At 59.9% G+C, this 55,507-nt stretch carries 58 protein-coding genes and 1 pseudogene (2 of these 59 only partly in view); 26 read left to right on the forward strand and 33 right to left on the reverse strand.

Translation table 11 applies throughout. The features are described 5' to 3' along the window. The 8 genes from AB4N48_RS19975 to AB4N48_RS20010 form a co-directional block, all read right to left on the reverse strand. Positions 1-1,554: the start of a dermonecrotic toxin domain-containing protein gene (locus AB4N48_RS19975; RefSeq protein WP_460094212.1), read on the reverse strand. Its footprint begins 1,911 nt before the window's first position; 1,554 of the gene's 3,465 nt are visible here — the first part of the coding sequence; the start codon lies at positions 1,552-1,554; the stop codon falls past the left edge of the window. 153 nt (positions 1,555-1,707) lie between these two features. Further along, on the reverse strand, positions 1,708-4,260 hold the full coding sequence (locus AB4N48_RS19980) for a LuxR C-terminal-related transcriptional regulator (protein ID WP_460094213.1): 2,553 nt from the start codon (positions 4,258-4,260) through the stop codon (positions 1,708-1,710). Between the two features lie 138 nt (positions 4,261-4,398). Then, positions 4,399-5,766, reverse strand: coding sequence for a DUF1329 domain-containing protein (locus AB4N48_RS19985; RefSeq protein ID WP_039759308.1), 1,368 nt, complete (start codon positions 5,764-5,766; stop codon positions 4,399-4,401). 23 nt (positions 5,767-5,789) lie between these two features. Then, positions 5,790-7,583, reverse strand: coding sequence for a DUF1302 domain-containing protein (locus tag AB4N48_RS19990; RefSeq protein ID WP_460094214.1), 1,794 nt, complete (start codon positions 7,581-7,583; stop codon positions 5,790-5,792). Positions 7,584-8,093: 510 nt separating this feature from the next. Continuing rightward, positions 8,094-9,005 carry an SDR family oxidoreductase gene (locus AB4N48_RS19995; protein WP_041478004.1) on the reverse strand — a complete coding sequence of 304 codons (912 nt, stop codon included), beginning with the start codon at positions 9,003-9,005 and terminating at the stop codon, positions 8,094-8,096. A gap of 152 nt (positions 9,006-9,157) precedes the next feature. Beyond that, the gene (locus AB4N48_RS20000; RefSeq protein ID WP_041478003.1) at positions 9,158-10,060 is read right to left on the reverse strand and encodes an alpha/beta fold hydrolase; all 903 of its coding nucleotides are present in this window, start codon (positions 10,058-10,060) and stop codon (positions 9,158-9,160) included. Further along, positions 10,060-10,842 (reverse strand): class II aldolase/adducin family protein, encoded by a 783-nt coding sequence (locus AB4N48_RS20005; protein ID WP_041478002.1) that lies wholly within the window; start codon positions 10,840-10,842, stop codon positions 10,060-10,062. Before AB4N48_RS20005 ends, AB4N48_RS20000 begins: the two co-directional genes overlap by 1 nt. A gap of 175 nt (positions 10,843-11,017) precedes the next feature. Beyond that, positions 11,018-11,473, reverse strand: coding sequence for a flavodoxin (locus tag AB4N48_RS20010; RefSeq protein WP_041478001.1), 456 nt, complete (start codon positions 11,471-11,473; stop codon positions 11,018-11,020). 154 nt (positions 11,474-11,627) lie between these two features. Here AB4N48_RS20010 and AB4N48_RS20015 point away from each other — a divergent pair, with 154 nt between their 5' ends. Further along, positions 11,628-12,104 (forward strand): PAS domain-containing protein, encoded by a 477-nt coding sequence (locus tag AB4N48_RS20015; protein ID WP_024011640.1) that lies wholly within the window; start codon positions 11,628-11,630, stop codon positions 12,102-12,104. A gap of 54 nt (positions 12,105-12,158) precedes the next feature. Beyond that, the gene (locus AB4N48_RS20020) at positions 12,159-12,764 is read left to right on the forward strand and encodes a hypothetical protein (RefSeq protein ID WP_024011639.1); all 606 of its coding nucleotides are present in this window, start codon (positions 12,159-12,161) and stop codon (positions 12,762-12,764) included. Positions 12,765-12,767: 3 nt separating this feature from the next. Here AB4N48_RS20020 and AB4N48_RS20025 read toward each other — a convergent pair whose 3' ends face one another. Then, positions 12,768-13,727, reverse strand: coding sequence for a MerR family transcriptional regulator (locus AB4N48_RS20025; RefSeq protein ID WP_095180389.1), 960 nt, complete (start codon positions 13,725-13,727; stop codon positions 12,768-12,770). Positions 13,728-13,938: 211 nt separating this feature from the next. Between AB4N48_RS20025 and AB4N48_RS20030 the strand changes: the two genes are divergently transcribed. The 5 genes from AB4N48_RS20030 (at position 13,939) to AB4N48_RS20050 (ending at position 16,445) form a co-directional block, all read left to right on the forward strand. Further along, positions 13,939-14,508, forward strand: a complete 570-nt coding sequence (locus AB4N48_RS20030; RefSeq protein WP_041477999.1) for an antibiotic biosynthesis monooxygenase — start codon at positions 13,939-13,941, stop codon at positions 14,506-14,508. Between the two features lie 58 nt (positions 14,509-14,566). Then, positions 14,567-15,277, forward strand: a complete 711-nt coding sequence (gene folM / locus AB4N48_RS20035; protein ID WP_460094215.1) for a dihydromonapterin reductase — start codon at positions 14,567-14,569, stop codon at positions 15,275-15,277. 72 nt (positions 15,278-15,349) lie between these two features. After that, positions 15,350-15,721: a dihydroneopterin triphosphate 2'-epimerase gene (folX, locus tag AB4N48_RS20040; protein ID WP_122610818.1), complete on the forward strand. Its 372-nt coding sequence runs from the start codon at positions 15,350-15,352 to the stop codon at positions 15,719-15,721. Between the two features lie 96 nt (positions 15,722-15,817). Then, on the forward strand, positions 15,818-16,114 hold the full coding sequence (locus tag AB4N48_RS20045; protein ID WP_056782977.1) for a DUF1244 domain-containing protein: 297 nt from the start codon (positions 15,818-15,820) through the stop codon (positions 16,112-16,114). Beyond that, complete coding sequence (locus AB4N48_RS20050) at positions 16,107-16,445, forward strand: HopJ type III effector protein (protein ID WP_252879444.1); 339 nt, start codon at positions 16,107-16,109, stop codon at positions 16,443-16,445. Before AB4N48_RS20045 ends, AB4N48_RS20050 begins: the two co-directional genes overlap by 8 nt. 192 nt (positions 16,446-16,637) lie before the next feature. Here the strand turns inward: AB4N48_RS20050 and trxB are convergent, their stop codons facing one another. Then, the gene (trxB, locus tag AB4N48_RS20055; protein WP_016771656.1) at positions 16,638-17,600 is read right to left on the reverse strand and encodes a thioredoxin-disulfide reductase; all 963 of its coding nucleotides are present in this window, start codon (positions 17,598-17,600) and stop codon (positions 16,638-16,640) included. Positions 17,601-17,912: 312 nt separating this feature from the next. Here trxB and cysZ point away from each other — a divergent pair, with 312 nt between their 5' ends. Continuing rightward, complete coding sequence (gene cysZ / locus AB4N48_RS20060) at positions 17,913-18,665, forward strand: sulfate transporter CysZ (RefSeq protein WP_252877460.1); 753 nt, start codon at positions 17,913-17,915, stop codon at positions 18,663-18,665. Positions 18,666-18,705: 40 nt separating this feature from the next. After that, positions 18,706-19,905, forward strand: coding sequence for a glycosyltransferase family 4 protein (locus tag AB4N48_RS20065; RefSeq protein ID WP_460094216.1), 1,200 nt, complete (start codon positions 18,706-18,708; stop codon positions 19,903-19,905). A 127-nt stretch (positions 19,906-20,032) separates the two neighbouring features. On the opposite strand, the gene AB4N48_RS20070 is transcribed toward AB4N48_RS20065, so the two are convergent. From AB4N48_RS20070 to AB4N48_RS20080, 3 genes are all read right to left on the reverse strand, one after another. Beyond that, positions 20,033-21,136, reverse strand: coding sequence for an NADH:flavin oxidoreductase (locus AB4N48_RS20070; protein WP_460094217.1), 1,104 nt, complete (start codon positions 21,134-21,136; stop codon positions 20,033-20,035). Between the two features lie 212 nt (positions 21,137-21,348). After that, positions 21,349-21,831 carry a glutathione peroxidase gene (locus AB4N48_RS20075; RefSeq protein WP_122610823.1) on the reverse strand — a complete coding sequence of 161 codons (483 nt, stop codon included), beginning with the start codon at positions 21,829-21,831 and terminating at the stop codon, positions 21,349-21,351. 123 nt (positions 21,832-21,954) lie between these two features. Next, positions 21,955-22,440 carry an FKBP-type peptidyl-prolyl cis-trans isomerase gene (locus AB4N48_RS20080; RefSeq protein WP_056782966.1) on the reverse strand — a complete coding sequence of 162 codons (486 nt, stop codon included), beginning with the start codon at positions 22,438-22,440 and terminating at the stop codon, positions 21,955-21,957. Between AB4N48_RS20080 and AB4N48_RS20085 the strand changes: the two genes are divergently transcribed. The 3 genes from AB4N48_RS20085 to AB4N48_RS20095 are packed head-to-tail and all read left to right on the forward strand — an operon-like array spanning position 22,409 to position 25,792. Beyond that, positions 22,409-22,735, forward strand: a complete 327-nt coding sequence (locus AB4N48_RS20085) for a DUF3565 domain-containing protein (protein WP_082530248.1) — start codon at positions 22,409-22,411, stop codon at positions 22,733-22,735. The two genes, AB4N48_RS20080 and AB4N48_RS20085, sit on opposite strands and share 32 nt — an antisense overlap. Positions 22,736-22,786: 51 nt before the next feature. Beyond that, positions 22,787-24,886, forward strand: coding sequence for a phosphate acetyltransferase (gene pta, locus AB4N48_RS20090; RefSeq protein WP_024011632.1), 2,100 nt, complete (start codon positions 22,787-22,789; stop codon positions 24,884-24,886). After that, positions 24,887-25,792, forward strand: a complete 906-nt coding sequence (locus AB4N48_RS20095; protein ID WP_150636116.1) for an acyltransferase — start codon at positions 24,887-24,889, stop codon at positions 25,790-25,792. It abuts the gene before it with no gap. Positions 25,793-26,086: 294 nt separating this feature from the next. Here the strand turns inward: AB4N48_RS20095 and cysN are convergent, their stop codons facing one another. The 3 genes from cysN to AB4N48_RS20110 all read right to left on the reverse strand — a co-directional run bounded on the left by cysN (position 26,087) and on the right by AB4N48_RS20110 (position 29,920). Beyond that, on the reverse strand, positions 26,087-27,985 hold the full coding sequence (gene cysN / locus AB4N48_RS20100) for a sulfate adenylyltransferase subunit CysN (protein ID WP_073473760.1): 1,899 nt from the start codon (positions 27,983-27,985) through the stop codon (positions 26,087-26,089). 9 nt (positions 27,986-27,994) lie between these two features. Continuing rightward, the gene (gene cysD / locus AB4N48_RS20105; RefSeq protein ID WP_056782962.1) at positions 27,995-28,912 is read right to left on the reverse strand and encodes a sulfate adenylyltransferase subunit CysD; all 918 of its coding nucleotides are present in this window, start codon (positions 28,910-28,912) and stop codon (positions 27,995-27,997) included. Positions 28,913-29,161: 249 nt separating this feature from the next. Beyond that, positions 29,162-29,920, reverse strand: a complete 759-nt coding sequence (locus tag AB4N48_RS20110) for a Nif3-like dinuclear metal center hexameric protein (RefSeq protein ID WP_024011629.1) — start codon at positions 29,918-29,920, stop codon at positions 29,162-29,164. Between the two features lie 104 nt (positions 29,921-30,024). Here AB4N48_RS20110 and algW point away from each other — a divergent pair, with 104 nt between their 5' ends. From algW to AB4N48_RS20125, 3 genes are all read left to right on the forward strand, one after another. After that, positions 30,025-31,182 (forward strand): Do family serine endopeptidase AlgW, encoded by a 1,158-nt coding sequence (gene algW / locus AB4N48_RS20115; RefSeq protein WP_016770590.1) that lies wholly within the window; start codon positions 30,025-30,027, stop codon positions 31,180-31,182. An 88-nt stretch (positions 31,183-31,270) separates the two neighbouring features. Continuing rightward, positions 31,271-33,376, forward strand: a complete 2,106-nt coding sequence (locus tag AB4N48_RS20120; RefSeq protein WP_460094218.1) for a TonB-dependent siderophore receptor — start codon at positions 31,271-31,273, stop codon at positions 33,374-33,376. 12 nt (positions 33,377-33,388) lie between these two features. Further along, positions 33,389-34,108: a DUF4198 domain-containing protein gene (locus AB4N48_RS20125; protein WP_252868808.1), complete on the forward strand. Its 720-nt coding sequence runs from the start codon at positions 33,389-33,391 to the stop codon at positions 34,106-34,108. Between the two features lie 975 nt (positions 34,109-35,083). Here AB4N48_RS20125 and hisC read toward each other — a convergent pair. The 10 genes from hisC to AB4N48_RS20175 all read right to left on the reverse strand — a co-directional run bounded on the left by hisC (position 35,084) and on the right by AB4N48_RS20175 (position 43,051). Beyond that, complete coding sequence (gene hisC / locus AB4N48_RS20130; RefSeq protein WP_016771666.1) at positions 35,084-36,136, reverse strand: histidinol-phosphate transaminase; 1,053 nt, start codon at positions 36,134-36,136, stop codon at positions 35,084-35,086. 3 nt (positions 36,137-36,139) lie between these two features. Next, positions 36,140-37,477 (reverse strand): histidinol dehydrogenase, encoded by a 1,338-nt coding sequence (hisD, locus tag AB4N48_RS20135; RefSeq protein WP_252887325.1) that lies wholly within the window; start codon positions 37,475-37,477, stop codon positions 36,140-36,142. 126 nt (positions 37,478-37,603) lie between these two features. After that, positions 37,604-38,239, reverse strand: coding sequence for an ATP phosphoribosyltransferase (gene hisG / locus AB4N48_RS20140; protein ID WP_095180378.1), 636 nt, complete (start codon positions 38,237-38,239; stop codon positions 37,604-37,606). Between the two features lie 128 nt (positions 38,240-38,367). After that, positions 38,368-39,633, reverse strand: a complete 1,266-nt coding sequence (gene murA / locus AB4N48_RS20145) for a UDP-N-acetylglucosamine 1-carboxyvinyltransferase (protein WP_016771669.1) — start codon at positions 39,631-39,633, stop codon at positions 38,368-38,370. 22 nt (positions 39,634-39,655) lie between these two features. Next, on the reverse strand, positions 39,656-39,895 hold the full coding sequence (locus AB4N48_RS20150) for a BolA family protein (RefSeq protein ID WP_016771670.1): 240 nt from the start codon (positions 39,893-39,895) through the stop codon (positions 39,656-39,658). A 115-nt stretch (positions 39,896-40,010) separates the two neighbouring features. After that, positions 40,011-40,316, reverse strand: a complete 306-nt coding sequence (locus AB4N48_RS20155) for an STAS domain-containing protein (RefSeq protein ID WP_056782947.1) — start codon at positions 40,314-40,316, stop codon at positions 40,011-40,013. Then, positions 40,313-40,966, reverse strand: coding sequence for an MlaC/ttg2D family ABC transporter substrate-binding protein (locus tag AB4N48_RS20160; protein WP_076565863.1), 654 nt, complete (start codon positions 40,964-40,966; stop codon positions 40,313-40,315). Before AB4N48_RS20160 ends, AB4N48_RS20155 begins: the two co-directional genes overlap by 4 nt. A gap of 11 nt (positions 40,967-40,977) precedes the next feature. Then, positions 40,978-41,445 carry an outer membrane lipid asymmetry maintenance protein MlaD gene (gene mlaD, locus AB4N48_RS20165; protein ID WP_016771673.1) on the reverse strand — a complete coding sequence of 156 codons (468 nt, stop codon included), beginning with the start codon at positions 41,443-41,445 and terminating at the stop codon, positions 40,978-40,980. Further along, positions 41,445-42,242 (reverse strand): lipid asymmetry maintenance ABC transporter permease subunit MlaE, encoded by a 798-nt coding sequence (gene mlaE / locus AB4N48_RS20170; RefSeq protein ID WP_016771674.1) that lies wholly within the window; start codon positions 42,240-42,242, stop codon positions 41,445-41,447. Before mlaE ends, mlaD begins: the two co-directional genes overlap by 1 nt. After that, positions 42,242-43,051 carry an ATP-binding cassette domain-containing protein gene (locus tag AB4N48_RS20175; protein WP_406228263.1) on the reverse strand — a complete coding sequence of 270 codons (810 nt, stop codon included), beginning with the start codon at positions 43,049-43,051 and terminating at the stop codon, positions 42,242-42,244. Before AB4N48_RS20175 ends, mlaE begins: the two co-directional genes overlap by 1 nt. Before the next feature lie 272 nt (positions 43,052-43,323). On the opposite strand from AB4N48_RS20175, the gene AB4N48_RS20180 reads away from it, so the two are divergent. The 10 genes from AB4N48_RS20180 to AB4N48_RS20225 all read left to right on the forward strand — a co-directional run bounded on the left by AB4N48_RS20180 (position 43,324) and on the right by AB4N48_RS20225 (position 50,326). After that, a complete protein-coding gene (locus AB4N48_RS20180) occupies positions 43,324-44,298 on the forward strand; it encodes a KpsF/GutQ family sugar-phosphate isomerase (protein WP_024011623.1) in 975 nt (324 codons plus the stop codon). After that, complete coding sequence (locus AB4N48_RS20185) at positions 44,298-44,822, forward strand: KdsC family phosphatase (RefSeq protein WP_016771677.1); 525 nt, start codon at positions 44,298-44,300, stop codon at positions 44,820-44,822. The genes AB4N48_RS20180 and AB4N48_RS20185 overlap by 1 nt, the downstream gene beginning before the upstream one ends. Positions 44,823-44,830: 8 nt before the next feature. Further along, a complete protein-coding gene (gene lptC, locus AB4N48_RS20190) occupies positions 44,831-45,403 on the forward strand; it encodes an LPS export ABC transporter periplasmic protein LptC (RefSeq protein ID WP_024011622.1) in 573 nt (190 codons plus the stop codon). Further along, the gene (lptA, locus tag AB4N48_RS20195; RefSeq protein ID WP_016771679.1) at positions 45,390-45,935 is read left to right on the forward strand and encodes a lipopolysaccharide transport periplasmic protein LptA; all 546 of its coding nucleotides are present in this window, start codon (positions 45,390-45,392) and stop codon (positions 45,933-45,935) included. The genes lptC and lptA overlap by 14 nt, the downstream gene beginning before the upstream one ends. Next, on the forward strand, positions 45,935-46,660 hold the full coding sequence (gene lptB / locus AB4N48_RS20200) for an LPS export ABC transporter ATP-binding protein (protein WP_024011621.1): 726 nt from the start codon (positions 45,935-45,937) through the stop codon (positions 46,658-46,660). The genes lptA and lptB overlap by 1 nt, the downstream gene beginning before the upstream one ends. A 166-nt stretch (positions 46,661-46,826) precedes the next feature. Further along, the gene (locus tag AB4N48_RS20205; RefSeq protein ID WP_041477979.1) at positions 46,827-48,317 is read left to right on the forward strand and encodes an RNA polymerase factor sigma-54; all 1,491 of its coding nucleotides are present in this window, start codon (positions 46,827-46,829) and stop codon (positions 48,315-48,317) included. A 73-nt stretch (positions 48,318-48,390) separates the two neighbouring features. Continuing rightward, entirely contained in the window at positions 48,391-48,699 is a 309-nt protein-coding gene (hpf, locus tag AB4N48_RS20210) for a ribosome hibernation-promoting factor, HPF/YfiA family (protein WP_007912419.1), read from the forward strand. Positions 48,700-48,710: 11 nt separating this feature from the next. Next, on the forward strand, positions 48,711-49,175 hold the full coding sequence (gene ptsN, locus AB4N48_RS20215) for a PTS IIA-like nitrogen regulatory protein PtsN (protein WP_041477978.1): 465 nt from the start codon (positions 48,711-48,713) through the stop codon (positions 49,173-49,175). A 2-nt stretch (positions 49,176-49,177) separates the two neighbouring features. Then, positions 49,178-50,035 carry an RNase adapter RapZ gene (gene rapZ / locus AB4N48_RS20220; RefSeq protein ID WP_041477977.1) on the forward strand — a complete coding sequence of 286 codons (858 nt, stop codon included), beginning with the start codon at positions 49,178-49,180 and terminating at the stop codon, positions 50,033-50,035. A gap of 15 nt (positions 50,036-50,050) precedes the next feature. Further along, on the forward strand, positions 50,051-50,326 hold the full coding sequence (locus tag AB4N48_RS20225) for an HPr family phosphocarrier protein (protein ID WP_016771685.1): 276 nt from the start codon (positions 50,051-50,053) through the stop codon (positions 50,324-50,326). A 34-nt stretch (positions 50,327-50,360) separates the two neighbouring features. Here the strand turns inward: AB4N48_RS20225 and AB4N48_RS20230 are convergent, their stop codons facing one another. From AB4N48_RS20230 to pmbA, 6 genes and pseudogenes are all read right to left on the reverse strand, one after another. Beyond that, positions 50,361-51,254 (reverse strand): ZIP family metal transporter, encoded by an 894-nt coding sequence (locus tag AB4N48_RS20230; protein WP_252887323.1) that lies wholly within the window; start codon positions 51,252-51,254, stop codon positions 50,361-50,363. 29 nt (positions 51,255-51,283) lie between these two features. Next, positions 51,284-51,895 (reverse strand): superoxide dismutase, encoded by a 612-nt coding sequence (locus tag AB4N48_RS20235; RefSeq protein WP_095180375.1) that lies wholly within the window; start codon positions 51,893-51,895, stop codon positions 51,284-51,286. Position 51,896: 1 nt separating this feature from the next. Then, positions 51,897-52,337, reverse strand: a complete 441-nt coding sequence (locus tag AB4N48_RS20240; RefSeq protein WP_252887322.1) for a hypothetical protein — start codon at positions 52,335-52,337, stop codon at positions 51,897-51,899. 27 nt (positions 52,338-52,364) lie between these two features. Continuing rightward, on the reverse strand, positions 52,365-52,490 hold the full coding sequence (locus AB4N48_RS20245) for a hypothetical protein (RefSeq protein WP_269085003.1): 126 nt from the start codon (positions 52,488-52,490) through the stop codon (positions 52,365-52,367). Beyond that, positions 52,475-52,555, reverse strand: a pseudogene (locus AB4N48_RS20250) (FagA protein); the annotation flags it as partial. The gene AB4N48_RS20245 and the pseudogene AB4N48_RS20250, both read right to left, overlap by 16 nt. Before the next feature lie 251 nt (positions 52,556-52,806). Beyond that, positions 52,807-54,153, reverse strand: coding sequence for a metalloprotease PmbA (pmbA, locus tag AB4N48_RS20255; protein WP_370593493.1), 1,347 nt, complete (start codon positions 54,151-54,153; stop codon positions 52,807-52,809). A gap of 108 nt (positions 54,154-54,261) precedes the next feature. On the opposite strand from pmbA, the gene yjgA reads away from it, so the two are divergent. Next, positions 54,262-54,786, forward strand: a complete 525-nt coding sequence (gene yjgA / locus AB4N48_RS20260) for a ribosome biogenesis factor YjgA (RefSeq protein WP_016771692.1) — start codon at positions 54,262-54,264, stop codon at positions 54,784-54,786. A 51-nt stretch (positions 54,787-54,837) separates the two neighbouring features. Here the strand turns inward: yjgA and tldD are convergent, their stop codons facing one another. Further along, on the reverse strand, positions 54,838-55,507 hold the final stretch of the coding sequence (gene tldD, locus AB4N48_RS20265) for a metalloprotease TldD (RefSeq protein WP_016771693.1). Its footprint extends 773 nt past the window's final position; 670 of the gene's 1,443 nt are visible here — the last part of the coding sequence; its start codon lies beyond the right edge, outside the window; it ends in the stop codon at positions 54,838-54,840.

Genomic DNA, 55,507 nt, shown 5'->3' on the forward strand with positions numbered 1-55,507 from the left:
AAACTCCATCTGGCTGAAGAGATAGTTGCGATAGGCCTCCTGCCAAGCAACCGACGGCGAGTATGCAAGACTGCCGGTAAACTCCAGGCGCAGATTACGATTTTCCAGCCACTGCTCGAGCGCTACTGCCGTCAGCCGACTTCCGTCGGGAGCGCCGATGATGGTCAGAGTCGCTTTGTAACCATTGTCGTGCAGACCGAAAACAAGAAACTCCGTCAGCGTCCGGGTTTCTTCCTGCTCGATGGTCCGTCCGGCAATCTGCAAAGTGTACGAGCTATGGACACTGATCGCTTCAGGATCCAGGCGTTCGTCAAAGGCCCTCTGCGCCCATGCGGAGAACGTGCGCAGCACATAGTCCTTGAAAGAAAAACACGTATCGAACGCGCTCGAATATGCAGCCTCATACTGGTCTTTGGATTCTTCAAGCTCGCTATAACGTTGTTGAACATCGCTACCAGCGGCATGCAGCCAAAGCGGCCAGTCGGTGCGCTTCAGTGCTGCCCAAAGCAGATAAAAGCGGGTGTCGATGCCGTAACGCAGCACATGCAGGCGTTGATTCTCTTGAAGCATGGAGATCAGTGGTTTTTCCAGTTGTTCCCGGCCCCTGATCAAGGATGAAACATTTTCAAGCTGACCTTTGAGGTGAGTGTCGACACAAAAGACATGAGGACTTTGCGTGGCTTTTGGATAACTGATCTGCTCGCTACGCAGGGAAAGTCTCTGCTGAAGTTTGCTGTGCAAATCGGTATTTCTTTCAAAGAACTCGAAGCCGTTTTCCGGCGTGTGCAGCAGATAGGAAGTCGACTCGTTGACCAGTTGCATCTCTGCGACCGCACGCTCGGCGTTGTCCAGAACGAAACAGGGCTGGCGCACCAGAAGATAATCCTGTGCCGGTTGCAGGTTGACTTCAAACGCTGCGCGACCGGCATCTGCTTCCAGCAGATGAGCGAATCGCTCGCCCAATCGGGCATCGAAATTGTTGGCCATGACCGACAGCGACAGCTCTGCACCGGTGACCACGGCATAGGCCTTGATGAAAGCCTGTTTGTTCGACAGCGGTGCATTGTCGGCATGGACGGGTTTCGCTGGCGCAGCCCAGAACTTTGCGATCTCGGCTCGCAATGTTTTTTCCAGTCCGGCAGTTACAGCAGCGATCAGATCTTCAACAACAATGGTATTGAGCACCTTGACTTTGAATTGCTCACTGAACGTATCCGGCAGAACAAAAACCCCATCGCCACCCATAATATAGGCAGGACTTATATGGTTATTCAGACAATGAACCGTCACCTCCCAAAGAGTGCCTGATGGCCGATTTTCATCGGCAGGGAAAGCAGGATCCGTATTGATATAGACCTTGTCGATATCAACTGTTTTGCCCAGACGCTTCAATTCACCTTCAAGCATGTTGCGCAGAATATCCAGCACGCTCGGCATGGCGTCGATGATCTTGAACAGATCTGTTTTAGCCTGTGTTGCCTTTTCCCACTCTTCCGGCCAGGTAACCTGCTCACCGAAAGAACCACGCATCAAACTTTTATATAACTTGGCCACAAACTTTCCTTACTTGATTATCCAGAGCTGCAAGTGCAGCCACCGCCGATAATTGCAAGGTAGTTTCTTTTTCAGCCGACATGAAGCTCGAACAAATTACAAAACATGCCACCCAACAACGAACACCATGTTGTGCTACTGAAATTTACAAAGCTAAACCAGTATCCCCATCAACTTGGCTTTCGCCACAGCCTGGGTTCTGCGTTCTACACCCAACTTACCGTTAATCCTTCTCGCATGGGTTTTTACTGTATGTAATGAAATAAACAGTTGTTCGGCAACTTGCTGATTAGAAGCCCCTTGAGCAATCAACATCAGCACTTCCCGTTCGCGCCGACTGAGGCCAGGCGCCTGATCATCGTTTTCCCGTGGCCAGGCAGAAACCTCCTTGCCAGACCCAGTGAGGCTACCTCGGCGTAATTCCCACTCGCGCACGGCTTGCTGCAATCGGCAACGCTCCGCCAGCGTTACGGCTCGCTGGAACGCTTGCTGCGCCGCCACCGTGTCACCGTGCGCTTCGGCCAACTGGGCGAAGGCCAGCAACAGCTCCGTTTCCGCCGCCAACATGCCCTTGGCCTGAGCACGTTTCAGCAATCGTTCAATGGAGGGCCGAGCGGTTTCGTCCGGGTCCGATTGCGCATTCGCGCAGGCCAGCAGGTATTCGATGCGAATAATCAGTTCGAACGTCGCGGGTGGCGCCTGCAACGCCGAAGGTCCCCGGTAATGCCGTAACAGTCGGCTCAACGCTTCTTGCGCAAGATGCGGTCGGCCCTGCTGCAACCAGAACTGGCTGCTCACCTGCAACATAACACCGCGATAGACCGTATCGGGAATCTGCCGCTGCTGCATGACCCTTTCGGCCTCGCGCAGGCGTTCGAAAGCGCCGGCATAATCGCCGCGATTGCCGGCCAGTTGCGCTTGCCCGAGGTAGCCGTACAAGACCCTCTTGTCGTGGCTGCGCAAGCAATCTTCAAGGCCTTCGCTGAACAACTGCGCAGCCTGCTCTTCAAGGCCCATGCACAGCGCCAGTCGTCCGCGCCGCAGGGCAATCCGGCCGAGCAGTGGCACGGGCAGCGTGGCGCGCTGGCGCAGCAAGTGCTCGATCTCCACCAGCAGGCTTTCGGCACGCAAAGGCGCGCCCCGCTGCTCGAGCCATTGCGCATGGTCAAGCTCAAGCAAGCCTTCGAACAGCAAGGAGCCATGAGCCCGCGCCAGGCACAGCGCCTCGCGGTTGAGGGCATGGGCCTGATCCAGCTCGCCGCACAGTAACGCCTGCTGGGTCAGTCCCGACAGGCACATCAAACGCGCCTGCCAGGCACCGTCAGCCAGTGCAGACAAAGCCTCCTGAAAGCAGGCGCGTGCCGGCTCCATTTGCCCTTGCAGGTGAAACAGCCATCCCTGTTGCGCCTGCCAGCGGGCCAGCAGTTGCTGCTCCAGTTGCGCTGTCGGCTGCGGCATGAAGCGGCCGAGATGAGCCAGGCATTGCCCGGCCTGTTCGAACCGGCCGGCAAACAATAAGGCGCCCGTGACCAGCACGATCAGCTGTGGTGTCATCAGGGTCAGCTGCTGGCTTTGCTGCTCGTGCAAACGCAACAGCAGGACGACGGTCTGGTCTTCGAACAAGTCTTCGAAGCCGAAATGCTGCAACAGGCTGACGGCAGTTTCGTATTCCTCGGCCAACAACGCTTGCTCGAACGCCGCTCGCCAATCCTGCGTCGCGCTGAACCACTGACAGGCGCGCCGGTGCCAGGAACGCGCACACGGCCAGTGCGACTCCTGGATGATTCGCGACAGCGGGCGGAACACCTGGAGCCAGTCAGCGGATTGCTGCCATGGCTCGATAAAGCAGCCCAACACCTGCAGATCGTGCAGCAGCCGCGCGCCTTCGCCGGCGCCGAACAAATGCTCGCATAACGGCGCATTGAACCGTGGCAGGTGAGCCAGCACACGCCATGCCTCGTCCTGCTCCGGCGTCAGGTTGCTGAACAGTTCATGCTGCAGATAATCGAGCAGAGTGTCGACACGCTGCTGCGGTTGCAGGTTTTGCGACCAGTCGCATTTCTGCAGGAGCGCCATGCGCGACCCCGCGCACCAACCGCCAGTACGCTGGATGATACGGGTGGCGACGCGGTCCGCCTGGTCAAGCGGCAAATGGTGCAACACCGATACAACTTCATCGTGAGTCAGCGCCAGGCTGGCGCTCTCGAATTCGTAGAGTTCGTCATCGAGCAACAGGCGCGGCCAGTTGCACTGCGGCCGACGGCGAGTGCTGATCCACCAGGTGAGCGCCGGGCTGCTGACCGCCAGCAAGCGATCCAGCAGAGCATCCACAGCCGGATCCGGCAGCCGACTGTAATCGTCGATAAACAGCGACGTCGGCCTCGACCAATGGGCCAGTTCCGCCATCAGCTGCGTATCATCAAGGCCTTCGACCAGCCCGAGCGCCCGCGTCAGACGCAGGCAAAATTCTTCGCTGCTGAGCGTCGCTCCCGCCAGCGGCAGCCAGATTGCCTCGCACTCCGCGCGCACCTGAAGAAGACATTCGGTGAGCAGTGCGGTTTTACCACTGCCTGCCGGCGCGCACAACAGCCTGACCCGTGCGTTCGATGTCAGCAAAGGCGCAGTCAAGCGACTGCGAGGCTGATGATGTGAAGAAAGCCTCGGCAAAAATCCGGGTCGATCCAGGCACGGGGTCATGGCGGTCATCGGGTGAGCCTTCTTATCGTTGTGCGCTCACCCTAGCCCTCTCCCGCGCCCTTGTTGACGAGTATTCAGCACGCTGATTGATGGCCATAAAAAAGGCGACCGTGCGGTCGCCTTTTGTCCAGCGGTACAGCAGAGCCGTTAGCGCACGCCCTCGGCGCGCAGGGCCGAAGGTGTGTAATCGGCAGCCTTGGCTTCAAAACCGAATTCGAAGCTGTGCTTCTCTTCGTTCTTCATGCCCAACGCAATGTAGCGGCCGGCAATGATGTCGTAGAGCGCTTCCAGCGTGTAAGCCTGAGCCTGATGATCGTAGTAGTACTGGGCGTGACCTTCGGCAACGCGCCACAGTTGCCCGCGACCGTCGTAGTGATCGGCCAGTGCCACTTGCCAGCTGTCCTCGTCGATGTACATGTGGCGCTTGGCGTAGATGTGCCGCTCGTTCGGTTTCACCGTGCCGATCACTTCCCAGACGCGGTGCAGTTCGTAACGGGTCAGGTCCTGATTGATGTGCCCGGCCTTGACGATGTCGTCGTACTTGAGCTTCGGCGAGTCGAGCTTGTAGCTGTTGTAGGGAATGTACATTTCCTTCTTGCCGACCAGTTTCCAGTCATAGCGATCCGGAGCACCGGAGAACATGTCGAAGTTGTCGGAAGTCCTCAGGCCATCGGCCGCTGTACCCGGGCCGTCATAGGCCACTTGCGGTGCGCGCCGGACCCGGCGCTGACCGGCGTTGTAGATCCACGCCAGACGCGGTTCCTTCACCTGATCGAGGGTTTCGTGCACCAGCAGCACGTTACCGGCCAGCCGCGCCGGGGCGGTCACCGATTGCTTGAAGAAGGTCAGCACGTTGGCGGCTTTTTCCGGGTCGATGTCTTTCATCAGTTGCGGCACGGCGATCTCTTCTTCGAAGCGGATCGGCGTGTAACTGCCGTTGGTCTGCGGTGTGACCTGGGTGATGATCCGCCGCAGATTGCCACCGTGGTAGCGGGTGATGTGGTTCCACAGCACCTCGACGCCGTTCTTCGGAATCGGGAAGGCGTAGTAGCGGTTGCCGGTGAAATTGGCCAGGCCGTTGCCGTCGTTGATCGCGTTGACGTTCAGCGCGCTGCGCTTGGCCGACTCATAGATTTCCGCCGGCGCGCCCACAGTGCGGTGGGTCGGGTAGACCGGGATCTTGTAGGTTTCCGGGTAACGTTTGAACATCGCCACCTGGCCATCGGAGAGCTTGCTTTTGTACTGCTCGACGTTCGCGGCGGTGATGGTGAACAGCGGTTTTTCGTTGGCAAACGGGTCGGCGAGGAAGCCCTTGCTGTCCACCGCACCGGCGTTTTTCGGGATGCCGCCGGTCCAGGCCGGAATCGAACCGTCCGCATTGCCGGCCTTCTCGGCGCCGAGCGGGGTCAGGCTGGTGCCGAGTTTGTTCGCTTCATCCGGCGACACCGCCGCCATCACGTTGGCGGCCAGCAGACTCAAGGCCAGCACGCCACATTGCAGAATCGTTTTGCGCATTGCAGTCATCCTTCTCGGGCAGATCAGAAGTTCACGCCGAAGCTCAGGGCCACGAAGTCACGGTCTTCGAGGACGTTGTAGTCGCCACCGAAAAAGTCGGTGTAACTCAGACTCGCGGTGTAGGTGTTGCGGTAGTCGGCATCGACGCCGAAGCTGATGGCTTTCGCACCTTCGTTGAACAGTCCGTTGGGGCCGTAACCGGCGACGTCGTGCGACCACGACAGGTTGGGCTTGAGGTTGATCCCACCGATGACGTTGGCGTAATCGAGAATCGCCCGGGCGCGATAGCCCCAAGAAGTCGAGGTGACGAAGCCGTCGGTATCGCCGCCGAAACCATACTGGCCGTAGACCGAATCACGGCCATAACGCAACTCACTGCGTGACTCCAGACCACCGACATGCACCACCGCTGCTTCGCCGACCACGGTCAAGCGTTCGGCGCCGAGCACCTGATCGAAGAAGTGTGTGAGGGTGCTCTGGATTTGCGTGACTTCCTTGCGCCGGTAGCCTTTGTTGTCGGCACCCGGCGAAGTGGCGAGTGGCGATGCGGTGCCGCCGGCAATCGGGTTGACCAGCGCCAGGGTCAGGTCGTTGGTGTTGACCTGCACCGGCGCGTTCGGCCGGTAGCTGATCTCGCCGGTCCACGCGGTGCCGGTGGGCAGCGTGGTGGAAAAACTGGCGCCGTACAGACGAATGTCTTCCGGGTATTCGAGGTAATACTGACCGCGCCCGAGCATCACGCTTTGCGCCAGCCCCGCACCACTGCCAGGCGCGAGGCCGTTGGCAATGCCGACCATGCCTGGCAACGCCGCCAGTGTCGACAGCCCTGCCGTGGTGGTGCCGACCGTCGGCGTACGGCTGTGGTAGTTCATGAAGTAGAGGCCGTACTCAGTGTCGTCGCCGAGCCAGCGCAGCGCCGTGCCCCACTGCCCGGAATCGCGCGCATCACGATCGCCGCCACGGGGGATCACCACGCCTTCGCGGGTGACCTGAATGCCTTGGCCGAACGCGGTGGTCAGCGGCACCAGTGGCGCCACCGCTGGGCTGCCGACGGTGTAGCCGTTGTTGCAACCGTCCGCCGCCACGTCGACGCCGAAGAACGTGCCGCAGTTGTCGAGAACGGTCTGGTCCCACTCCAGTTGGTAGAAGCCTTCGACCGAGAGTTTGTCGGTCAGGCTCTGCGAGCCAAACAGCATGTTCACCGGAATCAGGCCTTCCTTGATCTCGGCACCGGGACGGCGGAATGCCGAGACGTCGACCGGGTTGATGCTGTTGATCGAGTTGCCGATGAAGGTACTTTCGCCCCAGCTCACCACCTGCTTGCCGGCCCGCACGGTGCCGGGCAAATCGGCGATGGCGTAGTTGTGATAGACGAAGGCATCGAGGATCTGCGCGCCGGAAGACTTGGCGCCTTCCTTGCGGCCGCTGTCGCTGATCTGTTTGAACTCGCGGTCTTCGTCCTTGAGTTCGAAGTCGTACCAGTATTTGCCCCGCACGAACACGCCGGTATCGCCGTACTTCAGTTCGAGGTCATGGATGCCCTTGAAGATCTTCGAAAAGGTTTCGCCCTTCTTGAAATTCAGGCGCCCGTCATCACCGGTGGACGATTGTCCGCTGCCGCCATTGACCGTGCCGACCAGCGAGTTGTCGGCATCGCGCAGACCCCAGCTCGCGCCGACCGAAAGTGACGAGTCGAAGGTGCCTTCGATTTCGCCGATGTTGAAGGCGACCGCTTGCGTCTGGGTGCAGCAACCCAGAGCCACCGCAGCGGCCAGCGCCTGCGGTGTGAAGATGGCGCGCATTGTTGTTTTTGTCATGCGTCTTCCCCGGTGAGTGACAGAAGGCCCCACCCTACTGCCGGGTGAAGCGGTCGATAAGCGCACCAAGGAGGTATTTGCGTTGTCGCTCGAAAGGATGAATGGCCTTGTACGGCGGGGCCTGGGGCGATTCATGGACTGGCTGGATAGCGCGTCATCAGCGCCATCCATGCGCACGCCACTGTTGCGCGCCCCGTAACAGTGCATGTCTGGAATCGGTATTTTTCCTACAGGCTTGAGACCTTATTCTGAGCGCGCTTCCCCGGCACACGCCGCAAAGCGCCAAGCTCGCCACGCTGAATCGCGAGCGACTGGCTACAGATTCTGGATGAATCGATGTTTTCGGTTTACCGCCCCGGTGTTCACTGACGTTGATTTGTAGCTCCTTGATCCAACGTCTTACCTTGGCCGCTGCGTTTGCAGCGGCCTTTTTTATGGGCGGCTTGCGCGCGATGCACTTGGAGGTGGGAATCAGGGCCCAATTGCAGCCCTGTCGCCTGGAGGGAGGGCCTAAATCGAATACTTCTGCAAATTCGCCATCATTTCCTTCAATGCTTCAATATTGTCCTTCGGATGCGCCGCCCCTTCGAAATCACAAATCTGCTGCCAGTGCGCCGCGACGTCTTCCGGCGAGAACCCTTCGCGCGGATCGAAGCCGGCACCGAGGCTGCGTTCCCAGCGCACCTTGCCCATCCAGCCGCCGCCGACTTCGAACAGGCCCGACGTTTCCTGGCATTGCTCGCTGGCCAGATACACCACCAGCGGGCTGACCAGTTCCGGCTTCAGTTGCTCGAATACTTGCGGCGGGATCAGGCCCTCGGTCATGCGCGTGCCGCCGGTCGGGGCGATGGCGTTGACCAGAATGTTGTTCTTGCGCCCTTCGATCGCCAGCGTTCGGGTCAACCCGTAAAGCCCGAGTTTGGCCATGCCGTAGTTGGACTGGCCGAAATTGCCATAGATGCCTGAAGTCGACGCAGTGAAAATCACGCGACCGTAGTTTTGCTCGCGCAGATGCGGCCAGGCGGCACGGGTAACCTTGTAGGCGCCTTCGACGTGGACGCGATAGACCAGATCCCAGTCGGCGTCGTCCATCTTGTGAAACGACTTGTCGCGCAGGATCCCGGCGTTGTTGACTACGACGTCGACGCGGCCGAAGGCATCAAGGGCGTTCTGTACCAGTTTGTCGCCGTCAGTCACCGAGTCGTGGTTGGCTTCGGCAATACCGCCGGCCTCGCGGATTTGCGCCACTACGCGGTCGGCAGCCGAAGCGTTGGCGCCCTCGCCCTGCGTCGAGCCACCGAGATCGTTGACCAGCACTTTGGCGCCCTGCCTGGCGAACAGCAGCGCATGCGCACGACCGAGGCCGCCACCGGCGCCGGTCACTATCACGACTTTATCTTCGAAACGCACAGGTTCATTCATCGCGGCAACTCCAGCAGGCCAAGGGATATTGCCCCGAGTGTCAGGCACGGCGCTTTGGGTCACAACGAACACGGCTGCGGCTGAATGGTGGGCGATAAGGCTGAGGGATGATCGAGTGTCAGGACGCCGAGAGCCCGTGCTCTCGGCGAGAATCAGGAGTACGCCACTTTGCGCGGAGGCAATACCAGACGATCGCGGAACGCCAGATAGTGCTTGAGTACCAGCACCGGCGCCTCGGTTTGCGGATAGTGGCCGATGCCGGGTAAGAGCACGGTGTCTGCATCAGGGATCAGTTCGCGATATCGCTCGACCATGTGCACGCCGGAGATCGGGTCAAATGCGCCGTCGATCACCCGCAAGGGAATGTCACCCTGCTGCATGGCCGTCACCCAGCGCTCACGTTGCATCCGGCGCTCGGGGATATAAGTGATCAATTTATGCAGGATGCGCGGGCCATGGTTGCTGTCGACCAGACTCCAGTAATCATCCAGTTCGCTTTCAGTCGGCTGGGTCTGCGGGCCGAAGATCTGCCGGAAACCTTTGACCAACGCCTCACGACTGAATGCGCGACCAAGCAGCCAGCCAATCGGACTGAGCAGCAGTTTCTGCATCAGCAGTGGACGATGAGTTTCCGGAAACAGACCGCCATTAAGGAATACGCAACTGGCCACTTCAATGCGCTTTTCGTAGTGCCGCGCGAGCAGTTCCTGAGCAACGCTGTCGCCATAGTCGTGGGCAAGAATATGCACCGCTTGTTCAACCTGCAGATGGGCGAGCAGCGCCTGTTGCAGATCGGCCTGTTCCAGCAGGCTATAGGTGTGATTGCGCGGTTTTGCCGAATCGCCGAAACCGAGCATATCGCAGGCGATCACCTGATAACGCTGGGCCAGTGGCTGCCACAGGTAATGCCAATCCCAACTGGCGGTGGGGAAACCGTGAATCAACAGCAACGGTTCACCCTGCCCGACTGTCCAGTAGCGGATCGACTGGCCACGAAAGACAAAAGTCCGGCTGCGCTTGCGCCAGACACACAAAGGAATCTCGGCAAGTGGCATTAGAATTTATACCCCGGATCCTGCAGGTCGAGTTTGCGCAGCAGCGCCGGCCACGCCAGCGCGCCGCCCATGCCCTGCGCGCTCTTGGTGACGCCGGCAATCATCGCTTTGGCGCCGGCGAGAATCTGCGGTTCGATGGCGATCAGTTCGGTCCCTCCAGTCTGCGCCATGACCTGAATGTCGCAGGCCCGCTGGAAAGTGAACATCATCAGAAAAGTGTCGGCGATAGTCCCGCCGCAGGTGAGCAGACCGTGGTTGTGCAGCATGAGGAAACTGTTGTCGCCAAGATCGGCTTGCAGGCGCGCCTTTTCTTCATGATTCAGGGCCACGCCTTCGTAGGCGTGATAGGCCAGGCTCGACAACACAAACAGTGACTGTTGACTGATCGGCAGCACCCCCTGCCTTTGCGCCGACACCGCAACGCCTGACGCGGTGTGCGTATGCAGCACACAAACCACATCGTGGCGCACCTCGTGGACGGCGCTGTGAATGGTATAGCCGGCGGGGTTGATTTCGTAGGGGCTGTCCATGAGTTTGTTGCCGGCCTGATCGACTTTCACCAGGCTTGAGGCGGTAATCTCGTGGAACATCAGGCCAAACGGGTTGATCAGGAAATCTTCGGTGCCGGGCACCTTGGCCGAGATATGCGTGAAGATCAGATCGTCCCAGCCGTGCAGCGCCACCAGACGGTAACAGGCGGCAAGATCAACGCGGGTCTGCCACTCGGCAGCGCTGACCTGATCTTTGACGTTCGGCGACGATTGGACGGGGGCTACGCTCACTGTATGCACCTCTGCGTTCTTCTTGTTCTGCTCGTGTCAGCAGTCTAGTCAGGCGCAGGGCATCGCGTAGTTGCATTGGCAGCCAGCTTGATGACTGAACGAGTCAGCCGGGCAAACAGCCTGGATCCGTTGCAATTCAACAACGCTTAGAAGGTGCAGCGATTATTGCCCGCAATCAGCCCTTGAGCGCTTCGATCAACTGCGCCAGCCACGGCTCGGCATCGGTTTCCGGCGTGACGCTTTCGCTGGCGTCGATGCGCAACATTTCCTGAACCTCGTTTACGCCCAGTTCGGCAAACAGTTCGCGCATCTGCTCGCCACCGCCGCAGAAGGTGTCGCCGTAGCTGGCATCACCGAGGGCAATCACCGCGCCGGGCAGGCCCCGCAACGAAGCAGGCAACTGATCGCGCAGCATCGAATACAACGGTTGCAGGTTGTCCGGCAGCTCGCCCATGCCAGTGGTCGAAGTGACGGCCAAAAGAGCCTCAGGAGCGAACGCCTGAATATCGGCCAGCGCGGCGCGCGAGTTGTAGAAGGTTTCAAAGCCGGCGGCTTTCAGCAGGTTCTGGGCGTGGCGGGCGACTTCTTCGGCGGTGCCGTAGACTGAACCTGAGAGGATGGCGACTTTCATCAATCTGATCCTGGAACTGAAAAAAAAGAGCCGCGATAGTAACAGCCCATGCCGCGAAGTTGCGATTGGCTCTCAATGGAAGCTGATGGCCTATAGACAGTCCGCGGCTTTCTTCTAGAATGCCTGCCACTGACATAACGGAAGGGATTCTCGGATGATCAACGCCAGCCTGCTGCAAATGGTGATCAATGCCTCGAATGACGGAATCGTGGTCGCTGAAAAGGAAGGCGAGCAGGACAACATCCTTATTTACGTCAACCCTGCCTTCGAGCGCATGACCGGTTATAGCAGTGAGGAAATCCTCTACCAGGACTGTCGTTTTTTGCAGGCTGGAGACCGTGATCAACCAAGTCTGCAACTGATTCGCGAGACATTGCGTGAAGGCGGTTCCTGCCGGGAAATCCTGCGCAACTATCGCAAGGATGGCACGCCGTTCTGGAACGAATTGTCATTGTCGACGATAAAAAATGCCGATGACGGGCAGACCTATTTCATCGGTGTGCAGAAAGATGTGACGGTTCAGGTCAAGGCGCAGCAGCGGGTTGCGCAGCTCGAAGCTCAAGTGGCGGCGCTGCAAAGCGAGCTGGCGGCACTCAAAGCGACGAACGGCGCAAACAAAACCGCGAACTGACGGTCATTAACTACAATCACCAATGACTTTGTAACTATTCACTTCGAGTTAGCCATGCAGCGCGACGCCCTCCTCACCCAGGACGAGCTGGATTTCATCCAGACAATGCAGCACAACCCGCAACTGAACGTGCGGGATGCAACGTCGAGTCTGCTGGTTAATGGTGGTTCGCAGATCCGTGACCTGCTGACACGTCTGGCTGCTCACGAGCAGGTGACGATCCAGGCCAACTTCGAAAATCAGCAGATGACCTTCCCGCTGCATCTGGTGGAAGACGAGTTCCACGCACTGCATCTGCGTCTCGGGGTGCCGAGCATCTACGAAGACGGGCCGATGGTGCGCCCATGGCGTCTCGTACTCGAGGAGCCGGTGGCATTGGAAAACGCCAAAGGCCAGCCCGGCACGCTGTGGGTGCACGAGGTGTCGCACAAAGGTGTGTTGCTGGAAGTGCGCAACAAGACCAAACCACCGAAACATTTCGCCCTGTGGTTCAGCCCTTCCGGTTATGAGCGCATCTCGTTGCGCGGCCATTTCGAGCGTGAAACCGAGCAAGGTTTCTTCGCTTACGAACTGAGCCAGACCGATGCCGACGAAACCGAGCGCCTGCGCCAGTTCATCCTTCAACAGCATCGCCTGACACACCCCGCCCTGCACGCCTGAGTCTCAGGTATCCAGCTTGCCTGCCATGAATTGCTTCATGCGTTGACGCATCGTTGCGCCCTCATTCCCCAGACATGCAACGGATGAACCGGCCAGACTGTCTTCGGCCAGTTCCGAGGCATCGCCGGCCAACATCAATTGGCAATCGAGGCTCAGTGCCAGACGATTCAGGCGCCGGGGCAGCTCTGGACCGGGGGCATGATTGGAAAACAGTACAAGTGCGTCAGGCTTGACCTTTTCGCAGACCAGCGTCAATTCATCGAACGGCTGGCCCGTGGTCAGCACCCGCACGCCAGAATCGTTGCCGCTGAGAAACAGCGCCGCGACCAGCAACTCAAGCTCTCTGCACTGCCCCGCGAGCGCGCTGACAATCACCCGGCGCGGTTGCGCACCACGCAACATGACAATGCGCTGCAGTACACGCACCCTGAGAAATCCGTCGAGAAACAACCATTCGCTGGTTTGCCCGAAAGCGTCCTGGCGCTGCAGCAGTTGACGCCACAACGGCATCAGAATGGCTTCGAACACCACCGGCAGCGCGTACGACGAGAAAATCTGCCCGTAGACGCGATCCAGCTGCTGATCGTCGAACGCACTGACCGCCTGCTGAACCTGCTCCTGCCATTGCTTGTAATCGGCCTGCACATGGTCATCGGGGATGAAGTTTGCCAGCACCTTCAGAGGCTCTGTTTTCGCCAGGATCTTGCCGACTTTGCTCACGGCCACGCCGCGATCGATCCAGTCGACAATGCTGCGCACGCGCTCGATATCGTTCATGGAATACAAACGATGCCCGCTTTCGGTGCGCGTCGGCTGGATGAGTCCGTAACGGCGCTCCCAGGCACGCAGGGTCACCGGGTTGACGCCAGTCAGGCGCGCCACTTCGCGGATGGGAAATAGCTCTTCGCGCTCGATCGTGCCGAGTGCTGTCGAAGCCGGGCGAGGGTCCGTGATTACAGGCATCTGGCGGTCAACTTCCATGTCGGTTCATTGGATCCCATTTTAAACATGATGGACTGGAAACCTTCAAGTAGTGATCTGCGACGAAAGCTGCTGGTTTAATCGACAAAATCAGGAATAATCCTTGCTTGTTGTAAAGCGCAAGCCTCTACCCCGGCCTGCGTCAGGCGAAGCTCTTACCCGGAGCGACGCACTCGAAATACGGAGATACAAAATGTCTACTTCCCCCGTCACGCTAATGGTAGCGCGTCGCGTCGCCGATGGCCGTTATCACGATCTTATCGCCTGGTTGCGCGAAGGCGAGCAACTGGCCACCGACTTCCCCGGCTACCTCGGCTCCGGCGTCCTCGCGCCACCGCCCGGTGACAACGAATTCCAGATTATCTTCCGCTTTGTCGATGAGCAGACCCTGCACGCGTGGGAATACTCGGCGTCGCGTACCGCCTGGCTTAACCGCGGCAGCGATTTGTTCGAACATCCTAAAGAGCACCGGGTCAGCGGCATTGAAGGCTGGTTTGGTGCTGCCGGCCAACGCCCGCCGCGCTGGAAACAGGCCGTGGCGATCTGGCTGGCGTTTTTTCCGGTGTCGCTGATATTCAACTTTGCCCTCGGCCCGCTGCTCGCTGAGCTGAGCCTGTTGCCGCGCATCTTGATCGGCACGGCGTGCCTGACGCCGCTGATGGTGTATTTCTTCATCCCGTTGTCGACGCGTCTGCTGGCGAACTGGTTGAACAGCACGCCGACGCGGCCATTGGCTGGCGCACCGTCGGCGCAGAATCGCTGATCTGCAGCGGGCGGCGAGCCTGTTATAGTTTTCGCTTCAACCGCGATGCGAGCCGCCCATGCCAGATTCCGCAGCCCCGATCCTCATCACCGGCGCCGGCCAGCGTGTCGGTTTGCACTGCGCGCAGCGCTTGATCGAGGATGGCCACCCGCTGATTTTCACTTACCGCACCGAGCGACCGGGCGAACAGGCCCTTCGCGATCTTGGTGCGACAGCGCTGTTCGCGGACTTTTCCAGCGAGGCCGGGATTCTTGCCTTCATCGATGCGCTGAAAGCCCACACCGACAGCTTGCGCGCCGTCGTGCATAACGCCTCCGAATGGCTGGCAGAAACCCAGGGCAGCGAAGCACAGGCCTTCAATCGCATGTTCAACATTCACATGCTCGCGCCTTACCTGATCAACCTGCACTGCGCCGAGTTGCTGCAGCGCTCGACGCCTGCCGACATCATCCACATCAGCGACGATGTCACCCGCAAAGGCAGCAGCAAGCACATCGGTTATTGCGCCAGCAAGGCCGGGCTCGACAGTCTGACCCTGTCGTTTGCCGCGCGCTTTGCGCCGGCCATCAAGGTCAACGGCATCGCTCCGGCGCTGCTATTGTTCAACCCCGACGATGACGCCGCCTACCGCAGCAAGGCGCTGGCCAAGTCCGCGTTGGGTATCGAGCCCGGCTGCGAGGTGATCTACCAGAGCCTGCGCTATCTGCTCGACAATCCCTATGTCACTGGCACGACCCTGACCGTCAACGGCGGCCGGCACGTCAAATAGGCCGTCCCGCTTCGGCCGCGAGTCGAGTAAGATCCACCAGAACGCCTGCAATAGACTGGACGGAGCAAATCAATGCCACAACTTCAACCGGGAATGGCGCGCATCCGGGTCAAGGATCTGCGCCTGCGCACCTTTATCGGCATCAACGAGGACGAAATCCTCAACAAGCAGGATGTGCTGATCAACCTGACCATTCTGTACGCAGCGCAGGAAGCGGTGCGTGACAACGACATCGACCACGCGCTGAATTACCGCACCATCACCAAAGCGATCATCGCCCACGTCGAAGGCAACCGCTTCGCCCTGCTCGAACGCCTGACCCAGGAATTGCTCGACCTGGTGATGACCAATACATCGGTGCTGTACGCCGAAGTCGAAGTCGACAAACCGCACGCGCTGCGCTTCGCCGAATCGGTATCGATTACGCTCGCAGCGAGCCGCTAGCTTCAAGCCTCAAGCCGCAAGCTGTAAACTTTGCTCACAGACACCCATCTTGCAGCTTGAAGCTTGCCGCTCAAAGCTGTCTCGAAGAGACCCCCCATGACTGATCAACAACGCCTGGAACTCGAAGCCGCCGCCTTTCGCCGACTGGTCGCTCACCTCGACAGCCGAAAGGACGTGCAGAACATCGACCTGATGAACCTCGCCGGGTTCTGCCGCAACTGCCTGTCGAAATGGTACAAGGCCGAAGCCGACCAACGTCAGATCGAGGTCAGCCTCGATGACGCCCGCGAAGTGGTGTACGGCATGCCCTACGCCGAGTGGAAAGCCCAATACCAGCAAGAAGCCAGCGCCGAGCAGCAAGCAGCGTTTGCCAAAGGAAAACCCAATGACTGATCTGAACACCCTGCGCGCCAGCCTCAAGAGTGGCGAGCATGCTTTCGCCGACACCCTGGCGTTCATCGCCGCCGGTTACGACTACCAGCCGCAAGCATTCAACAACGGCGGCGTGGAAAACGCTGCCGGGCAGAACGAAGGCTCGTGCAAGACCCTGGGTCTGGCACTGCTGGAAGGCTTGAACGATGAAGAAGCGCTGCTGGCGTTCGGCGAGCATTACCGTTCGGTCCTGGCGACGCCCGAGGGCAGCGATCACGGCAACATTCGCGCGTTGATCAAGCACGGCCTGGCCGGGGTTGAATTCAGCGCCCAACCCTTGACCCGCCGCTGATCCCCAACGGCCACACATAACACCTGTGGGAGCGAGCCTGCTCGCGAAGACGGACTGACATTCAACGTTGATGTCGACTGATACACCGCTTTCGCGAGCAGGCTCGCTCCCACACTGGATGCGTGGCGACTGCGAATCTCGGGCACAAAAAAACCGGCCAATCTGGCCGGTTTTTTTTTATGCCCTGCGGTCTTAGAACGTGGCGTTCTGCAAGCCGTCCAGGTAACGCTCGGTGTCCAGTGCCGCCATGCAACCGGCGCCGGCCGAGGTGATGGCCTGACGGTAAACGTGGTCAGCCACGTCACCGGCAGCGAAGATGCCTTCGACGCTAGTGGCCGTCGCATTGCCTTCACGGCCGCCCTGCACAACCAGGTAACCGTCTTTCAGCGTCAACTGGCCTTCGAACAGCGAAGTGTTCGGAGTGTGGCCGATGGCGATGAACACGCCGTCGACTTTGATTTCGTCGAAGCTGCCATCGTTGTTGCGCAGGCGCGCACCGGTCACGCCCATGTTGTCGCCGAGAACTTCGTCCAGGTTGGCGTTCAACTTGAGAATGATCTTGCCTTCAGCCACACGAGCGTTGAGCTTGTCGATCAGGATCTTCTCGGCGCGGAAGGTTTCGCGACGGTGGATCAAAGTCACGGTGCTGGCGATGTTGGCCAGGTACAGCGCTTCTTCGACAGCGGTGTTGCCACCGCCAACCACGGCGACCGGCTTGTTGCGGTAGAAGAAACCGTCGCAGGTTGCGCAGGCCGACACGCCTTTGCCCATGAACGCTTCTTCCGACGGCAGGCCCAGGTAACGGGCGCTGGCGCCAGTGGCGATGATCAGCGCATCGCAGGTATAGACGGCGCTGTCGCCGGTCAGGGTGTACGGCTTGGCAGCGAAGTCCACGGCGTTGATGTGATCGAAGACGATCTCGGTCTCGAAACGCTCGGCGTGCTCGCGCATGCGCTCCATCAACACCGGACCGGTCAGGCCATGAACATCACCCGGCCAGTTGTCGACTTCGGTGGTGGTGGTCAGTTGACCGCCGGCCTGCATGCCGGTAATCAGCAGTGGCTTGAGGTTGGCGCGGGCCGCGTAGACCGCAGCGCTGTAACCGGCGGGGCCGGAACCGAGAATGATCACTCGCGAATGACGGACTTCAGACATGAATCTGCTCCTGTTGGCCGGCCATGAAAAATCTGGCGCGGACGCCGGACGGCCGGCGGAATAAAAAAGGACCGTGGACACCTTGGGGAAGGCTTGAACTCGACAGTCCTGTAAAAAGTTGGGTGCAGCGTATCGAGGGGGGCAAGATTAAGGAAATACGGTTTAACAATCCAGCTCATAGGTGGTCTCTATGCCGAGACGGTGACGAGATAGACCTCTTTGTTACAGTGAATGTCGATTGCTCTGCCGCGCTTTCGCCGCTGGGGCAAAGTCGGTAACGTCGGCGCGATTTCCCTTGCTTCGGAGCACCTTATGCCCGCCCCTGTTCTGTCAGGCCCGCAATACCTGCGCGAAGGCCTCAAACTGGTCCTGAGCCCTGGCCTGCGCCTGTTCGTGTTGTTGCCGCTGGCTATCAACCTGGTGCTGTTCGTCGGATTGATCTATCTGGCCGGCCACCAGTTCAGCCTGTGGGTCGACACGCTGATGCCGTCGTTGCCTGAATGGCTGAGTTTCCTCAGCTATATCCTCTGGCCGCTGTTCGTGGTCCTCGTGGCCTTGATGGTGTTTTTCACCTTCACCATGCTCGCCAACATCATTGCCGCACCGTTCAACGGTTTCCTCGCGGAAAAAGTTGAAGTGGTGGTGCGCGGCACCGATGATTTCCCGGCGTTCAGCTGGGGCGAACTGGTCGCGATGATCCCGCGCACCCTCTCCCGGGAAATGCGCAAGCTCGGCTACTTCCTGCCGCGCGCCATTGGCCTGTTCATCCTGTCGTTCATCCCGGTGGTAAATATCGTCGCCGCGCCGTTATGGCTGCTGTTCGGCGTGTGGATGATGGCCATCCAGTACATCGACTACCCGGCGGATAACCACAAACTGGGCTGGAACGAGATGCTCGCCTGGCTGCGGCAGAAGCGCTGGCAGAGCATGAGTTTTGGCGGGATCGTCTATCTGGTGTTGCTGATTCCGGTGGTCAACATCCTGATGATGCCGGCGGCGGTAGCCGGGGCGACGTTGTTCTGGGTGCGTGAACGTGGTGCCGAAAATCTGGTGATACAGCACTGACCGCGTCACAAATCCATCATCCAAATGTCACAACGTCGACATGGCCTCAGCCGACACTGAGGTCATGACGACAGCTCTACATATCACCCTCATCAGCGAAACCTTCCCACCGGAAATCAACGGCGTGGCCAATACCCTTGGCCGCTTGTGCGAGGGTTTGCGCGCACGAGGGCATCAGGTGGAGCTGGTGCGCCCGCGCCAGGCCGGTGATCCACAACGCAGCGAAGACGATGCACTGTTGCTGTGTCGCGGATGGCCGCTGCCGGGCTATCCGGGGCTGCAATGGGGCCAGTCGTCGATGCATAAACTGCTGCGGCGCTGGAAACGCCAGCGCCCCGATGTGCTGTACATCGCCACGGAAGGCCCGCTGGGATTGTCAGCACTGCGCGCCGCACGGCGCCTGGGGATTGCGGTGGTGAGCGGCTTTCACACCAACTTCCAGCAATACACCAGCCAGTACGGCCTCGGTCTGCTGACGCGGATGCTTACCCACTACCTGCGCTGGTTTCACAATCGTTCGGCAATGACTTTGGTGCCGAGCGCCAGTCAGCGCCTGGAGTTGGAGCGGCGGCATTTCGAGCGGCTGGCGTTGTTGTCGCGGGGTGTGGACAGCCAGTTGTTTCATCCGAGCAAACGTCAGAGCGCGTTGCGTGAGCAATGGGGGCTCTCTGACACGGATATCGCGGTCATCCACGTAGGAAGGCTCGCCCCGGAGAAAAATCTGGGCCTGCTCAAACGCTGCTTTGAAACCCTGTGTGAGACTTATCCACAGCGCCATCTGAAGCTGATCGTGGTCGGTGACGGCCCGCAGCGTTTGGCGCTGGAAAAAGAATTGCCGGAAGCGATCTTCTGCGGCGCGCAGCGGGGTGAAGTACTGGCGGCGCACTATGCCTCAGGGGATCTGTTTGTATTTCCCAGCCTCACCGAAACTTTCGGCAATGTGGTGCTGGAAGCCCTGGCTTCGGGACTCGGCGTTGTTGCCTATGACCAGGCAGCGGCGGCGCAGCATATTCGCCATGGCTACAACGGCGTTTCGGCAATGCCCGGCGATGAGCAGGCGTTTTGCGAAGCGGCGGCGTGGTTGCTGGAGGAAGATGAACGGTTGCGTTGTGTGCGGCTGAATGCGCGGCAGCATGGCAGTCGCCAGGGCTGGGCGGCGATTATCGAGCAATTCGAGGGGTATTTGCGGGGGGCTTGTGTGGGGGAGTTGGTGGTGCCTGGGGCGCAGACACAACCATAGATTTGCGTCGACATAGAAACAGCGTTCGCGAGCAGGCTCGCTCCCACATGGGCACCGCATTCCGTCATATGAAATGCAGTAGAGGGTGGGAGCGAGCCTGCTCGCGAAAAGGTCGAACTGGCGCTGCTTAAACCAGGGTCATCAACGCCTCACGACTGAACGGCAGAATATCCTGCTCACGTCCTTCACGGACTTTCTGCGCCCAGTCCGGATCGACCAGCAGCGCGCGGCCCACTGCTACCAGGTCGAACTCTTCTTTGTTCAGACGCTCCAGCAGATTTTCCAGGCTGGCCGGTTGCGCGACCTTGTCGGTGTTGACCATGAACTGCAGGAACTCGCCGTCCAGGCCGACGCTGCCCACGGTGATGGTCGGTTTGCCGGTCAGCTTGCGGGTCCAGCCAGCGAGGTTCAGATCCGAGCCGTCGAACTCCGGCTCCCAGAAGCGTCGGGTCGAGCAGTGGAAAATGTCCACGCCAGCGTCAGACAGCGGCTTGAGAAACTCGCCCAGCGCTTCGGGTGTTTGCACCAGACGCGCGGTGTAATCCTGCTGCTTCCACTGCGAGAAGCGGAAGATGATCGGGAAACCCTCACCGACAGCCGCGCGTACTGCTTGAATCAATTCGATGGCAAAACGCGAACGGTTGGCCAGGCTGCCACCGTATTCGTCGGTGCGCTGATTGCTGCCTTCCCAGAAGAACTGGTCGATCAGATAACCGTGAGCGCCATGGATTTCCACACCGTCCATGCCGATGCTTTGCGCATCTTTGGCAGCCTGGGCAAACGCAGCGATCACGTCCTGGATGTCGTGTTTGGTCATACCGTGAACCACGACCTGGCCGTCCTTGAGTTTCTCCGACGGACCGTAGCCCGGTACGCTGGCGTCCGGCTCGGTGCCAAGGCGACGTACGCTGCCGACGTGCCACAGTTGCGGAACGATCTTGCCGCCCTCGGCGTGCACGGCGTCGACAACTTTTTTCCAGCCGGCCAGCGGCGCGTCACCGAAAAATTGCGGCACGTTTGGATAGCCATTGGACGCGATGTGGCCGACCGTGGTGCCTTCGGTGATGATCAGGCCAACCCCAGCGGCCGCACGTCGACGGTAGTACTCAATGACTTTTGAATTCGGCACGCCGCCCGGGGAGAACGAGCGGGTCATCGGCGCCATGACCACGCGGGTCGGCAGTTCGAGGGCACCGAGGTGGAACGGTTTGAACAGGGCTTGAACAGGCATCGAGAGGCTCCACGAAAACGTTGGCTACAGGCATGAATCGATATGACGCCGATAATATTAAGAGTCGAGAGCTCTGAACAGCATTATTGATTTTGGTGATTAAGGATCAAAAGATTGAAAAGCAAAAGATCGCAGCCTTCGGCAGCTCCTACACGAGATTGGTGTTCTCCCTGTAGGAGCTGCCGAGGGCTGCGATCTTTTGATGCTACTTTTCAGCCCAGCGCTTTTTCAATCGCATGCACGATGGTCGGATCATCCGGCGCCGTGCGCGGCGAGAACCGCGCCAGCACCCGGCCGTCCTTGCCGAGCAGAAACTTCTCGAAATTCCAGGTGATGTCACCGGGAAATTCGGCGCCCTCGCCCGCCAGCAGGCGATACAACTGATGCCGCTCGTGGCCGTTGACTTCGAGCTTGCTCGACAACGGAAAGGTCACGCCATAGTTGAGGCTGCAGAACTCCTGGATCTCTTTCTCCGAGCCTGGCTCCTGACCGGCAAACTGGTTGCACGGGAGGCCCAGCACAGCAAAGCCTTTATCTTTGTATTGCTGGTAGAGGTTTTCCAGTGCCGCGTACTGAGGGGTCAAGCCGCATTTGGAGGCCACGTTGACCACCAGCACGACTTGGCCCTTGAACGGCGCCAGCGGTAGCTCCTGACCATCCAGGGCGGTCAACTTAAGGTCGTGAAAAGCACTCATGCCGAACTCCAGGATTCTCGTGTTCTACTCGAAACAGCCACTTGGCGAGGCCACCAAGGACAGCCGCGGACTAAAAAGGCGCCCACAGGCGCCTCTCCAGTACTCGAAGCTTAGCGCAGAAAATCAGTGGTGATGGCCACCTTCGCCATGGACGTGACCATGAGCGATTTCTTCCTGGCTGGCGTCACGGATATCAACGATCTTAACCTTGAAGTTCAGGCGCTGACCGGCCAGAGGGTGGTTGCCATCAACGGTGACGTCGTCGCCGTCCAGGTCACGAATGGTGACGATCTGCATCTGGCCGTCCGGCGCCGAAGCGTGGAACTGCATGCCGACTTCCAGCTCGTCAACGCCTTCGAACATGCTGCGGCTCAGGGTGCTGACCAGCTCGGCGGCGTATTCGCCGTAAGCATCTTCCGGCTCAACGGCCACTTCCAGCTCGTCGCCGACAGCTTTGCCTTCCAGGGCTTTTTCCAGGCCCGGGATGATGTTGCCTGCACCTTGCAGGTAAACCAGCGGAGCGCCGCCGGCGGAGCTGTCGATGACCTCACCAGCGTCGTTGGTCAGGGTATAGTCGATGGAGACAGCCTTATTGGCGGCGATCAGCATGGGGCGAGACCTTTTGCATAAGAATATAGAAAGGCCAAGTTTAGCGAAGCAATCGCGTGAAAGCGACCACAACCCGGACAAACGGGTTTCGACCATCACCGGCTTTCATCAGGACGAAGATGGCCATTGGGTGGTCGAGCTTTCCTGTGGCCACACCCAACACCTGCGCCACCAGCCGCCGTGGCAAACCCGCGCCTGGGTCCTGGATCCGGCGCAACGTATTGAAAAAACAGGTCAACCCTTTGCCTGCGGTTGGTGTGCACAAGGCTCGGTTAGCGATAACCTTGGCGACTGAATTTCGGTAGTCGGCCAGACATAGGCTGACACCCTTGCATAGAGAATTCCCATGCAAACTTTTTTTATCGCCCCCACCGATTTTGGCGTGGGTCTGACCTCCATCAGCCTCGGGCTGGTGCGCACGCTTGAACGCGCCGGGCTGAAAGTCGGCTTCTTCAAACCGATCGCCCAGCCGCACCCCGGCGACACCGGCCCTGAGCGATCCACCGAACTGGTGGCGCGCACCCACGGTCTGAAACCGCCGCAGCCGTTAGGCCTGGCGCACGTTGAACGCATGCTCGGCGACGGTCAGCTCGACGAACTGCTCGAAGAAATCATCGCCCTGTATCAGCAAGCGGCGGTCGGCAAAGACGTGCTGGTGGTCGAAGGCATGGTGCCGACCCGCAGCGCCAGTTACGCCGCGCGGGTCAATCTGCACCTGGCCAAGAGTCTGGATGCCGAGGTGATTCTGGTCTCGGCGCCGGAAAACGAAGTGCTCGCCGAGCTTTCTGGCCGTGTCGAGCTTCAGGCTCAATTGTTCGGTGGCCCGAAAGATCCGAAAGTCCTCGGGGTGATCCTCAACAAGGTCAAGACCGACGAGAGCATGGACGCCTTCGCCACGCGTCTGAAGGAGCATTCGCCGTTGCTGCGCAGCGGTGATTTCCGCTTGCTTGGCTGCATCCCGTTTCAGCCGGAACTCAATGCGCCACGCACCCGCGACGTCGCCGACCTGATGGGCGCGCAAGTGCTCAACGCGGGCGACTACGAAACCCGGCGCATGAGCAAAATCATCATTTGCGCACGAACCATGCGCAACACCGTCGAGCTGCTCAAGCCCGGCGTGCTGGTGGTGACGCCGGGCGATCGCGACGACATCATCCTCGCCGTCAGCCTCGCAGCGATCAACGGCGTGCCGCTGGCCGGCCTGCTGCTGACCAGCGACACCCTGCCCGACCCGCGCATCATGGACCTGTGCCGGGGCGCGTTGCAGGCCGGTCTGCCGGTGTTGTCGGTGAGCACCGGCTCGTACGACACCGCCAATCTGCTCAATGGCCTGAACAAGGAAATCCCGATCGATGACCGCGAGCGCGCGGAGATCATCACCGATTTCGTCGCCAGCCACCTCGACGCCAACTGGCTGCATCAGCGCTGCGGTACGCCTCGGGAGATGCGCCTGTCGCCGGCAGTGTTCCGCTATCAATTGATCCAGCGCGCGCAAGCGGCGAACAAGCGCATCGTCTTGCCCGAAGGCAGCGAGCCGTTCACCGTGCAAGCGGCGGCGATCTGTCAGGAACGCGGGATCGCCCGCTGCGTGCTGTTGGCCAAGCCCGAAGACGTCGAAGCGGTCGCCCGCGCGCAAGGTATCGTGCTGCCGCCGGGTCTGGAAATCCTTGACCCGGACCACATCCGCGAGCGTTACGTCGAGCCGATGGTCGCTCTGCGCAAAAGCAAAAGCCTCAACGCACCAATGGCCGAGCAGCAACTGGAAGACACCGTGGTGATCGGCACCATGATGCTTGCGCTGGATGAGGTCGACGGCCTGGTTTCGGGTGTGATCAACACCACCGCCAACACCATCCGCCCCGCCCTGCAATTGATCAAGACCGCACCGGGCTGCACGCTGGTGTCGTCGGTGTTCTTCATGCTTTTTCCGGAAGAAGTGCTGGTCTACGGCGACTGCGTGATGAATCCACACCCGAGCGCCGCGGAACTGGCCGAGATCGCCCTGCAAAGCGCTGACTCGGCGGCCGCATTCGGTATCACTCCACGGGTGGCGATGATCAGCTATTCCAGCGGCGAATCGGCCCGCGGTGAAGAAGTCGAGAAAGTCCGCGAGGCGACTCTGCTGGCTCATGAGCAACAGAATTCGCTGCTGATCGACGGCCCGTTGCAGTACGACGCCGCCGCCAACGCCGACGTCGCCCGGCAACTGGCGCCGAACAGTCAGGTCGCCGGGCGCGCCACGGTGTTTGTGTTCCCCGATCTGAACACCGGCAACACCACGCACAAAGCCGTACAACGCAGCGCCGATTGCGTCAGTCTCGGGCCGATGCTGCAAGGCCTGCGTAAACCGGTGAACGACCTGCCGCGCGGCGCGCAAGTCGATGACATCGTCTACACCATCGCGCTCACCGCGATTCAAGCCGCCAACCGACCTATGGATGTGTAAATGCTGGATTTTCTACCCGCCCCCGTGCGCGGCGTGATCGCCTCGCTGCTGTTGGCGCTCAACACGATTCTGCTGTGCTCGTTCCTGTTCTGTGTGGCGCTGGTCAAGGCCCTGCCGTTTGCCTTTACCCAGCGCATTGCCGGTTGGCTGATGAGCCACACCCACGAGGCGTGGATCAGCAACAACAAAGCCTGGATGAATCTGGTTCGGCGCACCCGCTGGCACGTCAGCGGCCTGCAAGGCCTCGACTATCAGCACTCGTACCTGATCACCAGCAACCACCAGAGCTGGGTGGATATTCTGGTGCTGCAATACGTGCTCAACCGCAAGATTCAACCGCTGAAGTTTTTCCTCAAGCAGGAGCTGATCTGGGTCCCGGTAATCGGGCTGGCCTGGTGGGCGCTGGGCTTTCCGTTCATGAAGCGCTACTCCAAGGCGTACCTGGAAAAACACCCGGAGAAGAAAGGCAAGGACCTGGAAACCACGCGCAAGACCTGCGCGAAATTCCGCCATAACCCGGTGGGGATTTTCAACTTCGTCGAAGGCACACGCTTCACCGAAGGCAAGCATGCGCAGCAGCAGTCACCGTTCAAGTACCTGCTCAAGCCCAAGGCCGGCGGGATCGCCTTTGTGCTGGATGCGATGGGCGAACAGCTGGAGTCGATCGTCAACGTGACGATTCATTATCCAGCGGGGCGTCCAGGGTTCTGGGATTTGCTCTGCGGCAATGTGCGCGATGTGGTGGTGCATTTTGAAGAAATCAAAATCCCGCCGGCCTTCATCGGCAAGAACTACGACCAGGACGGCGAGTATCGATTGCAGTTTCAGGGCTGGATCAATCAGCTGTGGCTGGACAAGGATGCGTTGCTGGAGCAGATGCACCGCGAATATCCACCCAAACACTGACCCCTGTGGGAGCGAGCCTGCTCGCGAAAGCGGTGGATCAGCTTGCAAAGATGTTGAATGAGATAAAGCTTTCGCGAGCAGGCTCGCTCCACAGTTGATCGTTCCCACGCTCCGCGTGGGAATGCAGCCCGGGACGCTCCGCGTCCCTGCCGAAGCGGACGCGGAGCGTCCAATGAGGCATTCCCACGCGGAGCGTGGGAAGGATCACCCAACACTAAAAAGCCCGCCGATGATCACTCACCGGCGGGCTTTTTCTTGCCGCTTGCAGCTAGTAGCTTGTCGCTGCTTCAATGCTTAAATCGCGCCACGCTGCCGCAACAGCTCCAGCACTTGCTTGACGCTTTCTTCCAGACTCAGGGACTGCGTGTCGATCACCAAATCGGCATTGAGCGGCACGTCGTACGGGAAGGATTCGCCCGGGATGTTGTCGCCACCAGCAGCGTACAGCCCTTGCGGATCACGCTCGGCGCACACGGTCGGCGAGGCCTGCACGTAGACCGTCAGCAAGCGATCCTTGCCGATCAGTTCCTTGGCCTGCTCGCGACCTTCGGCACTTGGCGCGACGAACGCGGCCAGGGTCAGCAGCCCCGCTTCGTTGAACTGACGCGCCACGTGGGCGGCTCGACGCCAGTTCTCGGTACGCCCGGCGCGATCCTGTGGCAGACCTTTGTTCAAGTCATGACGCAGGTTCTGGCCATCGAGTACAAACACCGCGCGGCCCATGTCGAACAGCTTGCGCTCGACCGCATACGCCAGGGTGCTTTTACCCGCGCCGGACAGGCCGCTGAACAGCACGGTGGCCGGTTGCTGGCCGAAGCGCTGGGCGCGTTCTTCAGTCGCCACGTGGGCCAGTTTGCCGTGGTGGGTGGCAGTGCCATGCGCTACAGGCTGAGCGACGATCATGCCGGCGCCAACGGTGCCGTTGGTCAGGCGATCGATGACGATGAACGCGCCGGTGGTGCGGTTGCTTTCGTAACCGTCGAGGGCGATCGGCGCGTCGAGCGCGATCTTTACCTTGCCGATTTCGTTGAGCTGCAACGCGCTCGCCGGGCCTTCTTCCAATGTGTTCACGTCGACCTTGTTGACGATGCTGGCGATTGAGCCCGGCACGTAACTGGTGGCGCGTTTGATGTCGTATTTCTTGCCCGGCAGCATCGGCTCTTCAGCCATCCACACCAGCATCGCTTCGAAGCTGTCGGTGACCGGCGGCACGTTGTCGGCATGCACCAACAGGTCGCCACGGGAGATATCGATTTCGTCTTCCATGGTCAGGGTTACCGCCTGACCTGGACCTGCGTGCTCCAGTTCACCTTCGAAGGTGACGATGGATTTCACCCGGCTGCTCTTGCCCGACGGCAGCACCACGACTTCGTCGCCCTTGTGCACGATGCCGCTGGCCAGGGTGCCGGCGAAACCACGGAAATTCAGGTTCGGACGGTTGACGTACTGCACCGGGAAACGCAGATCGGTGAAGTTGCGATCGCCCGCGACTTCCACAGTCTCCAGAATCTCCATCAGCGACTGACCGGTGTACCACGGCGAGCGCTCGGACTTGTTCACCACGTTGTCGCCTTTAAGGGCAGACATCGGCACGAAGTGCATGCTGGTCGGCTTCATCTTCAAGCCTTCGGCGAACTTCAGGTAGTCGGCCTTGATCGACTCGAACACGCCTTCGTCGAAGTCCTTCAAGTCCATCTTGTTGATGGCGACGACGATGTGTTTGATGCCCAGCAACGAAGCAATGAAGCTGTGACGACGAGTCTGGGTCTGCACGCCGTAACGGGCGTCGACCAGAATGATCGCCAGGTCACAGGTGGACGCACCGGTGGCCATGTTGCGGGTGTACTGCTCATGGCCGGGGGTGTCGGCGATGATGAATTTGCGCTTGGCGGTGGAGAAATAGCGGTAAGCGACATCAATGGTGATGCCCTGCTCACGCTCGGCCTGCAGACCGTCGACCAGCAATGCCAGGTCGATGTCGTCACCGGTGGTGCCGACTTTCTTCGAATCGCGGGTGATCGCTTCGAGGTGATCTTCGTAGATCATCTTCGAGTCGTGCAGCAGGCGCCCGATCAGGGTGCTCTTGCCGTCATCGACGTTACCGCAGGTCAAAAAGCGCAGCAGCTCTTTACGTTCGTGCTGGCCCAGGTAGGCGAGGATGTCCTCGCTGATCAAATCAGAAACATGCGACATGACAGCCCCTTAGAAATAGCCTTGACGTTTTTTGTCTTCCATCGAGCCTGCGCCATCGTGGTCGATGACCCGGCCCTGGCGCTCGGAAGTTCGCGTCAGGAGCATTTCCTGAATGATGTCCGTCAGGCTTTCGGCCTCGGACTCCACCGCGCCCGTCAACGGGTAGCAGCCAAGGGTGCGGAACCGCACTTTCTTTTTCACGATGCGCGCTTTGTCTTCTTCGGACAGGTGCTCGAGGATGCGCTCGTCGTCGATCATGATCAGCGTGCCGTTCTTCTCGATCACTTCGCGTTCGGCGGCGAAGTACAGGGGCACAATCGGAATGCCTTCGAGATAGATGTACTGCCAGATGTCCAGCTCGGTCCAGTTCGACAACGGGAACACACGAATGGATTCGCCCTTGTTGACCTTGCCGTTGTAGACGTTCCACAGCTCCGGACGCTGGTTTTTCGGGTCCCAGCGGTGTTTGCTGTCGCGGAACGAGTACACGCGCTCTTTGGCGCGGGATTTCTCTTCATCGCGACGGGCGCCGCCGAACGCTGCGTCGAAACCATGCTTGTCGAGTGCCTGTTTCAGGCCTTCGGTTTTCATGATGTCGGTGTGCTTGGCGCTGCCGTGGGTGAACGGGTTGATGTTCTGCGCCACGCCATCGGGGTTGATGTGGGTAATCAGGTCCAGGCCCAAGTCTTCGACCATCTTGTCGCGGAACTTGTACATTTCCTGGAATTTCCAGCGGGTGTCGACGTGCATCACCGGAAACGGCAGTTTGCCCGGGAAGAACGCCTTGCGTGCCAGGTGCAGCATCACGGCGGAGTCTTTACCGATGGAGTACAGCATCACCGGGTTATCGAACTCGGCGGCCACCTCGCGGATGATGTGGATGCTTTCCGCCTCCAGCTGTTTCAGATGCGTCAGTTTGTCGACCATGGCTACTCACGAAAGCTTTCTTATGAACGGCCAGCGGGCCGTGTTCGAGCGAGGAATCCTAGCACAGCGACCTCTTCTAATCAGGACGCCAACTAGATCGAAAGGGTATATGAATATGCCCACCAGTTCGGCCGTCAGGGCCGAACGTGGGAGCGAGCCTGCTCGCGAAGGCGGAGTGTCAGGCACCTTTGTATTGAAGGTCTGACGCCTTCGCGAGCAGGCTCGCTCCCACAGGAGTTTGCGGTGAGCTCAGATCGGGTTGGGGCAATCGATGAAGATGTGCTCAAGGGCAAAGCGCTTCGCCAGATACTCGCCCAACGCCTGCACGCCATAGCGTTCGGTGGCGTGATGGCCGGCGGCGATGAAGCTGATGTCGTTTTCCCGCGCACTGTGGAAAGTCTGCTCGGAGGCCTCGCCACTGATGAACAGATCGACCCCCGCCGCCACGCCCTGATCGATATAACCCTGGCCGCCGCCGGTGCACCAACCGACGCGGCGGATCATGCCGCTGCCTTCGATCAGCAGCGGCTCGCGGCCCATGACCTCTTGCACCTTGCGCGCGAAATCCCGCGCGGTCATCGGCTCATTCAGCGAACCGACCAGCCCGACGACTTTCGGGTTGCTCGGGTCCAACGGCCCTTCAACAGTGATGTCGAGCTGACGCGCCAGTTGCACGTTGTTGCCAACGTCCGGGTGCAGATCCAGCGGCAGGTGATAAGCGAGCAGACTGATGTCGTGCTTGAGCAGGGTTTTCAAGCGGCGCTGTTTCATGCCGGTGACGCAGGGGTTTTCGCCTTTCCAGAAATACCCGTGATGGACCAGGATCAGGTCGGCCTCGGCCTCGACGGCGGCATCGAGTAACGCCTGGCTGGCGGTGACGCCACTGACGATGCGCATCACTTGCGGGCGGCCTTCGACCTGCAAACCGTTGGGGCAATAATCGGCAATTTTCGCACTGCCCAGGTAACGGTCGGCTTCTTCGACGAGGGTGCTGAGGGCAACGGCCATGAAAGACTCCTAAATATCCCGTTCAGAGGCGCGCGCGGCCTCGTATAATGCGCGACATTATGGGCGGTCTGACCTCGCCTGCAACCTTTCCAGGAACGTGCTTAATGCTCAAGGCGCTGCGTTTTTTTGGCTGGCCGCTGTTGGCCGGTGTGCTTATCGCTCTGTTGATTATTCAGCGTTACCCCGAGTGGGTCGGGCTGCCGAGCCTCGACGTCAATCTGCAACAGGCGCCACAAACCACGATCGTGCAACAGGGGCCGGTGTCCTATGCGGATGCGGTGGGCATCGCAGCGCCGTCGGTGGTCAACCTGTACACCACCAAGGTCATCAACAAACCGGCGCATCCCTTGTTCGAGGATCCGCAGTTCCGCCGCTTCTTCGGTGACAATTCGCCGAAACAGAAGCGCATGGAATCGAGCCTCGGTTCCGGGGTAATCATGAGCCCGGAAGGCTACATTCTCACCAACAACCACGTCACCAGCGGCGCCGATCAGATAGTCGTGGCGTTGAAGGATGGTCGCGAAACACTCGCACGGGTGATTGGCAGCGATCCGGAGACTGACCTGGCTGTCCTGAAAATCGACCTGAAAAACCTCCCGGCAATCACCGTCGGCCGCTCCGACAGCATTCGCATCGGTGACGTCGCGCTCGCTATCGGCAACCCGTTCGGCGTCGGTCAGACCGTGACCATGGGCATCATCAGCGCCACCGGCCGCAATCAGTTGGGCCTGAACAACTACGAAGACTTCATCCAGACCGATGCGGCGATCAACCCGGGCAACTCCGGCGGTGCGCTGGTCGATGCCAACGGCAACCTCACCGGAATCAACACGGCGATCTTTTCCAAGTCCGGCGGCTCGCAAGGGATCGGATTTGCCATTCCGGTGAAACTGGCGATGGAAGTGATGAAGTCGATCATCGAGCACGGCCAAGTGATTCGTGGCTGGCTGGGCATCGAAGTACAACCGCTGACTCAGGAACTGGCGGAGTCGTTTGGCTTGTCCGGGCGTCCGGGGATTGTCGTCGCGGGGATCTTCCGTGACGGCCCGGCGCAGAAAGCCGGCCTGCAACTGGGCGATGTGATCCTGAGTATCGACGGCGAACCGGCCGGCGATGGCCGCCGCTCGATGAACCAGGTGGCGCGGATCAAGCCGACCGACAAGGTGACGATTCAAGTGATGCGTAACGGCAAGGAGCTGAAGCTGACGGCTGAAATCGGCCTGCGTCCACCACCGGCACCGGTGAAAGAAAAAGAAGAGTAAAAATGTTTTCGCGCCAACGGCGCGAATAACAGACATTCTCAACGGGCATGTTATATTGTTTCAATTCTCGCAATTGGAACAACATAACATGTCGTCTCGCAAAAAGGCCTCACTGTTGGGCCTGACTCTGGGTTTGCTCTGCGATCCCGCCCTCGCCGATGAGCCGCAGCCCGTTGAGCTGGAAGCCATCAGCGTCACCTCCGACTACGAAACACCCACCGGCCCGGTCAGCGGTTATCGCGCGACTCGCTCCGCCAGTGCGACCAAAACCGACACGGCGATTCGCGATATCCCGCAAGCCATCAGCGTGGTCCCGGCCAGTGTGCTCTCGGATCTGGGCAGCAGCAGCGTCGAACGCGCGCTGGATTTTGCTGGCGGCGTATCGAAGCAGAACAACTTCGGCGGCCTGACCCTGTACGAATACAGCGTGCGCGGCTTCACCACGTCCGAGTTCTACAAGGACGGTTTCAGCGCCAATCGCGGTTACCCGAGCACGCCGGATGCGGCCAATATCGAGCGCATCGAAGTGCTCAAAGGCCCGGCCGCCAGCCTGTACGGCCGGGGCGATCCCGGCGGTACGGTGAACATCGTCACCAAGAAACCGCAGCCCGAAGCGTTCACCACCCTGCAAACCAGCGCCGGCAGTTGGGACCGCTACCGCACCGCGCTGGACGTCAACACGCCCCTCGATGATCAGGGCGATTTGCTCTCGCGCATCAACCTCGCCGTAGAAGACAACAACAGCTTTCGCGATCACGTCGACAGCCAGAGGGTCTTCGTTGCGCCCTCGATCAGTTGGCAGTTGAGCCCGGACACATCGCTGCTGGTGGAGAGCGAAATCGTCCGTCACAACTCGACGTTCGATCGTGGCGTTGTGGCGCCGAACAACAAATGGAGCGGCGTATCGCGCTCGACGTTCTTGGGCGAGCCCAACGACGGCAACATCGACAACCATAACAACCTGCTCCAGGCCACTCTTGAACACCATCTGAACGACAGCTGGAAACTGCGTCTGGCCAGCCACTACAAGGAAGGCAAGCTCTGGGGCGACGCCACGGAACAACGCGCGCTGAACGCCGACGGCCATACGGTCAACCGCCGCTTGCGCGAACGCGACACGAGTTGGCACGACAGCATCACCCAACTGGAACTGCGCGGTCTGTTCGACCTCGGGCCGTGGCAGCATGAATTGCTGATCGGCACCGAGTACGAGAATTACCGCAAGGACGAACGCGTCACCACCATTGCTGGCGGCCCCTACGCCATCGACATCTATAAGCCGGTCTACGGCCAGCCGAAACCCAACGGCGCACGCTCGGGCACCGACTTCTTCGAACACGTCGAAAGTCATGCGCTGAATCTGCAGGACCAGATCATCTTCACCGACAAGCTGCGCGGCATGGTCGGCGCGCGCTTCGAGCACTTCGATCAGCGCATCGACGATCACAGCCGCAACGCCAAAAGTCAGCAACGCCACGACGCGCTGACTCAACGCGCCGGCCTGCTCTATCAGCTCACGCCGAACACCGGCCTGTTCGCCAACGCCTCGACCTCGTTCAAACCGAACAACGACCTGGATGCTTCCGGCAAATCCTTCGATCCGGAAGAAGGTGTCGGTTACGAAGTGGGGATCAAGAACGAACTCTTCGATGAGCGCGTGAGCAGCACCCTCGCCTTCTTCCACATCGACAAGGAAAACGTCCTCGCCCTCGATCCGGGCACCGACACCAGCCGCGCCATGGGCAAGGCGCGCAGTCAGGGTTTCGATTGGCAAGTGAGCGGCCAGGTGACCGACGCGATACGGGTCATCGGCGCCTTCGCCTACATCGACGCCGAGGTGACCAAGGGCGACGCGACCATTCCCACCGGCAGCCGCATCCTCGGCGTGGCCAAACGCAGCGGCAGTCTGCTGGGCGTCTATGAATTTCAGGATGGCCGTCTGCGCGGTTCAGACGTCGGCGCAGCGTTCACCTACGTCGGCGATCGCTCGGGCGAATCCGGCAGCGACTTCGAATTGCCGGCCTACCAGACCGTCGACTTGCTCGCGCACTACAAGGCCAGCGACAACGTAACGGTCGGCCTCAACCTGAACAACGTCTTCGACGAGAAATATTACGAGCGCTCCTACAGCAACTACTGGGTCAACCCCGGCGAGCCACGCAATTTCACCGTCAGCCTGACACTCAACCTGTAAAAGGACGTCACCATGCACTACGGCAAATCCCTTCTGCTCATCGCTGCGCTCTTCACCGGGCAAGTGTCGGCCCACGGCCTGTGGACAGAGGAACGACGCGGCAACATCGAAGTGGTCTACGGTCACGGCGCCGAAGACAACGCCTTCAAGGCACAAAAAGTCAGCGGTGCCTGGGCTTATGACGCAAGCGGCAAAATGATCCCGGTCAGCGTCGAGCGCCTGGCCGATCATGCCCGTTTGAAACCATTGAAGCCGCCGGCGCTGATGGCCGTGGCGCTGAATAATGGCATGTGGTCGCAGACGGCGGACAAGAAGTGGATCAACGAAGGACGCAGCAAAGTGCCCGGCGCCACCGAGGCCACGCAGACCTTCAAGTACAGCCTGGCGATCTATCAGCCGGGGGCGAAATTGCCGAAACTGGACCAGATCAAACTGCTGATCCTGCCGGAGGTCGATCCGCTGACGGTCGGGCCGGGCAAATCGTTACCGGTGCGGGTGCTGCTCGATGGCAAACCGGCGGCAGGTGTGAAGTTATATGGCGACTATCGCAGCGCGCCAAACACCCTGAGCACCGAGACCGACAAGGACGGGCGTGCGCAGGTGCTGGTGCGTAATGAAGGGTTGAATGTGATTGCGGCGCAGGTTGAAGTGCCGGTGAAGGACAGTGTGGATGTGGACAGTCGTGGGTTGTTCAGTTCGCTGACATTCGTTGGCGAGCCGCATCACGAATAAAAGCACACCCTCACCCCAGCCCTCTCCCGGCGGGAGAGGGAGCCGACCGAGTTGTCTTGCGGGATACATCGACCTGAAAGACCGAGTTGATTATGGATTCAATACAAATCGTTCAAGTCGGTGAACCTCTGCAATATTCCCATTCAGCCCCCTCTCCCTCTGGGAGAGGGGGCCGACCGAGTTGTCTTGCGGGATACATCGACCTGAAAGACCGAGTTGATTATGGATTCAATACAAATCGTTCAAGTCGGTGAACCTCTGCAATATTCCCATTCAGTCCCCTCTCCCTCTGGGAGAGGGGGCCGACCGATTTGTCTTGCGGGATACATTGACCTGAAAGACCGAGTTGATTATGGATTCAATACAAATCGTTCAAGTCGGTGAACCTCTGCAATATTCCCATTCAGCCCCCTCTCCCTCTGGGAGAGGGGGCCGACCGAGTTGTCTTGCGGGATACATCGACCTGAAAGACCGAGTTGATTATGGATTCAATACAAATCGTTCAAGTCGGTGAACCTCTGCAATATTCCCATTCAGTCCCCTCTCCCTCTGGGAGAGGGGGCCGACCGAGTTGTCTTGCGGGATACATCGACCTGAAAGACCGAGTTGATTATGGATTCAATACAAATCGTTCAAGTCGGTGAACCTCTGCAATATTCCCCATTCAGTCCCCTCTCCCTCTGGGAGAGGGGGCCGACCGAGTTGTCTTGCTGGATACATCGACCTGAAAGACCGAGTTGATTATGGATTCAATACAAATCGTTCAAGTCGGTGAACCTCTGCAATATTCCCATTCAGTCCCCTCTCCCTCTGGGAGAGGGGGCCGACCGAGTTGTCTTGCGGGATACATCGACCTGAAAGACCGAGTTGATTATGGATTCAATACAAATCGTTCAAGTCGGTGAACCTCTGCAATATTCCCCATTCAGTCCCCTCTCCCCTCTGGGAGAGGGCTAGGGTGAGGGGCTTTTGCTTTTAGAGGTCGCCAAGGCCGTCGATCAACGCCTGATTCTGCTCCGGCGTACCCACCGATATCCGCAAGAACTGCGCAATCCGTTCCTGCTTGAAGTGCCGCACGATCACGCCCTGCTCGCGCAGCTTGGCCGCCAGGCCCGCCGCATCATGCTGCGGGTGGCGAGCGAAGATGAAGTTGGCCGCCGACGGCAGCACTTCAAAGCCTTTAGCCTGCAACTGCGCCACCACCCATTCGCGGCTCTCGATCACCTGACGACAGGTCTTGTCGAAATACTCGCGATCGGCAAAAGCCGCCGCCGCGCCGACAATCGCCAGACGATCCAGTGGATAGGAGTTGAAGCTGTTCTTGATCCGCTCCAGCGCTTCGATCAGGTCCGGATGCCCTACCGCCAGACCGACACGCAGGCCGGCCAGCGAGCGTGACTTGGACAGCGTCTGCGTCACCAGCAGATTCGGATAGCGGTCCACCAGACTGATCGCCGTCTCGCCACCGAAGTCGATGTACGCCTCATCCACGACTACAACCGAATCTGGACTGGCCTTGAGGATTTGCTCGACGGCGTCCAGCGCCAGCAGGCATCCGGTCGGGGCGTTCGGGTTGGGGAAAATGATCCCGCCATTCGGTTTGGCGTAGTCGGCCGGGTTGATCTGGAATTGCGCATCCAGTGGCACCGCATCGAATTCAATGCCGTACAGACCGCAGTAGACCGGATAGAAGCTGTAGCTGATGTCCGGGAACAGCAGCGGCTGATCGTGTTGCAGCAGACCGTGGAAGATGTGCGCGAGCACTTCGTCCGAACCGTTGCCAAGGAACACCTGACTGGTTTGCACGCCGTAATATTCGGCCACGGCGTTTTTCAGCAGATCACTGTTCGGGTCCGGGTACAGGCGCAAGTTGTCGTTGAGTTCGGCTTGCATCGCCGCCAGCGCTTTTGGCGACGGGCCATACGGATTTTCGTTGGTATTGAGCTTGACCAGTTTGGTCAGCTTCGGCTGTTCGCCCGGCACGTAGGGCACCAGATCCTTGACGAACGGGCTCCAGAATTTACTCATCGCTCAGTTCCCCTGCCCTTTCAGAAAGTCTTGGTCTTTGATGCGGTATTCGGCGCTGCGCGCGTGGGCGCTCAGCGATTCACCACGGGCCAGTACCGATGCAGTTTTGCCCAGTTCGCAAGCGCCGGCCTCGGAGCAGAAGATGATCGACGAGCGCTTCTGGAAGTCGTAGACGCCCAGCGGCGAGGAGAACCGCGCGGTGCCGGAAGTCGGCAACACGTGGTTCGGACCGGCGCAGTAATCGCCCAACGCTTCGGAAGTGTGGCGGCCCATGAAGATCGCACCGGCGTGGCGGATCTGCGGCAGCCAGGCTTGTGGATCAGCGACCGACAATTCCAGATGTTCCGGGGCGATACGATTGGCGACTTCGATGGCCTGGGCCATGTCAGTGACCTGGATCAGCGCACCACGGCCATTGATCGAAGTTTCGATGATGGTCGCGCGGTCCATGGTCGGCAGCAGTTTGTCGATGCTTGCGGCTACCTTGTCGAGGAACTCGGCGTCCGGGCTGACCAGAATCGCTTGCGCGTCTTCGTCGTGCTCGGCCTGGGAGAAGAGGTCCATGGCGATCCAGTCCGGATCGGTCTGGCCGTCGCACACTACAAGAATTTCCGAAGGGCCGGCGATCATGTCGATGCCGACCTGGCCGAACACATGACGCTTGGCCGTGGCGACATAGATATTGCCCGGGCCGACAACCTTGTCAACACGCGGCACGCTTTCGGTGCCATAAGCCAGTGCGGCAACCGCTTGCGCGCCGCCGATGGTGAACACGCGGTCGACACCGGCGATGCAGGCAGCGGCCAGCACCAGCTCGTTGATTTCACCGCGCGGGGTCGGCACGACCATGACCACTTCGGTCACGCCAGCGACCTTGGCCGGAATCGCGTTCATCAATACCGACGACGGATAAGAGGCCTTGCCACCAGGCACGTACAGGCCGGCACGATCCAGCGGCGTGACTTTCTGGCCGAGCACCGTGCCGTCAGCCTCGGTGTAGCTCCAGGAATCCTGCTTCTGTTTTTCGTGATAGCTGCGCACGCGAGCGGCGGCTTTTTCCAAGGCCTCGCGTTGCGGCACGGTGATGCGGGTCAGGGCCAGTTCGAGACGCTCGCGCGGCAGGATCAGGTCAGCCATCGAGGCGACTTCAAGACCGTCGAACTTCTGGGTGAACTCGACCAGCGCCGCGTCACCGCGCTCGCGCACAGCCTTGATGATGTCGAGCACGCGCTGATTGACCGAGTCGTCAGACACACTTTCCCAGCTCAGCAGATGATCCAGATGATGCGCGAAATCCGGGTCAGCAGCGTTGAGTCGGCGAATTGCAGTCGGTGCGGTCATAGCGAGAGCCTCATAGGAATTGGCAAAAAACTCAGGCGCCCGAAACTAGCATTCGATCCGCTTGGGCACCTGAGAATTCTGGCTATGAGGCGGATAGACGGCGCGGCCTCGGGCCGCGCAGGTAGATCAGCCGCGGTGTCGCGATTCCACTGCGTTGCGCAGGGTGTCGATCAACGCCTGGATTCGGGCGTGCTGCATTTTCATTGAAGCCTTGTTGACGACGAGACGCGAGCTGATCGTGGCGATCAGTTCCTGTGGCTCCAGGCCGTTGGCGCGCAGGGTGTTGCCGGTGTCGACCACGTCGATGATCTTGTCGGCCAGCCCGATCAGCGGCGCCAGTTCCATCGAGCCGTACAGCTTGATGATGTCGACCTGACGGCCCTGCTCGGCGTAATAACGCTTGGCAACATTAACGAACTTGGTCGCCACGCGCAGACGGCCCTTGGGCTCGACCGCGCCGATCTTGCCGGCGGTCATCAACTTGCACTGGGCGATCTGCAGGTCCAGCGGCTCGTACAGGCCCTGGCCGCTGTATTCCATCAGCACGTCCTTACCGGCGACGCCGAGGTCGGCCGCGCCATGCTCGACATAGGTCGGCACGTCGGTGGCACGCACGATCAGCAGACGCACGTCGTCCTGGGTCGTGGGAATGATCAGCTTGCGGCTCTTGTCCGGATTCTCGGTCGGCACGATGCCCGCTTCAGCGAGAAGCGGCAGAGTGTCGTCAAGGATGCGGCCCTTGGACAGTGCGATGGTCAACATGGGAAACGTCAGTCCTTATCAAGGTACTCATGCCCGGTCGCAATCGGCGCCGGACACACATCGAGGGTGCGTACACCCTCGACTCGAAACGAATTCAGCGGACACGTCCCTGTGTCCCGATGCAGCGATCAGCCCGGAACGCGACGGATCTTGGCACCCAGCATTTGCAGTTTTTCTTCGATGCACTCGTAACCACGGTCTATGTGGTAGATGCGGTCGATCAGCGTGTCGCCTTCGGCTACCAGCGCCGAGATCACCAGACTGGCCGATGCGCGCAGGTCGGTGGCCATGACTGGCGCGCCCTTGAGCTTCTCGATACCGGTGACGATGGCAGTGTTGCCTTCAACCTGGATATGCGCGCCCATGCGGTGCAGCTCGTACACGTGCATGAAACGGTTTTCGAAGATTGTCTCGATCACCGCACCAGTACCTTCGGCAATGGCGTTGAGCGAGATGAACTGGGCCTGCATGTCGGTCGGGAACGCCGGGTACGGCGCGGTGCGCACGTTGACCGCCTTCGGGCGTTTGCCGTGCATGTTCAGCTCGATCCAGTCTTCACCGCAGGTGATTTCCGCACCGGCTTCACGCAGCTTTTCCAGCACCGCTTCGAGAATGGTCGGATCGGTGTCCTTGACCTTGACGCGGCCACCGGTCACGGCAGCAGCGACCAGATAGGTGCCGGTTTCGATACGGTCAGGCATGACCTTGTAGAACGCCGAACCCAGACGCTCGACGCCATCGATAGTGATGGTGTCGGTGCCGGCGCCGGAAACCTTGGCGCCCATGGCATTGAGGAAGTTCGCCAAGTCGACTACTTCAGGCTCGCGCGCGGCGTTCTGCAACACGCTGCGACCTTTGGCCAGCGCAGCGGCCATCATGATGTTCTCGGTACCGGTCACGCTGACGGTGTCGAAGAAGAAGTGCGCGCCGCGCAAGCCACCTTCAGGTGCCTTGGCCTTGATGTAGCCGCCTTCGACGTCGATGACCGCGCCCATGGCTTCCAGACCGCGGATGTGCAGATCGACCGGACGCGAACCGATGGCGCAACCGCCAGGCAGCGCGACTTCGGCTTCACCGAAACGCGCGACCATCGGGCCGAGCACAAGGATCGACGCACGCATGGTTTTCACCAGTTCGTACGGCGCGATCAGAGTCTTGATGGTGCGCGGGTCGATTTCGACGCTGAGCTTCTCGTCGATTACCGGCTCAATGCCCATGCGCCCGAACAGCTCGATCATGGTGGTGATGTCGTGCAGGTGCGGCAGGTTGCCGACGGTGACCGGGCCATCGCACAGCAAGGTCGCGGCCAGAATCGGCAGGGCGGAGTTCTTCGCGCCGGAAATGCGGATCTCGCCATCAAGACGAGCGCCACCGGTAATAATCAATTTATCCATTAGTATCTCGACGCCCTAGGGCTCAGGTGCGCTCGGCCCAGGCCGCGCGGCTGAAAAATTTCATAGTGACCGCATGGATGCTGCCATCGGTGATCCATGGGTTCAAATGGGCATAGACCTGCTGCTGACGCTTCACCGGGCTCAACGCCGCCAGTTCATCGCTAATCACGTTCAGCTGGAAGTTGCAGCCTTCGCCCTCAACTTCTACCAGCGTTCCTGGCAGCTTTCCTTCAAGGAAGCTCTTCACTTCTACGGCCTGCATGCTCAACCTCAATCGGCGCCCTGTGCGCACGGGTCGGACATCATACAAAAAAGCCCCGCGCCTGCGAACCCCGCAACGCAGGACTCTGACGGGGGGCTTCTTTATAGATGATGGTTCAGGGTTGCGCCAACAGCTCGGTCAGTTCACTGACCTGAGCGATTTCGCGCATGTCTTCAGGCATCGCACGGATGCTGACGGCCTTGCCGGCCGCCTGGGCATCGCGCATGAAGCACAGCAGCAACGACAGGCCGACGCTGCTGGACTTCTGCACCGCCGAACAATCGATGACCAGCGCCGACGCCTTGCTCGACTTGATCAGCGCCTGCCCTTCCTTGCGCAGCTCAGGCCCGGTGCGGTAATCCAGCACGCCGCTGAGCACCAGCTCGTCGACATCACTCATACGAACTGCCGCCTCACTCATTGCGCTGGCTTCGCGGCGGCTTTGTCGGTTTCCTGCTTGGCCTTGGCCACTTCACCGGCCCAGCCATCGATGGTCTTGTCCAGATCGTTGCCATTGCGTTGCATGGCGTCGGCGAACTGGTCACGGAACAGCTTGCCGATGTTGATGCCGTTGATGATCACGTTGCGCAGTTTCCACTCGCCGCTGATCTTCTCAAGCGTGTACTGCACCGGATAGATCGCGCCATTGCTGCCTTTGACGGTCATGTTGACGCTGGTGCGGTCGCCCGATTCGTCTTTGGCCGGGTCAACCGTGATGCCCTGGTTGTTGTATTCCAGCAGAGCGTTGCCATAGAACTGGAACAGACCGCGCTTGAAGTTTTCCTGAAAGCGCTGCATCTGCTCAGGCGTGGCCTTGCGCGAATACTTCACGGTCATGATGCTTTTGGAGATGCCCTCGGCATCCACCACCGGCCCCACAATGCTGTTGAGCGCCGCATAGAAATCCTGCGGATCCTGCTTGTACTTCTCTTTGTTTGCCTGCAAGTCGGCAAGCATCCGGTTCGTGGTGTCCTGAATCAGGTCATGAGCCGATTGCCCCGGTGCAGCGTTAGCCATCAACGGCAGGGCCGCGAGCAACACCAACAGGCCACGTCGCAAGATAGAGATCATTCAAAAGCTCCTCATTTGGCGTCTTTGCTAACGGTATTGAGCAGGAATTTACCGATCAGGTCTTCCAGTACCAGTGACGACTGCGTGTCGTGGATGGTTCCACCGTCTTTCAACTGGGTGTCTTCACCGCCGACGCTGATACCGATGTATTTCTCGCCCAGCAGACCCGCGGTGAGGATAGATGCAGTCGAATCGACCGGCAGGTTGTCGACCTTTTTATCCACTTGCAGCGTGACCCGACCGGTGAAGCTGTCGCGATCCAGATCGATTGCGGTGACCTTGCCAATGGTCACACCGGCCATGGTCACTTTGGCTCTGACCGTCAGACCGGCGATATTGTCGAAATACGCATACAGCTTGTAAGTGTCGGTGGACGAAGTCGGAGACAGGCCGCTGACGCGCAAGGCGAGCAGCAGCAAAGCCAGGATCCCTGCCAGCAGGAACAGGCCGACACCGATTTCCAGGGTGCGGTTTTGCATCAGAAATCTCCAAACATCAAAGCGGTCAGAATAAAGTCCAGACCAAGCACTGCCAGCGAGGCAAACACCACGGTCTTGGTGGTGGCACGACTGATTCCCTCGGAAGTGGGTTCACAGTCATAGCCTTGGAATACGGCGATCCAGGTCACCACAAAGGCGAAAACGACACTCTTGATCACGCCATTGAGCACGTCACTGGTGAAGTTCACGCTGTTCTGCATGTTCGCCCAGTACGAGCCTTCATAAACGCCCAGCCAGTCGACTGCGACCCACGAACCGCCCCAGATGCCGACGACGCTGAAGATCATCGCCAGCACCGGCAGGGAAATGAAGCCGGCCCACAGGCGCGGGGCAATGATGTACTTGAGCGGATCGACACCGATCATTTCCAGGCTGGACAGCTGCTCGGTGGATTTCATGTTGCCGATCTCGGCGGTCAACGCCGAACCGGCTCGCCCGGCAAACAGCAACGCCGTGACCACTGGCCCCAGTTCACGCAGCAGCGTCAGGGCGACCATCTGCCCTACAGCCTGCTCTGAACCATAGCTGGAAAGAATGCTGAAGCCCTGCAGCGCCAGGACCATGCCGATGAAAATGCCGGAGACCACGATGATCACCAGCGACATGACGCCGACCGAATGCAGCTGCTTGACCAACAGGCCAAAACCACCGCTGATACCGCCACGGCCCAGCAGGGCGTGAAACAGGAACAGGGTCGCCCGACCAAACACCGCGACCGCGTCGATCGCCGATTCGCCGAACCGACGCACGCGTTCCATCAATGAAATTCTGCGCATCAACGCTTCCCCAGAAGATCTGCGCGGTAATCCGTCGCTGGAAAGTGATACGGCACCGGGCCATCGGGATCACCGGTCATGAACTGACGGATACGCGCGTCATCCGAATTCATCAGCTCATCCGGCGTGCCCTGCCCCAGCACCTGACCATCGCCCACGACATAGATGTAGTCGGCAATGCTCGCCGTTTCCGCCAGGTCGTGCGAGACCACGATGCTGGTGATTCCCAGTGCATCGTTGAGCAGGCGGATCAGGCGCACCAGCACGCCCATGGCGATCGGGTCCTGGCCCACGAAGGGCTCGTCGTACATGAGAATCTGCGGATCGAGGGCAATCGCCCGGGCCAGCGCCACGCGGCGCTTCATGCCGCCGGACAGTTCGTCCGGCATCAGGTCGATGGCGCCACGCAGCCCCACGGCCTGCAATTTCAGCAGGACGATGTCGCGAATCATGTCTTCCGGCAGTTGCGTGTGCACCCGCAGCGGAAAGGCCACGTTCTCGAACACATCCAGGTCGGTGAACAGCGCACCGCTCTGAAACAGCACGCCCATGTGCTTGCGCGCATCGAACAGATCACTGCGCGACAGCGTCGGCAGGTTCTGCCCGTTGACCCAGACTTCGCCGCCGGACGGCCGCAACTGCGCGCCCATCAGGCGCAGCAGCGTAGTCTTGCCGCAGCCGGAAGGCCCCATGATGCCGGTGACCTTGCCGCGCGGGATGCGGATATCGACGTTATTGAAAATGCTCCGCGCACCGCGCTTGAAGGAGACTCCCTTCAGCTCGACCGCGTAGGCGTTATCGGCACTCATCTAAACTCCTTGCGATGCAGCCTCTCACTGGGATGCCAGACTTTCCTCGGAAACACCTGCATCCCGGGCAGGCCGAACTGGCGGCGAACTATATCACTGCAAAGGCTGAGCGCCCAAGCGAGAACCCGGCCAAGATCGCCGACTGAAGAGGGCCTGAGCGACTTTCAGAGGGTTTTGGTAACCAGTAATGACAAAGCACGTCGAACTTGCGTGAGGCTTTGCCACATACCCGCTATAATCGCCGCCTTTTCATCGGCCCATACGATTCTGACATGAGCAAAACCCGCGACCTGATTCAATCGGCACAACGCACCATCCGCCTCGAAGTGGAAGCCGTCCAAGGATTGATGGCCCATATCGACGCCGATTTCGTACGCGCTTGCGAGATGATTCTGGCCAGCAAGGGCCGTGTGGTCGTAGTCGGCATGGGCAAATCCGGGCACATCGGCAACAAGATCGCCGCCACCCTGGCCAGCACCGGCACTCCGGCGTTTTTTGTGCATCCGGCCGAAGCCAGCCACGGCGACATGGGCATGATCACCCGCGACGATGTGATTCTGGCCCTGTCGAACTCCGGCTCGACCAACGAAATCGTAACGCTGCTGCCATTGATCAAACGCCTGGGTATCCAGCTGATCAGCGTCACCGGCAATCCACAGTCGCCATTGGCGAAGGCTGCCGAGGTCAATCTCAATGTGCATGTCGAGCACGAAGCCTGCCCGCTGAATCTGGCACCGACCTCTTCGACCACGGCCGCGCTGGTCATGGGCGACGCCCTGGCCGTGGCCCTGCTGGAAGCGCGTGGTTTCACCGCTGAAGATTTCGCGTTCTCGCATCCGGGCGGTGCCCTTGGCCGTCGCCTGCTGCTGAAAGTCGAAAACGTCATGCACGCCGGACAGGAGCTGCCGCAGGTACAACGCGGTACCCTGCTCAAGGACGCGCTGATGGAAATGACCCGCAAGGGTCTGGGCATGACCGCTATTATTGAGGCCGATGGCAAGCTCGCCGGGATCTTCACCGACGGTGATTTGCGCCGCACGCTGGATCGCGCCATCGACATCCGCAGCGCCACCATCGACCAGGTGATGACTGCACACGGCAAGACCGCCCGGCCCGACATGCTCGCCGCCGAAGCCCTGAAAATCATGGAAGACCATCGAATCAACGCCCTGGTAGTCGTCGACGAGGAGGATCGCCCGATCGGCGCCTTCAACCTCTCCGATCTGCTGCGCGCAGGAGTCATGTAATGAGCAACGATCTGCTGCAACGTGGCAAAGCAATCAAACTGGCTGTGTTCGACGTCGACGGTGTGCTCACCGACGGGCGCCTGTACTTCCTCGAAGACGGCAGCGAGTTCAAGACCTTCAACACCCTCGACGGCCAGGGCATCAAGATGCTGATGAATGCCGGCGTACAAACGGCGATCATCAGTGGCCGCAAGACCCCGGTGGTCGAGCGACGCGCTAAGAACCTCGGCATCCCGCACCTGTTTCAGGGGCGCGAGGACAAACTGGTGGTGCTCGACGGCCTGCTCGCGCAACTGGGCCTAAGCTATGAGGAAGTCGCCTATCTCGGTGACGATCTGCCAGACTTGCCGGTGATCCGCCGTGTAGGGCTGGGCATGGCGGTGGCCAACGCTGCCGATTTCGTCCGCGAACACGCCCACGGCGTTACCCGCGCCCGTGGCGGCGAAGGTGCCGCCCGCGAATTCTGCGAATTGATCCTGCGCGCCCAGGGCCGCCTCGAAGCGGCCAACGCCGCGTACCTGTGAGCCTGACCATGTTTAGCAAAAAGTTTCGCAATTTCCTGCTGTTCGGCTGCATCGCGGCGATTTTCGCTGCGGTGGGCTACTGGAACATCAGCCCGGAGCGCTTCCTCGACAAGCCGCCGGTCTCGGCCGCCGAGAATCCGATCGACTGGTACGCGACCAACACGCACACCATTCAATACCTGCCCGACGGCAAGGTGCAGTACGAGATGACCTCCGACAAGGCCGAGCACGTCAAGGCCACCGATGTCACTCTGGTAACCAAGCCTGATTTGAACATGTACCGCGGCACCGACTTCCCGTGGCACGTGACCAGCGAGCGCGGCGAAGTGAATTCGGGCGGCACCGAAGTTGAATTGATCGATTCGGTACGCGTACAGCGCACCGATGAGAAACAGCGCGGCACCCTGATCACCAGCACCCGCATGACCGTGTTCCCGCAGCAAGAATATGCGCAGACCGCGCAACCCGTTAGAATCGAGGGCGCTGGCGGCGTATCGACTGGCGTCGGAATGAAAGCGTACCTGAAGGACAGCAGGATACACCTGCAATCGAACGTAAGAGGACAGTATGAGGCTCGTTAAAACCCTCCCTATTTTGCTCAGTCTGGGCGCAGCACTGGGAAGCGCGAGCGCCTGGTCCCTGCCGAACGATCAGCAGCAGCCTATCCGCATTCAGGCCGACGACGCCCAACTGGACGACAAGAATGGCATCGCCACCTATAAAGGTGACGTGATCATTACCCAGGGCTCGATGATCGTTAAAGGCAACACCGTGACCATGACGCGCGCGCCCAATGGCGACATCGACGTGGTGACATCGGTAGGCAACCTGGCTTACTTCGAGCAGTTGCAGACCCAGGGCGACGCCAACCCAGTCAAGGGCTACGGCGTGACGATTCAATACCACGCCCAGCAGAACCGGGTGGTGCTGATCGACAAGGCCAAGGTTATCGACAAGGATAACAACGTCACCCAGGGCGAAAAAATCGTCTACGACACCGTGAAGAAGCTGGCCAGCGCCGGTCGCGCCACGGGCAGCAAGGTCACCGAATCGCGTCCGCGCATCGACATGGTGATCCAGCCGAAGAAGAAAACCGAAGAGAAATCCCAGTAATGGCAACTCTGAAAGCTCAGCACCTGGCCAAGGCCTATAAAAGCCGCCAGGTCGTGCGTGACGTCAGCCTGTCGATCGACAGCGGGCAGATCGTCGGCTTGCTCGGCCCGAACGGCGCCGGCAAGACTACGTGCTTCTACATGATCGTTGGCCTGGTGCAGGCAGATCAGGGCCGTGTGCTGATCGATGATCTGGACGTCAGCCACCAGCCGATGCACGGCCGCGCCAAGGCCGGTATCGGCTATCTGCCGCAAGAAGCGTCGATCTTCCGTAAACTGTCGGTCGCCGACAACATCATGGCGATCCTCGAGACCCGCCCGGAGCTGGACAAGGCCGGTCGTCGCAAGGAGCTGGAAAGCCTGCTGCAGGAATTCCACATCAGCCACATCCGCGACAACCTCGGCATGAGCCTGTCCGGCGGTGAGCGTCGCCGGGTGGAAATCGCTCGCGCCCTGGCCACTGCACCCAAGTTCATCCTGCTCGACGAACCGTTCGCCGGTGTCGACCCGATCTCGGTCGGCGACATCAAGCAGATCATCCATCACCTCAAGGCCAAGGGCATCGGCGTGCTGATCACCGACCACAACGTGCGTGAGACGCTGGATATCTGCGAAACCGCTTACATCGTCAACGACGGTCAACTGATCGCTGAAGGCGATGCCGAGACCATCCTGGCCAACGATCTGGTCAAGGAAGTGTATCTGGGTCACGAGTTCCGCCTGTAAGCGCGACAGCGCTGTATCGATTCAAGGCGCATTTATCCGCTTTAATTGTTACAGCGCTCTAGGCAAACACTTCAGTTTCAGGCATATAATTTGCTTAAGTTTGGCGCTTCGGCGCCCTGTAGTGGATGGCGCAAAGCGCCGGCGAATAAGGTGTTAAGCCCCTGCCATGAAACCATCGCTAGTCTTGAGAATGGGCCAGCAGCTGACGATGACACCGCAGCTGCAACAGGCCATCCGCCTGCTCCAATTGTCGACCCTGGACCTGCAACAGGAGATCCAGGAGGCTCTGGAATCCAATCCGATGCTCGAGCGCCAGGAAGAAGGCGACGACTTCGACAACGCCGATCCGCTGGCCGACAACGCCGAACAGAAGCCCGCCGAAATCCAGGAACCCTCCTACCAGGAAACCGCCCCGACGGTGGATAACCTCGAGGATGGCGATTGGAACGAGCGCATCCCCAACGAACTGCCAGTGGATACCGCCTGGGAAGACGTCTACCAGACCAGCGCCAGCAGCCTGCCCAGCAGCGATGACGATGAGTGGGATTTCACCACCCGCACGTCCGCCGGCGAGAGCCTGCAAAGCCATCTGCTCTGGCAACTGAACCTGGCACCGATGTCCGACACCGATCGCCTGATCGCTGTCACCCTGATCGACTGCATCAACAATCAGGGCTATCTGGACGAAACACTCGAAGAAATTCTTGAAGCGTTCGATCCGGAACTGGACATCGAGCTCGACGAAATCGAAGCCGTCCTGCATCGCATCCAGCAATTCGAGCCCGCCGGTATCGGCGCACGCAACCTCAGCGAATGCCTGCTGCTGCAATTGCGCCAGCTGCCCGCGAAGACGCCGTGGCTGACCGAGGCCAAGCGCCTCGTCGCCGATTACATCGACCTGCTCGGCAGCCGCGATTACAGCCAGTTGATGCGCCGGATGAAGCTCAAGGAAGACGAGCTGCGCCAGGTCATCGAGCTGGTACAGAGCCTCAATCCGCGTCCGGGCTCGCAGATCGAATCAACCGAAGCCGAATACGTCATTCCCGATGTGATCGTGCGCAAGGACAACGAGCGCTGGCTGGTCGAGCTGAACCAGGAATCGGTGCCACGCCTGCGCGTCAATGCCCAGTACGCCGGGTTTGTTAAGCGTGCCGACACCAGCGCCGACAACACCTTCATGCGCAACCAGTTGCAGGAAGCCCGCTGGTTCATCAAGAGCCTGCAGAGCCGCAACGAAACCCTGATGAAAGTGGCCACGCAGATCGTCGAACATCAGCGCGGCTTCCTCGAATACGGCGACGAAGCGATGAAGCCGTTGGTATTGCATGACATCGCCGAAGCGGTCGGCATGCACGAATCGACGATTTCCCGGGTGACCACACAGAAATTCATGCATACCCCGCGCGGTATTTATGAGCTGAAATACTTTTTCTCCAGCCACGTCAGCACCTCCGAAGGCGGCGAATGCTCGTCCACGGCGATCCGCGCGATCATCAAGAAACTGGTCGCTGCGGAAAATCAGAAAAAGCCGTTGAGTGACAGCAAGATCGCTGGTTTACTGGAGGCACAAGGCATTCAGGTGGCTCGCCGCACCGTCGCCAAGTACCGCGAATCCCTCGGAATCGCGCCTTCGAGCGAACGCAAGCGGTTGATGTAAGCCACGTTACAGCGTTCCAGTGGCAGGCTTTTCGGCCTGCCACTTTATGCACTGGCAACGAAGGAGAAGCTGTATGCAAGTCAACATCAGTGGACACCAACTGGAAGTGACCCAACCTCTGCGTTCCTACATCGAGGAAAAACTCCAGCGACTGGAGCGACATTTCGACAAGATCACCAACGTGCAGGTCACGATGTGCGTCGAAAAGCTGAAGCAGAAGATCGAAGCCACCTTGCATATCCCCGGCAGCGAAGTGGTCGCCAACGCAGAAGATACCGACATGTACGCTGCGATCGACTCACTTACCGACAAGCTGGATCGCCAACTCAAAAAGCATAAGGAAAAGACCCAGAGCCTCCTCCAGGGCGCGACCGGTCGTTAACACCCCTATCCATGATCCGACTTGAAACCATCCTGACCCCCGGCCGTTCCCAAGTGAACGCGCCGGGCGGCAGCAAGAAAAAAGCCCTCGAACAGATTGCCAACCTGATCCACCGCGAAGTGCCGGATCTGGCGATGCAGGATGTCTTCGAGGCGCTGATCGCCCGTGAAAAACTCGGCTCCACCGGTTTTGGCAACGGCATCGCCATTCCCCACTGCCGCCTCAAGGGCTGCGCGGGGCCAGTGAGCGCCCTGCTGCACCTCGAAGCCCCGATCGATTTCGACGCCATCGACGGCGCTCCGGTGGACCTGTTGTTCGTATTGCTGGTCCCGGAAGCCGCAACCGACGCGCATCTGGAGTTGTTGCGCCAGATCGCCAGCATGCTCGACCGCAAGGAAGTGCGCGACAAGCTACGCAGCGCTCCGAGCAATGAAGCCTTGTACCAGGTCGTACTGGACGAGCAGAACGGGCACTAATCATGCGTTTGATCATTGTCAGTGGCCGTTCGGGCTCGGGTAAAAGTACCGCCCTGAATGTCCTTGAGGACAACGGCTACTACTGCATCGACAATCTGCCGGCCGGTTTGCTGCCGGAACTGGCCGAGCGGGCGCTGATTCACACGGAACTGGCGCAGCCGCTGGTCGCCGTGTCGATCGATGCGCGCAACCTGCCCAGCCATCTGTCACGTTTCCCTGAGTTGCTCGAAGACGTGCGTGCCAAGCATATCAAGTGCGATGTGCTGTACCTGGACGCCGATGAAGAAACCCTGCTCAAGCGTTTTTCCGAGACCCGTCGTCGTCACCCGCTGAGCAACGCCAATCGCTCACTGGCCGAGGCGATTCACGACGAAACCGCCCTGCTCGGTCCGATTGCCGATCTGGCCGACCTGAAGATCAACACCACCAGTCTGAATCTGTATCAACTGCGCGACACCATCAAGTTGCGCCTGTTGAATCAACCGGAGCCCGGTACGGCGTTTCTGGTCGAGTCGTTCGGCTTCAAGCGCGGCATGCCGGTCGACGCCGACCTGGTGTTCGACGTGCGCTGCCTGCCCAATCCGTACTGGAAACCGGAGCTGCGCGCTCAATCCGGCCTCGATGCCCCTGTGGCCGAGTACCTGGCGCAGCAGCCGGATGTCGAAGAAATGTATCAGGACATCTACGCCTACCTGAACAAGTGGCTACCACGCTTCGCCGCCAGCAACCGCGCCTACGTCACCATTGCCATTGGCTGCACCGGCGGGCATCACCGCTCCGTCTACCTGACCGAACGACTGGGTCAGGCCCTGCAGAAAACCCTGAAGAACGTCCAGGTTCGCCACCGCGACCTCACCTAAAGGATTTACACCGCGATGCCTGCTCGTGAAATCGAAATCATCAATAAGCTGGGCCTGCATGCCCGGGCATCGGCCAAATTTGTCGGCGTGGCGGGTCAGTATCCAGACTGCACGATCCGAGTGGGACGCACACCTGAAACGACTGTCGACGGCAAGAGCATCATGGCAATGATGATGCTCGCGGCGGGTAAAGGCACCAAGATCCATTTGAGCACCGAAGGCGAACAGGCTCAGGAAGCCATGGACGCATTGGTCGATCTGATCGAAAGGTATTTCGACGAAGGTGAATAATCCTCGAGGCGGGGACACTGTTCCTCGCCTCCATTCACCCCAACGCCGTATCCATCACCATCATCAGACAAAACCCGATCAGAAGGCCCAGACTGGCCAGCTTGTCATGCCCATGACGGCGCGATTCCGGGATCACTTCGTGGGTCACCACCAGCAACATCGCCCCCGCCGCCAGTGCCAGCCCCAACGGCAACAGCACCTGAGCCAGACTCACGAGCCACGCACACAGCAGCGCAAATATCGGTTCGACCAGCCCCGACGCCGCGCCGATCAGAAACGCTCTGACCCGCGACATTCCCGCCCCGGCCAGCACCAGAGCAATCACCAGTCCTTCCGGCACATCCTGCAACGCAATGCCCATCGCCAGACTGTCGGCGTCCGCCATCCCGCCTCCGGCAGATACGCCAACCGCCATGCCTTCCGGAATGTTGTGCGCGATGATGGCGAACACGAACAGCCAGATTCGCGATGGAATCACCGGATGCTCCAACGTGCCGACGAGCATCTCCGGCGAGGCACCGCAAATGCGCCGATCCACCAGATACAGACCGAACGCACCGAGCAGGATGCCGAAGCAGATCAGGCCACTGGCGGCCCACGGCGTCAGGCCAAGGCTCTCAGCTGCAGCTATGCCCGGCACGATCAACGAAAACGCCGTCGCCGCCAGCATCACCCCGGCACCAAATCCCAGCAAGGTGTCGCTTAGTGCCTGCGGCATGCGCCGGATCACCAGCACCGGCACCGCGCCAAGCGCCGTGCCCAAGGCGCAGATGGCACCGCCCTGCAAGGCGCGCAACAGCCTCGGTTCCAGATTCAGCCATTGCAAAGCGTGGGCGACCAGTAAAGTCATACCCGCCAACAGCAACAGCGAACCCACCGCGTAACGAAACATGCGCCCGCTGCCAATCGCCAGTGTTTCCGTGCCCATAGTCAGCCCTGATTGTTTTTATTGAAGGCTTAAACCAGTGCGGCCTGATAGCGCGCAGCAACTTCCGGCCAGTTGATCACGTTGTAGAACGCGTTGATGTATTCCGGGCGACGGTTCTGGTAACGCAGGTAGTAAGCGTGCTCCCAGACATCGAGGCCAAGGATCGGGGTGTTGCCGTTCATCAACGGGCTGTCCTGGTTGCCGCTGCTTTCCACGACCAGTTTTTTATCCGGTGTCACGCTCAGCCACGCCCAGCCGCTGCCAAAACGGGTCAGCGCGGCTTTGGTGAACGCTTCCTTGAAACTGTCGAGTCCGCCCAGTTGCTCGTCGATGGCCTTGGCCAGCGCGCCGCTGGGCTTGCCGCCACCGTTGGGCACCATTACTTCCCAGAACAGCGAATGGTTGGCGTGGCCGCCGCCCTGATTGATCACCGCCGCGCGAAGTTTTTCCGGCAGCTGCTGGACGCTGGCGACGAGTTTTTCCACCGGCCACTCGGCGAACTCGGTGCCTTCCACGGCGGCGTTGAGGTTGTTGATGTAGGTCTGGTGATGCTTGGTGTAATGGATTTCCATGGTCTGCGCATCGATGTGCGGCTCGAGGGCATCGTAGGCGTAAGGCAAGGCAGGCAAGGTAAAAGCCATTTCAATGGACTCCATACTGATGAGAAGTTGCGGCGCGGCGGGCATTGCCGGTGTCCGGATGCAGCAGGCGCTGGGTGCGTGGGTATTCGCCGTGCTCGCTGATGAAGTTCAACAGTTCGACATAGGTCTTGCTGCTCTGGCGCAGCGCCGCCTCACGCAGGGCCGGACGCAAGCGCTCGTCCTGCATGGTCTGCAACAAACGTTGATGGATGGCACAGAGATATTCGGCGCTCTCCTCCGGTTGGTTCAGGCGCAGATGCAGGTCAGCCAGGTTGTGATGTGAGACGACGCAGGCCGCCACCGCTTCGTCGGCATCCGCCCAGCGTTCGAACAACACTTGCGCCAGGGCCAGGGCTTGCAGGTAAGCCTCGCGGGCGTCGATCAGTTCGCCCAGCATGAAGCAGCGATTGGCCCGTTCGATCGTGCGTTTCCAGTGCTCCATGATGAGCCTCCAAAGCGGTTGCGGGGTTTACACGCCGCCGGCGGTGAGTTTCTCGGGGTTGAGCAACTCTTCCAGCTGGCTGCGCGACAGGTCGGTGTGTTCCAGGGCGACGTCGATCACCGCGCGGCCTTCCTTGCAGGCTTTAGCGCGCAACGGATCTGGCGACTCATCCAGCGCCGGCTTTCGAGATAGGGCTGCTCGTACAAGGCAGAACTCATGATCCGTGACTCGTCCGGAAATGAGATTTATTATTAGATGATAATGAGAACCAAAACAAGCGTTCGAGTTTGCGCTGTTCATTTGTGGGAGCTAGCCTGTTCGCGAATGCGCTGGTCAGTCAGCACATTTACAACTGATCCACCGCTTTCGCGAGCAGGCTCGCTCCCACAGGGGATTTGTGCGAAGCGAATAAAAAAGGCGCGCCATCCACAACGGATGGCGCGCCTTTTTTTGTTGGCGGATTCGCGGCTTAGCTGCCGGCGACAGTCATCCGCTCGATCAACACAGAGCCGGTGCGGATGTTGCTGCGCAGCTCCAGATCACTACCCACCGCGACAATCTGCTTGAACATGTCGCGCATGTTGCCGGCGATGGTCACTTCCTGCACGGCGAACTGGATCTCGCCGTTCTCGACCCAGAAGCCCGCCGCACCGCGCGAATAGTCACCGGTGACCATGTTCAGGCCGTGGCCCATCAACTCGGTGACCAGCAATCCCCGGCCCATGCGCTTGAGCAGTGCTGCCTGATCCTCGTCGCCATGGGTGACGAACAGGTTGTGCACCCCGCCCGCGTTGGCGGTGCTCGGCATGCCCAGTTTCCGTCCGGAATAGGTGCCGAGGATGTAGGAGACCAACTCGCCCTTTTCGACGAACGGTTTCGCGTAAGTCGCCAGGCCATCACCGTCGTAGGAAGCACTGCCCATGGCACGCATCAGATGCGGACGCTCATCAATGGTCAGCCATTCCGGGAACAGCTTCTGCCCCAGTGTGCCTTCCAGAAACGACGATTTGCGATACAGGCTGCCGCCGGATACTGCCGAGAGGAAGCTGCCGAACAGACCGCCCGCCAGTTCGGCGGAAAACAGCACCGGCACTTCGCAGGTCGGCACCGGCCGCGCGCCCAGACGGCTCGCCGCCCGTTGCGCGGCACGCTGGCCGATGCTCACCGGATCGGCGAGCAGACTGCCCTGGCGATTGACGTCATACCAGTAATCGCGCTGCATCTGCCCGTCAGCTTCGGCGATCATCACGCAACTCAGGCTGTGCCGGGTCGACGCGTAACCGCCGATGAAACCGTGGCTGTTGCCATAAACCCGGCAGCCCTGATGGGTGCTGAGGGTGGTGCCGTCGGCGTTCTTGATCCGCGCATCGGCATCGAACGCCGCTGCCTCGCAGAGCAAAGCCTTCTCAATGGCCTGTTCCGGGGTGATGTCCCATTCGTGGAACAGGTCGAAATCCTGCACATCCCTGGCCATCAGTGCGGCGTCGGCCAGACCCGAGGCTTCGTCCTCGGAGGTGTGTTTGGCTATCGCGAGTGCTGCAGCGACGGTTTCACGAATCGCCTCCGGCCCGGTGGCCGAGGTGCTGGCCGAGCCTTTGCGCTGGCCGACGTACAGGGTGATGCCAAAACCCTGATCACGATTGAATTCAACGGTTTCGACCTCGCGCTGACGCACCGAGGTCGACAGCCCCTGCTCCAGCGACACCGCGACTTCACAGGCGCTGGCGCCTTGGCGCTTGGCTTCGGCGATGATCTGCTCGACCTGTTCTTGCAGTGCCGGCAATGCCTGCGGGCCGACGCTTTGAACTGCACTCATGCTCATCTCCACTCAAATTCTGCTTTCGGCTGGGGTCATCGAGCGACCGGGCCGGACAAGCGGCCCCCGACTGGTTATCATGGCGGCGTTTCTTTGCGGACTGCCACCATGGTTGATTCTTACGACGACTCCCTCGATACGGGAGAAAAAAGCAAATCTCAGGTCAAACGCGAGTTGCATGCGCTGGTTGACCTCGGCGAGCGCCTGACCACACTCAAGCCTGATCTGGTCGCCAAACTGCCGTTGACCGACGCTTTGCGCCGGGCATTGGCCGATGCGCCCAAGCACACCGCGAACATCGCGCGTAAACGGCATTTGCAGTTCATCGGCAAACTGATGCGCGACCAGGACACTGACGCGATTCTGACTCTGCTCGATCAACTCGATGCCTCCACTCGCCAGTACAACGAGCGTTTCCATAATCTGGAACGCTGGCGTGACCGCCTGATCGCGGGCGATGACGCCGTGCTGGAGAAATTCGTCATCGAGTACCCGGACGCCGATCGCCAGCAATTGCGTTCCCTGATCCGTCAGGCCCAGCATGAGGTTGCGCAAAACAAACCACCTGCTTCGAGCCGCAAGATCTTCAAATACATTCGGGAGCTGGACGAGACTCAACGCGGTCTGCGTTGATAATCGCCACCGGGTGGCCGTCCTGCGCGCCACCCGAAAGCCCCACCGTTCTTATGCGCCCGTGCCACCCACGGTGATCGCATCGATTTTCAGCGTTGGCTGGCCGACACCTACCGGCACCGACTGCCCATCCTTGCCGCACGTACCCACACCGCTGTCCAGCGCCAGATCGTTACCGACCATCGACACCCGGCTCATCGCCTCGGGACCGTTGCCGATCAATGTCGCGCCTTTGACCGGTGCGGTGATTTTGCCGTCCTCGATCAGATAAGCCTCGCTGGTCGAGAACACGAACTTGCCGCTGGTGATATCGACCTGACCGCCGCCGAGGTTGGCGCAGTAGATGCCCTTCTTCACCGACGCGATGATTTCCGCCGGATCACTTTCGCCACCGAGCATGTAGGTGTTGGTCATGCGTGGCATCGGCAGATGCGCATAGGATTCGCGACGACCGTTACCGGTGCGCGCCACGCCCATCAGCCGCGCATTGAGCTTGTCTTGCATGTAGCCCTTGAGTACGCCGTTTTCGATCAGCGTGGTGCACTCGGTCGGCGTGCCTTCGTCATCGACGCTCAGCGAACCGCGACGGCCGCTCAAGGTGCCGTCATCGACGATGGTGCATAGCTTGGAGGCAACCATTTCACCCATGCGCCCGCTGTAGGCCGAGCTGCCCTTGCGGTTGAAATCGCCTTCCAGACCGTGACCGACCGCTTCGTGCAGC

The sequence above is a fragment of the Pseudomonas sp. S2_C11 genome, from assembly GCF_054668395.1.

Bases quoted from the DNA above. Each gene is read 5' to 3' on its own strand.
- AB4N48_RS20160 (WP_076565863.1), bottom strand. From the start codon at position 40,966: ATGATCTCTATCTTGCGACGTGGCCTGTTGGTGTTGCTCGCGGCCCTG.
- rapZ (WP_041477977.1), top strand. From the start codon at position 49,178: ATGCGTTTGATCATTGTCAGTGGCCGTTCGGGCTCGGGTAAAAGTACC.
- mlaE (WP_016771674.1), bottom strand. From the start codon at position 42,242: ATGCGCAGAATTTCATTGATGGAACGCGTGCGTCGGTTCGGCGAATCG.
- lptB (WP_024011621.1), top strand. From the start codon at position 45,935: ATGGCAACTCTGAAAGCTCAGCACCTGGCCAAGGCCTATAAAAGCCGC.
- AB4N48_RS20150 (WP_016771670.1), bottom strand. From the start codon at position 39,895: ATGCAGGCCGTAGAAGTGAAGAGCTTCCTTGAAGGAAAGCTGCCAGGA.
- AB4N48_RS20025 (WP_095180389.1), bottom strand. From the start codon at position 13,727: ATGCCTGTAATCACGGACCCTCGCCCGGCTTCGACAGCACTCGGCACG.
- AB4N48_RS20155 (WP_056782947.1), bottom strand. From the start codon at position 40,316: ATGAGTGAGGCGGCAGTTCGTATGAGTGATGTCGACGAGCTGGTGCTC.
- AB4N48_RS20065 (WP_460094216.1), top strand. From the start codon at position 18,706: ATGGCCTCAGCCGACACTGAGGTCATGACGACAGCTCTACATATCACC.
- AB4N48_RS19995 (WP_041478004.1), bottom strand. From the start codon at position 9,005: ATGAATGAACCTGTGCGTTTCGAAGATAAAGTCGTGATAGTGACCGGC.
- AB4N48_RS20010 (WP_041478001.1), bottom strand. From the start codon at position 11,473: ATGAAAGTCGCCATCCTCTCAGGTTCAGTCTACGGCACCGCCGAAGAA.
- algW (WP_016770590.1), top strand. From the start codon at position 30,025: ATGCTCAAGGCGCTGCGTTTTTTTGGCTGGCCGCTGTTGGCCGGTGTG.
- hisG (WP_095180378.1), bottom strand. From the start codon at position 38,239: ATGTTGACCATCGCACTGTCCAAGGGCCGCATCCTTGACGACACTCTG.
- AB4N48_RS19980 (WP_460094213.1), bottom strand. From the start codon at position 4,260: ATGACCGCCATGACCCCGTGCCTGGATCGACCCGGATTTTTGCCGAGG.
- AB4N48_RS20185 (WP_016771677.1), top strand. From the start codon at position 44,298: ATGAGCAACGATCTGCTGCAACGTGGCAAAGCAATCAAACTGGCTGTG.
- AB4N48_RS20175 (WP_406228263.1), bottom strand. From the start codon at position 43,051: ATGAGTGCCGATAACGCCTACGCGGTCGAGCTGAAGGGAGTCTCCTTC.
- AB4N48_RS20125 (WP_252868808.1), top strand. From the start codon at position 33,389: ATGCACTACGGCAAATCCCTTCTGCTCATCGCTGCGCTCTTCACCGGG.
- AB4N48_RS20015 (WP_024011640.1), top strand. From the start codon at position 11,628: ATGATCAACGCCAGCCTGCTGCAAATGGTGATCAATGCCTCGAATGAC.
- AB4N48_RS20180 (WP_024011623.1), top strand. From the start codon at position 43,324: ATGAGCAAAACCCGCGACCTGATTCAATCGGCACAACGCACCATCCGC.
- murA (WP_016771669.1), bottom strand. From the start codon at position 39,633: ATGGATAAATTGATTATTACCGGTGGCGCTCGTCTTGATGGCGAGATC.
- AB4N48_RS20235 (WP_095180375.1), bottom strand. From the start codon at position 51,895: ATGGCTTTTACCTTGCCTGCCTTGCCTTACGCCTACGATGCCCTCGAG.
- folX (WP_122610818.1), top strand. From the start codon at position 15,350: ATGCCACAACTTCAACCGGGAATGGCGCGCATCCGGGTCAAGGATCTG.
- AB4N48_RS20020 (WP_024011639.1), top strand. From the start codon at position 12,159: ATGCAGCGCGACGCCCTCCTCACCCAGGACGAGCTGGATTTCATCCAG.
- lptA (WP_016771679.1), top strand. From the start codon at position 45,390: ATGAGGCTCGTTAAAACCCTCCCTATTTTGCTCAGTCTGGGCGCAGCA.
- AB4N48_RS20110 (WP_024011629.1), bottom strand. From the start codon at position 29,920: ATGGCCGTTGCCCTCAGCACCCTCGTCGAAGAAGCCGACCGTTACCTG.
- AB4N48_RS20030 (WP_041477999.1), top strand. From the start codon at position 13,939: ATGTCTACTTCCCCCGTCACGCTAATGGTAGCGCGTCGCGTCGCCGAT.
- cysZ (WP_252877460.1), top strand. From the start codon at position 17,913: ATGCCCGCCCCTGTTCTGTCAGGCCCGCAATACCTGCGCGAAGGCCTC.
- cysN (WP_073473760.1), bottom strand. From the start codon at position 27,985: ATGTCGCATGTTTCTGATTTGATCAGCGAGGACATCCTCGCCTACCTG.
- mlaD (WP_016771673.1), bottom strand. From the start codon at position 41,445: ATGCAAAACCGCACCCTGGAAATCGGTGTCGGCCTGTTCCTGCTGGCA.
- hisD (WP_252887325.1), bottom strand. From the start codon at position 37,477: ATGACCGCACCGACTGCAATTCGCCGACTCAACGCTGCTGACCCGGAT.
- AB4N48_RS20230 (WP_252887323.1), bottom strand. From the start codon at position 51,254: ATGGGCACGGAAACACTGGCGATTGGCAGCGGGCGCATGTTTCGTTAC.
- AB4N48_RS20240 (WP_252887322.1), bottom strand. From the start codon at position 52,337: ATGGAGCACTGGAAACGCACGATCGAACGGGCCAATCGCTGCTTCATG.
- AB4N48_RS20120 (WP_460094218.1), top strand. From the start codon at position 31,271: ATGTCGTCTCGCAAAAAGGCCTCACTGTTGGGCCTGACTCTGGGTTTG.
- AB4N48_RS20045 (WP_056782977.1), top strand. From the start codon at position 15,818: ATGACTGATCAACAACGCCTGGAACTCGAAGCCGCCGCCTTTCGCCGA.
- AB4N48_RS20205 (WP_041477979.1), top strand. From the start codon at position 46,827: ATGAAACCATCGCTAGTCTTGAGAATGGGCCAGCAGCTGACGATGACA.
- pta (WP_024011632.1), top strand. From the start codon at position 22,787: ATGCAAACTTTTTTTATCGCCCCCACCGATTTTGGCGTGGGTCTGACC.
- yjgA (WP_016771692.1), top strand. From the start codon at position 54,262: ATGGTTGATTCTTACGACGACTCCCTCGATACGGGAGAAAAAAGCAAA.
- cysD (WP_056782962.1), bottom strand. From the start codon at position 28,912: ATGGTCGACAAACTGACGCATCTGAAACAGCTGGAGGCGGAAAGCATC.
- AB4N48_RS19990 (WP_460094214.1), bottom strand. From the start codon at position 7,583: ATGACAAAAACAACAATGCGCGCCATCTTCACACCGCAGGCGCTGGCC.
- ptsN (WP_041477978.1), top strand. From the start codon at position 48,711: ATGATCCGACTTGAAACCATCCTGACCCCCGGCCGTTCCCAAGTGAAC.
- AB4N48_RS20070 (WP_460094217.1), bottom strand. From the start codon at position 21,136: ATGCCTGTTCAAGCCCTGTTCAAACCGTTCCACCTCGGTGCCCTCGAA.
- AB4N48_RS20080 (WP_056782966.1), bottom strand. From the start codon at position 22,440: ATGCTGATCGCCGCCAATAAGGCTGTCTCCATCGACTATACCCTGACC.
- AB4N48_RS19985 (WP_039759308.1), bottom strand. From the start codon at position 5,766: ATGCGCAAAACGATTCTGCAATGTGGCGTGCTGGCCTTGAGTCTGCTG.
- hpf (WP_007912419.1), top strand. From the start codon at position 48,391: ATGCAAGTCAACATCAGTGGACACCAACTGGAAGTGACCCAACCTCTG.
- AB4N48_RS20075 (WP_122610823.1), bottom strand. From the start codon at position 21,831: ATGAGTGCTTTTCACGACCTTAAGTTGACCGCCCTGGATGGTCAGGAG.
- AB4N48_RS20085 (WP_082530248.1), top strand. From the start codon at position 22,409: ATGGAGACAGCCTTATTGGCGGCGATCAGCATGGGGCGAGACCTTTTG.
- lptC (WP_024011622.1), top strand. From the start codon at position 44,831: ATGTTTAGCAAAAAGTTTCGCAATTTCCTGCTGTTCGGCTGCATCGCG.
- hisC (WP_016771666.1), bottom strand. From the start codon at position 36,136: ATGAGTAAATTCTGGAGCCCGTTCGTCAAGGATCTGGTGCCCTACGTG.
- pmbA (WP_370593493.1), bottom strand. From the start codon at position 54,153: ATGAGTGCAGTTCAAAGCGTCGGCCCGCAGGCATTGCCGGCACTGCAA.
- AB4N48_RS20095 (WP_150636116.1), top strand. From the start codon at position 24,887: ATGCTGGATTTTCTACCCGCCCCCGTGCGCGGCGTGATCGCCTCGCTG.
- AB4N48_RS20000 (WP_041478003.1), bottom strand. From the start codon at position 10,060: ATGCCACTTGCCGAGATTCCTTTGTGTGTCTGGCGCAAGCGCAGCCGG.
- trxB (WP_016771656.1), bottom strand. From the start codon at position 17,600: ATGTCTGAAGTCCGTCATTCGCGAGTGATCATTCTCGGTTCCGGCCCC.
- AB4N48_RS20050 (WP_252879444.1), top strand. From the start codon at position 16,107: ATGACTGATCTGAACACCCTGCGCGCCAGCCTCAAGAGTGGCGAGCAT.
- folM (WP_460094215.1), top strand. From the start codon at position 14,567: ATGCCAGATTCCGCAGCCCCGATCCTCATCACCGGCGCCGGCCAGCGT.
- AB4N48_RS20225 (WP_016771685.1), top strand. From the start codon at position 50,051: ATGCCTGCTCGTGAAATCGAAATCATCAATAAGCTGGGCCTGCATGCC.